Genomic DNA, 40,590 nt, shown 5'->3' with positions numbered 1-40,590 from the left:
GCGCGGGGGGGCCGGTGCTCCCCCACGAGCGGGATGACCGCGCGCTGGACGGGCCGTGCGACGCGCCCACGGTGCAGGCGTGGCTGGCGGGCGATCGGTAGGGCCGGCCGGTGGCCGGCAACCCCTCTGTTCCCGGTGATGCCGGCCAGCGGCCGGCACTACCGGAGGCGTGTTATTTCGCGTCGAACTTCACGATCGTGCTGATCGCGGTCTCATCCGGGATGGTCTTGGTATCGGCCCAGTCACCACCGCCGACGCCGAAGTCCAGGCGCTTGACCGTGGCCTTGCCGGTCAGCACCGGCTGGGCGCCCGGCTTCCAGGTGAAGGTGAGGGTGACCGGCTTGCTGACGCCACGCAGCTCGAGGGTGCCATCGGCGGCGAACAGGTCGTTGCCGACCGCGCGGAAGCCTTTGGCGGTGTAGCGCGCAGTGGCGAACTTGCCGACGTTGAAGAAGTCGGCACCCTGCAGGGTCGAGTCGCGGTCGCTGTTGCCACTCTTGGCACCGGCCAGCGGGATCACCACGTCCAGCGAGCCGGCGGCCGGATTGGCCGGGTCGAAGCTGAGCTTGGTGGCGAAGCCCGGGAAGCTGCCGGTGAACACCTCGCCGTCGTACTTGGTCGCGAACACCAGGATCGAGCCGGCGCCGGGGGCCTGCGCATAGTCGGCAGCGAGCGCCGGGGCGGTAGCCAGCATGCCGGCCAGGGCGGCGGCCACGGCGGCCGGAGTGGTCAGTTTCAGGTTCATCGGTCAGTCCTTCTGAGGGGAGGCAAGCCAGCCGCGCGGCAACATGCGGGACAGGGTCGCATCGCGCTGGAACAGGTGGTGGTAGAAGGCGGCACCGGCATGGGCCAGTACCACCGCGATCAAGAGCCAGAAGCCGTATTCGTGGATGGCATGTGACACCGCGACAACCTGCGGGTCGGGTCCGCTCAGCTTGGGCACATCCACCAGGCCGAACCAGCGGAACGGGCGCAGGCCGCTGGCCGAGTCGTACAGCCAGCCCGACAGGGGGATGGCGAACATCAGCACGTACAGCAGCACGTGGGTGGCGCTGGCGATGCGTTCCTGCCAGCTGGGCACGCCCGGCACCGGCTTCGGCGCACCGGCATACAGGCGCCAGCCCAGGCGGAACAGCACCAGCGCCAGCACCGTGATGCCGATCGACTTGTGCGCGGTATAGACCCAGAAATACTTGGGGGTCTTGGGCAGCTCGCCCATGGTCAGGCCGACCACGCCCAGGGCGAGGATCAGCAGTGCGATCAACCAATGCAGGATCTGGCTGACACTCCCCCAGGCGGCGGGGGTGTTCTTGGCGGTCATGAAAGGTCCTCTAGCGGGCCATCTTGGGGTCGGAGTGCGGAACGGGAGCGGGAGTTCCCGGGGCGTCGCTGCGGTCGAGGGTGGCTTCAGCCTCGATCCTCAACTGCACTGCATCACCGATGACGCCTGGCCAGGCGGTGATGCCGAACGCGCGCCGGCTCAGCGTGGTGCTGGCCGAGAAACCGGCGGTGCGTCGGAATGGGGGCAGGGGGTAGCGCTTGATGGCGTTGAGGGTCACGTCCAGCGTGATTTCCTGGCTGACCCCGCGCAGGGTCAGGGTGCCGATCACGTGGGCGCGCCTTGCATCGATCGGTTCGACCCGACTGGAGACGAAGTGTGCCTTCGGGAAGCGCTCACCATCCAGCAGGCTGCGCGCCAGCGTGGCCTGGTTCCATTTGGCATCACCAAGGTCCAATCGCGACACGGGCACCTCGACGTCCAGTGTGGCTTCGCGCCAGTTGTCGGGATCGAACTGCAGGCGTCCTTCACTGCCGGAGACCGTGCCCATCGCCTGCGAGTAACCGGCGTGGTCGATGGTGAACAGCACACGGGTATGCACCGGATCGAGGCGATAGGTATCCGCATCGGCCCAGGCGGGAGCGGTGGCGAGCAGCATCGGCAGCAGGGCCAGGCAGGGACGCATCGATGGCGGGCTCCGGAAGGGGACGTTGCGATCATACGCACAGCCCCCCGCCAACGTTGCGTGCATGGCTGCAACAGTTCGTGGTGGGTCCACCGGTGGAAACAGCCTGTTGCAGCCATGAACCCGGCGCTGTGTGACAATCGGGGCAGGACAGGGGGTTCAGGATGACGAGCGGTTGGCGCCTGTGGCGCCGGGGCATCGCGGGAATGGGGCTGCTGCTGATGGCATTTGCCGCGGCGGCTGCGGCCCCGGACATGGCCGAGACACCGCGGCTGCGCCGTTTCGGTGCCGCCGAAGGCATGCCCTCGCGCATGGTGCTGGCGCTGGCCGAGGATCGCCAGGGCCATGTCTGGGCCGCCACCGATGGTGGCCTGGTGCGCTATGACGGTGGCAACCTGCGGGTGTGGGAACATGATCCGGAGCAGCCGGGCTCGCTGCCCGGCAACGAAATCGAGACCCTGCTGGTCGATCCCCTGGACCGCGTCTGGGTCGGCATCAATGGCAAGGGCGTGGCCCGGCTGGATGCCGACCGCGACCGCTTCAAGACCTTTGATACCGTCAACGGCCCCTGCATGAGCCAGTTCTGGACGCTGGCCTACGCCGAGGATGCACTGTGGATCGGCACCAGCGGCCATGGCGTCTGCCGTTTCGGTGAAGATGGCAGCCTGCGCTTCTTCGAGCATGATCCGGCCCGTCCCGAGGGATTGCCCAGCAATACCATCTACAGCAGCCTGGTCGATGCGCAGGGACGCCTTTGGATCGGCACCGAGGCGGGCATTGCGCGCTGGAACGGGACTGGGTTCGAGGCTGTCGCACCGCGCGAACTGGGGGCGCTGAGCGTGTTGCGCCTGAGCCGCGACCCCGACGGCTCGATCTGGGCCGGCAGCCAGAATGACGGCCTCTACCGTATCGACCCGCAGGACCGGGTCAGTCGTCCACGCTGGGCCGACAGTGCGCGCCTGCGTTCGGCGCTGGTGCTGGCTGATCGCCAGGGCGGTTACTGGGCAGGCACCTCCGATGGCCTGTTGCGTGGAGATGCCAGCATGCTGTGGCGGCTCGATGGCGACCGCGGCAGTGGTTTCCTCACTGCCCAGAGTGGTGTGCTCGATCTGCTGCAGGACCACGAGGGCGGATTGTGGGTGGCGCTGCTGACCCAGGGCCTGGCCTACCTGCCCCCGGACTGGCGCCGGTTTTCGATCTGGAACCAGCTTGACGGCAAGCCACTGGACAGCCAGTACCTGTTGAGTGCAGCCAGCGATGGCCAGAACTACTACGTTGGCTCGGCACATGGCGTGTACCAGCTGGATGCGCAGGGGACCCTGCGGTTGCTGGCCAGCGATCGCGAGATTGGCAGCGGGGCGGTGTGGTCGGTGCTGCCGCGGCCGGACGGGCGCCTGTGGCTGGGGCGTGCCGGCCGCATCAGCGTGTACGACCCGGCCACCGGCGCGTTGCACGATTGGCGTATCGACGGGGGCGCGGACCTGCGCCAGCGCGTCGATCTGATGCGGCAGGCCCCCGATGGCACGGTCTGGCTGTCGGTGATGAACCTCGGCCTGCAGCAACGCAGTGCCGACGGCCGCATACTGCGCAGCTACCCGCTGGAGGATTTCCGCAAGACGGCCGATTCACCGATTGAGCAGATCCGCTTCGATGCCCAGGGCAAGGCCTGGGTGATGGGCGACATGGGGATCTGGCGTGAACAGGCCGGGCGCTTCGAAGCGGTGCCGGGCGTTTCGCGCGGGCTGATCTATGACCTGGTGTGGGTCGATCCGCAGCAGCTGTGGCTGGCCCGGCAAGGTGCGCTCGAGCGCTATCAGTGGGATGGCATGAGCCTGCGCCTGATCCAGCGCATTGATGGCAGTGCGGGCGTGCCGCCGGTGAGCATGGGGGGGCTGGCGTTGGCCGAAGACGGCCGCCTGTGGGCGACCACGCCACGTGGCCTGCTGCGATGGGATCCGAAAGCGCGCCGCCTGCAGCAGTTCAACGAACGCGATGGCCTGCCCGACGCCGAGTTCACCAGCCGGCCGCCGGCGGTGAATGCCGACGGTCGCGTGCTGGCGGTGGCCCAGACCGGCCTGGTCGAGTTCGATGTGAATGCCGCCGATACCACGCTGCCGCCTTCGTCACTGGTGATCGCCGAGGTCCGCGTGCGGCGCGATGATGCCCGTGGCTGGCAACCGCTGCCGACCAGCGGCACGTTGTTGCTGGGGCCGGATGACCGTGACCTGCAGATTGATGCGCGGCTGCTTTCCTATGCCAACCCGCAGGGCAACCGCTACCGCTTCCGGGTTCAGGGCTACGACCAGAACTGGGTGGAGCAGGGCGGTGACGGCCAACGCACGCTGTCGCGGCTGCCGACCGGCAGCTACGTCATTGAAGTCCAGGCGGCGACGGCCAGTGGCGCCTGGACACCTTCGCAGCGGCTGCAGGTAAAGGTTTTGCCACCCTGGTGGCGCAGCGGCATGGCGATCTTCGGCTACCTGCTGATCGGCTCGTTGCTGCTGCTCATCGTGGTGTGGTCGATCCGTGCGCGGCTGCGCCGCCGCCAGCAATGGCAGTTGACCGTGCACAAGCAGCAGCTGGCGGAGCAGGCATCACAGGCCAAGAGCCGGTTCCTGGCCACGCTGGGTCATGAGGTGCGCACGCCGATGACCGGCGTGCTCGGCATGAGCGAACTGCTGCTGGCCACCCCGCTGGATCCAGTGCAGCGCAGCTATGCAGGCTCGATCCAGCAGGCGGGCAGCCACCTGCTGCGGCTGGTCAATGACGCGCTGGATCTGGCCCGCATCGAGGCCGGCCGGCTGGAGCTGGACCTGCGCCCGTTCGATCTGGCCAGCCTGCTCGACCAGGTGCAAGCGTTGATGCAGCCGATGGCAACGCAGCGCAATCTGGAGTTCCGCCGTGGGGACGATCCACCTGGGCCGATCAGCGTCAGTGGCGACGAGATGCGCGTGCGGCAGATCCTGCTCAATCTGCTGGGCAATGCAATCAAGTTCACCGAGCGCGGGCACGTCGGCCTGGCCGTGCGGCTGGAAGACAACGGTGGTGGACTCTGCTTCGAAGTGCATGACACCGGCCCGGGCATCAACGCCGAGCAGCAGGACCGCCTGTTCCATCGCTTCGAACAGGCCGATGGCCCGCGCACCGCGTCGCGCTATGGAGGCAGCGGGCTGGGCCTGGCGATCTGCCAGGAGCTGGCCGTGGCCATGAACGGGCGGATTGAAGTGGACAGCCAGCCGGGCAAGGGCGCCCGCTTCCGGGTATGGCTGCCGCTGCTCTGGAACCGGCAGGCCGCCAATGCGCCGGGCGAATTGCCGGTACTGCCGATGCTGCCGCCACTACGCATCCTGCTGGTGGAGGATGACGCGACCGTGGCCGAGGTCATCGCCGGCCTGCTGCGTGGCCGTGGCCACGACGTGGTGCATGTGCTGCATGGTTTGGGCGCGCTATCGGAGATCGCCACCGATGGCTTTGACGTGGGCCTGCTTGATCTGGATCTGCCGGCGCTGGACGGCACCGCCATCGCCCGGCAGCTGCGCACCATGGGCTATGAACTTCCCTTGGTGGCGGTCACTGCACGGTCCGACGCCTACGCCGAGACCCAGGTCCTGGCGGCTGGGTTCGATGGCTTCCTGCGCAAGCCGGTGACCGGTGACATGCTGGTGACTGCCATTGCCCAGGCGCGCGCAAAACGACAAACCGCCCTTTGAATGCGCCAGCGCCGGGCGTGAACGTCGCGACTTTCGGTTTACCATGCCGACGCCCGTAGTGCGGGAATCATCAGAAGCAGCGTGAGGAGGCAATCGGTGGTGTATCTGCGGGCGGCGATGCTGCTGCTGGTCCTCCTGTGCGGCCTGTCACCCGCTGCGGCGCAGCCGGTGCCACCGAACCCGCGCCAGGTGACGGTGTTCGACGGCTTGCCGTCCAACACCGTGAACCGCATGGCCGAGGATCGTTACGGTTACCTCTGGATCGCGACCAACGACGGCCTGGCCCGCTACGACGGGCGCAACTACCGGATCTGGCGCTCGGAAGACGGCCTGCGCGACAACCGCATCTGGACGGTGCTGGTCGATGCCCGCAACCAGCTCTGGATCGGCACCGAGAACGCCGGCCTTGTACGGATGTCGGCCGATCGCCGCCAGCTGCACTTCTACGACCGCAGCAGCCAGCCGTTGATGGGCACCAACACGGTCTGGAGCCTGGCCACCACGCCGGATGGTTCGGTCTGGTTCGGCACCCACGAAGGTGGTCTGTACCGCCTGGACAACCAGGACCGGTTGCAGCGCTTCCTGCCTGAAGCGAACAACCCGCGCAGCCTGCCGGCGGCATCGGTGCCGTACCTGGCCACCCTGGCTGACGGCAGCCTGTGGATCGGCACCAAGCATGGCGTCGCGCGCTGGACCGGCACGGACTTTGAGCGGGTCGGGGCCGGCATCATTCCCAGCCTGCTGATTAATGGCTTGACGGCCGAATCCGATGGCAGCCTTTGGATCAGCACGATGGCCGGTGCCATGGTGCGCCGTCCCGATGGTCGTTTCGAGGCACCGTCCTGGAAGCTGCCCGAAGGCGAGCAGGTGCTGGGCATGATGCTGCGCGACGAGCAGGGCGGGCACTGGCTGGACACCCGCACCGGCCTCGGCCGGGCGGTCGATGGCCAGTACCAGGCCGTGCCCCTGTACAGCGCGGTGGCACGTGGCCCGGTGCGCCCGAACTGGACAGGTGCCTACGAGGATCGCGAGGGCGGCATCTGGTTGGCCAGCACGAATGCCGGCCTGTGGCACCTGTTGCCGCGCTGGTGGCAGTTCTCGGTGCTGTCGCGGCTGGAGGACGACCCGCGCTCGCTGCGCAATGCCTTCGTGCTGGGCACCAGCCCCTCCAGCAATGGCGGCATCTGGACGGTCGGCAGCCACGGCGCGCTGGACCGCTTCGATCCGAAGACCGGCAGCATCGAACAGCACCGTACCTGGGTCAACGGCATGCACTGGCTGACCTCGGTGCGCGAGGATCGCCGCGGCCAGGTCTGGATCGGTTCCAACGACGCACTGCTGCGCTATGACCCGAAGCGGCGTGATCTGCGCCGCTGGGGCCGGGATGCCGGCGCCGACGCGACCATGGAAGGAGTCATCGAATCCATGATGACCTGTGATGGTGACAGTCTCTGGCTGATGCTGCCGTCGGGGCTTCAGCAACGCGATCTGGATGGGCGCCTGCGGCGCCAACTGGATAATGGCCAGCGTGGATTGCAGCAGGGCCAGCTCAATCTGGACGTGGAATGCGGGCCACAGGACCATATCTGGCTGGCAAGCAGCCGTGGCCTGCTGCAGTGGCTGCCGGAAAGCGAGCGTTTCCAGCCGGTGCCGGGTGCGCCGGCGACCGCGATCCATGCACTGCACGTGGGCACCGATGGCCAGGTCTGGCTGTCCGAAGATGGCCGCCTGTCGCGCTACCGCTGGAGCCAGGGCCGGCTGGAGCGGCAGGCCGTGATCGGTGCAGAGCAGGGCTACCCGGCGATCTCCGCCTCGGGGCTGGTGGTCGATGCGCAGGGGGTTGCGTGGGCAACCAGTGCGCGTGGCCTGGTGCGCATCGGGGCCGACGGCCAGAGTGTGCGCCTGTATGGCGTGCACGATGGCCTGCCGAGCCAGGAATTCCGCGAACACACGCTGGTGATGTCGGCAGACGGTCATCTGGTGGCAGGTACACCGGCCGGTGTGTTGGTGTTCGACCCGAAGCAGGTACGTCCGTCGATGCGGCGTGCGCCGCTGGTGATCGAGCGGGTGGAGGTGCGCCGCAACGAGCAGGTGCTGGACCTCACCCACGACGCGCCGTTGCAGATCGCCGACGGCGACCGCGATCTGCGCATCGTCGCGCGCCTGTTGTCGTTCGCCGATTCGGCGTCCAACACCTATCGTTACCGCTTGGCCGGCTATGACCCGGACTGGGTGGAAGTGGGGCCGGCCGGTGAGCGCTTGTTCTCGCGGCTGGCACCGGGCAGCTATCGGCTGGAAGTGCAGGCGCGGTCGGCTGACCATGTCTGGTCACGTGTGCAGAGCCTGGAATTCCGCGTGCAGCCACCGTGGTGGCGCAGCTTGTCCGGCCTGTTGATGCTTGCCTCGTTCGCGCTGCTGCTGACCAGCTGGTTCGCCTGGCTTTACCGTCGGCGCCTGCAACGTCGCCACGCCTACCAGCTTGCGCTGCACAAGCAGGAACTGGCCGAACAGGCGTCGGCGGCCAAGACCCGCTTCCTGGCCAATCTTGGCCACGAGATACGTACACCGATGACCGGTGTGCTGGGTATGAGCGAGCTGCTGCTGGCCTCGCCGCTGGATCCGCAGCAGCGTGGCTATACACAATCGATCCGCCATGCCGGCGAGCACCTGCTGCATCTGGTCAACGATGCGCTGGACTTGGCGCGGATCGAATCGGGCCGCCTGGAGCTGCAGCACAAGCCGTTCGCACTGGGCAGCCTGCTGCAGGACCTGGCCGCGCTGATGGGGCCGTTGGCGGCGCAGAAGGGCCTGCGTTTCACGCTCGACAACCAGCTGCCCGCCGGCCTGCAGGCCAACGGCGATGCAATGCGGGTACGGCAGATCCTGTTGAACCTGCTCTCGAATGCGGTCAAGTTCACCAGCCGCGGCACCATCACCCTGCACGCCCGTAGCGACGCCGAACTGCGATCGCTGCATTTCGAAGTGCGCGACACCGGCCCGGGCATCAGCCAGGAACAACAGCAGCGCCTTTTCCGCCGCTTCGAGCAGGCCGATGGCGCACGCACCGCTGCACAGTACGGTGGCAGTGGCCTGGGCCTGGCAATCTGCCGCGAACTGGCGCATGCCATGCAAGGGCGGATCCAGGTGGAGAGCCAGCTCGGTCGTGGCACCTGCTTCGGCGTGACGTTGCCGTTGCCGATGGTGGTCGATGCCCATGCCGAGGCAGAGGGTGATACGCACCGCCAGGAAGCGGCCAACATGCCGCCATTGCGGGTACTGCTGGTGGAAGACGACGCGACCGTGGCCGATGTGATACGCGGGCTGCTGAGTGCGCGTGGGCATGAGGTGGTGCATGCAGGCCATGCGCTGGCGGCGCTGCGCGAGATCAGTGCCGGCGATTTCGACGTCGGCCTGCTGGACCTGGACCTGCCGGGCCTGAGCGGTTTCGAACTGGCCCAGCACCTGCGCAACCAGGGCTACATGCTGCCGCTGCTTGCCGTGACCGCGCGCACCGATCCGGACCTGCAGCAGCAGGTGGAAGCGGCCGGCATCGGCGGTTTCCTGCGCAAGCCGGTGACCGGTGAACTGCTGCTGGAAGCGATCGCCAGGGTCATGGGGCGGTAGGGTGCGGCGACAGGGCCTGCGGCCCTGCACCTGCTGCAAGCCGGAGCAACAGCAACAGCCGAAGCAAAAGCTGGCTTCCTGTGGGATGGCGGGGTGGGTCCGGTTACGGGGGACGCTGCAAGTCCCCCTCCGGGGCCCGGCCCAGCCGCTGGCGGCTGTGCGTTCGGGCGCTTGCGAAGCAGTGCTTCGCAAGCAAAGCGCCCTCACCCATGTAAGCTCGGTCGCCGCTTGCTCCTGTGCGCAATCCTGCGCACACGGCAAGACCGGGGTTGGGCGTCCTGCCCAACCCGCCCGAGGCATGCCTCGGGCCCATGCGGCTCACGCCCCCGCAACCGGACCCACCCCGCCTTCGACAGATTCTCGCGAGCTGCCGGCGCCCTGTGTAGAGCCGAGCCATGCTCGGCTCAAATCTCACAGATATCGAAATGTTCGATTTCAATGGACGCTCATCCACGCATGGCGTGGATCTACCCGATCGCGAAAATCTGTCAGAGGTGGGGCGGTGTGGGCTTGCAGGACCGTTGGCGCCATGGATGGCGCCATCGAGCCCCCCATGGGTGAGGGCGCTTTGCTTGCGAAGCACTGCTTCGCAAGCGCCCGAACGCACAGCCGCCAGCGGCTGGGCCGGACCCCGGAGGGGGGTTTACGGCGTGTCCTGCAAGCCCACACCGCCCCGCCATCCCACGGAATGCCTGCTTTTGCTGTTGCTGTTGCCTTGGCTTGAAGCCTCTGCAGGTGCAGGGCCGCAGGCCCTGCCGAACCACCCTCACTCCGCGACGTGCTCGACCTGCCGTGGCTCCGGCTTGGTATCGGGCAGCTGCCAGAAGATCATCGTCGAGGTCAGGGTGATCGCGCCCACACAAAGGAACGTGGCATGCAGCGCGGCGGTCGCGCTGTTGCTGTCCAGGTGGTTACCGAACGCGGCCAGCAGGCTGCCGGCCGCCGCAGCGCCGAAACCGGCGGCGAGCATCATCACCATCGACAGCAGGCTGTTGCCGGAACTGGCGAACTCGCGGTCCAGGTCGCGCAGGGTTACGGTGTTCATCACGGTGAACTGCAGCGAATTGACCGCACCGAAGAACGCCAGCTGCAGCAGGCGCCAGGCCAGGTGCTGGCCCGGTGTCATCAGGATGAAGCTGGCCATCGCCAGGCCCACCAGCACGGTGTTGACCATCAGTACGCGGCGGTAGCCGTAGCGCTCGACCAGCTTTACCGCCAGCTTCTTCGACACCATGCCGGCCGCCGCCACCGGCACCATCATCAGGCCGGCGTTCATCGGGCCCAGGCCCAGGCCGACCTGCAACAGCAACGGGATCAGCATCGGCATGGCGCTGCTGCCGATGCGCGAGAACAGATTGCCGAGGATGCCGATGCGGTAGCTGGGCACACGGAACAGGGCCAGCGAAAACAGCGGCGCGGTGGAGTTGGCGGCGTGCAGCCAGTAACCCACCAGCGCAGCCAGGCCGGCCACGGTCATCAGCATCACCAGCGCATGTGGCGTACCCAGGCCGGAGATGCCGTCCAGCGCCAGCGACAGCACCACCATCGCGAAGGCCAGCATGACGTAGCCGCGCAGGTCGAAGCGGGTGCGATGGCTGGCGTAGTGGTCGGGCATGATCTTCATCGCGGCGATGAAACCGATCACGCCGATCGGCAGGTTGATCAGGAACACCCAGTGCCATGAGGCGATCTCGACCAGCCAGCCGCCCAGCGTGGGGCCGATCAGCGGGCCAACCAGCGCGGGGATGGCGATGAAGCTCATCGCGCGCAGGAAATCCTCGCGTGGCACCGAGCGCATCACCGCCAGCCGGCCGACCGGCAGCAGCATCGCACCGCCGATGCCCTGCAGCACGCGCGCACCGACCAGCTGGTGCAGGTGCTGGGCCAACGCGCAGGCCAGCGAGCCGAGGGTGAACAGGATGATCGCCACCAGGAAGGTGCGCCGGGTGCCATAGCGGTCGGCAATCCAGCCCGAGGCGGGAATGAAGGTGGCCACCGCCAGCGCATAGCTGAACACCACCGACTGCATCTGCAGCGGGCTCTCGCCCAGGCTGGCCGCCATCGCCGGCAACGCCGTGTTGACGATGGTCGAGTCCAGCATCTGCATGAAGATCGCCAGGGACACCAGCCACAGCAGGGGACGCTGGCGGTTGTAGGTCGATGGCGATGTGGACATGGGGTGCGGCCGGTGCAGCGTGGGGGGCCGCCATGATCGCGCACTGCGGGTCACGGCGCGATCAAGGTCGCGCCGTACCTGCATGCGGAATGCTCAGCGTTGGCTGTGCGCGTGCACTGCGTCGACCAGCACCTGTACATGCGCCGGGTCCATGTCCGGCGACATGCCATGGCCGAGGTTGAACACATGGCCCTCGCGCGAACCACCATTGCCAGCGGCATAGGTGTCGAGCACGCGCGCGGCAGCGGCGGCGATCGCATCCGGCGAGGCGTACAGCGTGGTCGGGTCGAGGTTGCCCTGCAGGGCGACGCGGCCGCCGGTGCGGCGCATGGCCTCATCCAGGTCCAGGGTCCAGTCCAGGCCCAGCGCGTCGGCGCCAGTCTGCGACAGTGCTTCCAGGTGCAGGCCGGTGCCCTTGCCGAACAGGATCAGCGGCGTGCGTTCGCTGCCTTGGCCACGGTCCAGGCCTTCGGCGATGCGCTGCAGGTAGCGCAGCGAGAACTCGCGGTACATCGACGGCGACAGCACGCCACCCCAGGTGTCGAACACCTGCAGCGCCTGCGCACCGGCCGCGCGCTGCGCGCCAAGGTAGGCGATCACAGCGTCGGTGGTGACCTCCAGCAGGCGGTGCAGGGCCTGCGGGTGGTTCAGTGCCATGGCCTTGATGCGCGCAAAGTCCTTGCTGCCACCGCCTTCCACCATGTAGCAGGCCAGTGTCCACGGGCTGCCGGAGAAGCCGATCAGCGGCACCTGGCCGTCCAGTTCGCGGCGGATCAGCCGTACCGCATCCATCACGTAGCCCAGGTCCTGTTCCATGTCCGGCACCGCCAGCCGGGCGATGGCGGCTTCGTCACGCACCGGGTGCCGGAACTTCGGGCCTTCGCCTTCGACGAAGTACAGCTCCAGGCCCATCGCATCGGGAATGGTGAGGATGTCCGAGAACAGGATGGCCGCATCCAGCGGGAAGCGGCGCAGCGGCTGCAGGGTGACTTCGCAGGCAATCTCCGGGGTCTTGGCCATGGCCAGGAAGCTGCCGGCCTTGGCCCGGGTCGCGCGGTACTCCGGCAGGTAGCGGCCGGCCTGGCGCATCAGCCAGACAGGGGTGCAGTCCACCGGTTCGCGGCGCAGGGCGCGCAGCAGGCGATCGTTGCGGAGAGGGCTGGTCACGATGGGCATTCCTTGGACGAAAGTTGGCAGCGGCGTCAGTCGCCGTGCGAGAGGATCTGGAAACCGCGATGCAGTTCGGCATCGCGGGCCTTCTCGAAGGCATGGCGGGCTTCGTCGGCCTGCAGGAACAGCTCGCGCCGCAGCTGCGAGCGGCCACCGACGCGACCGCTCTCGCGCAACAGTTCCCAGCCGCCGAACAGGTCCGGCTGCAGGCTCAGGCGCAGGAAGCGCGGTGCCTGCGCGCCGGCGTCGGGATGTTGCAGGTAGACGTGCATGCCGACGATTGTAGCGGGGCCAGAGTGACCCCGGCCGCAACGCGACCGTGCCGGCCGCTGGCCGGCACGGTCGCGCAGCCCGGTCGTGCCGGCTGCTGGCTGGCAATCCTCCCGCGCATCCCGGTAGTGCCGGCCGCTGGCCGGCAATCCCCTCGCGCATCTCGGCTCTACCGGCCCGACAGCACCTTCAGCACCGCCGCCTCATCCACGTCCGGCACCACTTCGGCACGCCCCATGCCGCGCCACAGCACCAGGCGCAGGCGGCCGGCCACGTTCTTCTTGTCCAGGCGCATGCGGCCGAGCAGGGCCTGCGGGTCGAGCCCGGCCGGGATTGCCACCGGCAGGCCCAGGCGTTCCAGCAGTGCCTGCAGGCGCGCGCGGTCGGCATCGTCGGCCAGGCCCAGGTCGGTGGACAGCTTCGCCGCCAGCACCATGCCCACCGCCACCGCCTCGCCATGGTTCAGCGCATCGCGGCCGGGCGCGGAGTAGCCCTGCTCGGTTTCGATGGCATGGCCGAAGGTGTGGCCGAGGTTGAGCAGGGCACGCTCGCCCTTCTCGAATGGATCGCGCTCGACGATGGCGGCCTTGTGCCGGCAGCTGCGCGCGATGGCTTCGGCCAGCGTGGCATCCTCGCCGGCCAGCAGCGCATCGGCATGCTGCTGCAGCCATTCGAAGAACACGGCATCGCCCAGCGCGCCGTACTTCACCACTTCGGCCAGGCCGGCACGCAGCTCGCGCGCTGGCAGGCTGGCCAGCACGCGGGTATCGGCGATGACCGCGCGCGGTGGATGGAAGGCGCCGACCAGGTTCTTGCCGGCGGGAATGTCGACCGCGGTCTTGCCACCGACTGACGAATCGACCATCGCCAGCAGGGTGGTGGGCAGCTGCACGCAGTCCACGCCCCGCATCCAGCAGGCCGCGGCGAAGCCGGCCAGATCACCGACCACGCCGCCGCCCAGCGCGAACACGCAGGCATCGCGGGTGGCGCCGAGCGCAGCCAGCGCTTCGATGGCACGGCCGAATTCGGCCAGCGTCTTGGAGGCTTCGCCGGCGGCCAGCACGTGCTCGCCGACGATCAGGTCGGGGCGTGCGGCCAACAGCGTCTGCTTGGCCGACGCCAGATAGCGCGGAGCCACTTCGCTGTCGCTGAGCAGCAGCACATGGCGGCCGCGCACGTGTGAAACCAGTGCAGCGCCATCGGCCAGGGCACCGGCGCCGATGGTGATGGAGTAGGGGCGATCGCCGCCAACGGCGACCTGCAGCAAGGCGGGGGAAGTCATGTGGTCATGTCCTGGCGCTGCCATTGCGTGGCCAGCTTGACTACCAGTTGGGCAGTCGCGTCGGCAGCGGTATACGGGTCGGTATCGAGCGTGAGGTCGGCCAGTTCTCGGTACAGCGGGTCGCGCTGTGCGGCCAGATCATGCAGCACCTGCTCGCGGTCCGGGCGCTGCAGCAGCGGCCGGCCCTTGTCGCGGGCCAGGCGTTCCAGCTGCGCGGCCACGCCGACCCGCAGGTAGACCACGAAGCCGCGCCGGGCAATCAATGCGCGGTTGTCCGGATCCAGCACCGCTCCGCCGCCGGTGGAGACCAGTTGGCCTCGGCCTTCGAGCACGCGGGCCAAGGCCTGCCGCTCATGGCTGCGGAAGCCGGCTTCGCCGGCGTGCTCGAAAATGGTCGGGATGCTGGCGCCGGCGGCGTCGACGATGGCCTGGTCGACATCGACGAAGTCCAGCGTGAAGCGCTCGGCCAGGCGGCGGCCGATGCAGGTTTTGCCGGCGCCCATCGGGCCGATCAGGATCAGGTTCGGAGCAGGATTCATGCCCTCTGATGCTAACACCTCCGTGCCCTGGCCTTTACGTCCTTCACGTCAGGGTAGGCGTTCCTGCGGGGTTTCCCGCGCCAACCGGAGTACAGGCCATGACGGTCGCCAAGGTCATCGAAATCACCGCCTCCTCGCCGAAGAGCGTGGAGGACGCCGTGCGCAGCGGTCTGAAGAAGGTCTCCGAGACGGTCAAGGGCATCCAGGGCGCCTGGGTGAACGAGACCAAGGTGGTGACCAATGGCAGCGGCGAAATCACCGAATGGCGGGTCAACCTGCGGGTGACCTTCCTGGTGGAATAGGCGCGCTCAGCGCACGTCCTGCACCTGTCGCTGGCCGTCCAGCACCACCACGTGGTCGGCCAGGGCGGGCAGGGCATGCAGCGCCTGGCGGCTGACCCGCTCGTAGTACTGCACGAAGCGCTCCAGCTGTGGCCGGCTCATGCCGTGCCGGCCCGGCTGCGCGGCCTGCAGGTTCTGCTCCTGCTGCCAGCGCCAGCGCGGTACCACCGAGAAATCCGGCGGCTGCAGGAACCACAGGCGGTCGCAGCGCTGCCACAGCGCCGGGTAGTCGCGGGCCAGCACCTGGTTGCACCAGCGCCGCCAGCGACCATCGGCGTCGGCTTCGCGCTCCAGTGCGTTCAACGGGCTGTCCAGCGCGGCGTCATCCTGCGCCGGCGTGCCCAGGAACCAGCCTTCGAACACCAGCAGGTCGAGGGGCTGGTCGATACGCGGCCATTGCGCTTCGTGCACGCGTTCGTCGGCCAGCTTGTCGAAGCGGGGCATCGCCAAACGCTGGCGTGCGGTTACGGCGTCGAGCACCGCGTGGGCCAGCGTCAGGTCGTGGGTGCCCGGCGGGCCGCGCGTGATCAGCAGCGGATGCACCTGGCGGGCCAGCCGCTGCCGCTGTGCGCGGGTCAGGTAGACATCATCGATGGACAGCGTGGCGGCGTTCAGGCCGCGCGACTGGGCGCGCGCCACCACCTGCGCGGCCAGCGTCGATTTGCCGCTCCCCTGCAGGCCGCTGATCGCCAATACTGGAACTGCTGCGCCGCTGCCCAGTGCATCGTCCAGCACCTGTTCGGCCAATGTTTCGGGGAATCCTTTCACCTGGGGCATATACGCAGCAGCGGCCATGCAGCCACAATAGCCCAATCCGTGTGAGAAGAACGCAATCATGAGCGACCTGTACGCAGAAGCCCTGTCCACGTTTGCCGCCCTGTTCGAAGAGGCCAGGCAGAGCCGCGAGGTCGAGCCGAACGCGATGACGGTGGCCACCGCCGATACGCAGGGCCGTCCCTCGGCGCGCACCGTGCTGCTGAAGGCCTTCGACGAGCGCGGCTTCGTCTTCTATACCCACCTGGACAGCCACAAGGGCCGTGAGCTGCAGGCCAATCCGCAGGCCGCGCTGTTGTTCCTGTGGCGCAGCCTGCGCGAGGCCGGCATCCAGGTACGCATCGAGGGCCGTGTCGAGCAGGTCGCCGATGCTGAGGCCGACGCCTATTTCGCCAGCCGCCCGCGCATGAGCCAGATCGGCGCGTGGGCCTCGCAGCAGTCGAAGACGCTGGCAACGCGCGAGGAATTCGATGCGCGCGTGGCCGAGGTCGAAGCGCGCTTCGAAGGCAAGGACGTGCCGCGCCCCGACGGCTGGAGCGGCCTGCGCGTGGTGCCTGACCGCATCGAGTTCTGGTACGGCGCGCAGTTCCGCCTGCACGAACGCTGGTGCTATGAAGCCGGCGCCGAAGGGCGCTGGAGCAAGCGCCTGCTGTATCCGTAAGTCAGGGCGGTGCCGGGGCTGCTGTAGAGCCGAGCCCATGCTCGGCTGTTGTCCCTGCAGAAGCAGCCGAGCATGGGCTCGGCTCTACAGACCCTCCGCGCGCAGCCAGCGCCATAGCGTGGTGCGTGAGACGCCCAGCGCCTGTGCCATGCCCTCGCGGTCATTGCGATGTTCCTGCAGCAATGCTTCCAGCTGCGCACGCGGCGGGCGTTTGCCGTTGCTTTCCAGCGGCAGTGCCGTCGCGCCTTCGCTTGCCAGCTCGGGCGCAAGCTGCAGCAGTCGCGCGGCATCAATCAGCCCTTCACCGGGTTGCCAATGGATGCGTAGTCGATCCACCAGATTGCGCAGTTCGCGCACGTTTCCGGGCCACTGGGCTGCGCTCAGCACCGCCAGTGCATCCTCATCCAATGGCGCGTCGATGCCACGCAGCTGGCGGAAGAAGTGCTGTGCCAGCAGCGGGATGTCCGAACGCCTCGCCCGCAGCGAGGGCAGGGCAATCCGCAGCGCGGCCAGGCGGTAGTAGAGGTCGCGACGGAAACTACCGGTCGCCGCGCGCTGCTCCAGCGACTGCAGGGTGGCGGCCACCACGCGCAGGTCGACCGGCGTCGGTTCGGTGGCACCGACACGCAGCACCTCGCGTTCTTCCAGCACGCGCAGCAGGCGGGTCTGCAGCGGCAGGGGTAGTTCACCAATTTCATCCAGGAACAGCGTGCCGCCGTCTGCGGCCTCGACCAGGCCGACGCGACCACCGCGACGTGCGCCGGTGAAGGCGCCATCGCTGTAGCCGAACAGCTCCGCTTCCAGCAGCGATTCGCTGATGGCGCCGCAGTTCAGCGCCACGAAGCGCCCGCGACGGCCGCTGGCGGCGTGCAGTTGGCGCGCTACCAGTTCCTTGCCGGTGCCGGTTTCGCCGGTGACCAGCACGGTGCTGTCATGCGGTGCGTAGAGCGCGATTTGAGCGCGTACCTGCGCCATCGCGCCGCTGTCGCCGAGCAGTTCGTGCGCGTCGCTGCGCACTGCCGGGCGCCGGCGCGGTGCAGCGCGGTTGCTGCCGGAACGTGCCAGGGTCTGGGTCAGTTCGAGGGCGTGTTCGAACGCCTGCCGTACCGAATCGGCGGAGTACAGCAGCACGCCCGGCAGGCCGGCCTGTTCGGCGTGGTCGATGGCCATGCCGGTACCGACGATCACCTCGATGCCGTTGGCGCGCAGGTCGGCGATGCAGTCGCGCGCGTCCTCGCGGGTGACGAAGCGGCGATGCTCGATATCCAGGCCGAAACTCTGCTGGAAGTTGCTGAACACCGGCACGTCGCTGGCGTGGGTGACCAGGCCGATGCGGCTGGCTATGCGGCGGGCACGGGCCAGCGCTTCCATCAGGTCGAAGCCGTTGGCCTGGATCGGCACCAGTGGCAGCTCCAGCCGCCCGCGTAGCCAGGCGGCATTGGAGCCGCCGGCGATCACTACGTCGCAATGCTCACGGCGCAGGCGTTTGCCGATCACGTCCACGGCTTCCTCGAAGCCGAGGTTGATCTGCTCGATGCGCGCACGGCGGTCGAACTCGGGGATGACGTCGCCGAGCAGGCCGGTCAGGCGCGAAACGCTGACGGTCCAGATCACCGGACGGCCGGGGTCGGCATCGGCGTGGCGCAGCGGGGTGCGGGGCAGGTACATGACGGCAGCAATTGGTCGGAATGTTTCATGATACATCCGTTTCAATGTTCCATATGTTTCACTGTTGCGGGGTGGTCATGTCTGTGAAATCAAAGGCTTGCAGCTTGGCACGGGGCTTGCGCCCTCTGTCCCGTACTTCAACTTGGATCGCCGCATGACCGCTTCCGCCCCTTTCTCCGCCGGTGCCCGCTTCCGTGAGGCGCTGGCTGCCGAATCGCCGTTGCAGGTGATCGGCGCGATCAACGCCAACCACGCCCTGCTGGCCAAGCGCGCCGGCTTCCGCGCCATCTACCTGTCTGGTGGCGGTGTTGCCGCCGGCTCGCTGGGCCTGCCGGATCTGGGCATCAACACCCTGGAAGACGTGCTGGTGGACGTGCGCCGCATCACCGATGTCTGCGACCTGCCGCTGATGGTCGACATCGACACCGGCTTCGGCCCGAGTGCGTTCAACATCGCGCGCACCGTGAAGTCGCTGATCAAGGCAGGCGCGGCCGCCTGCCACATCGAAGACCAGGTTGGCGCCAAGCGCTGCGGTCACCGTCCGGGCAAGGAAATCGTCTCGCAGGGCGAAATGGTGGACCGTGTGAAGGCCGCTGCCGATGCCAAGACCGATCCGGACTTCTTCCTGATCGCGCGTACCGATGCCATCCAGGTGGACGGCGTGGACAAGGCGATCGAGCGCGCCATCGCCTGCGTCGAGGCCGGTGCCGACGGCATCTTCGCCGAGGCCGCCTACGATCTGGACACCTACCGCCGCTTCGTGGACGCGGTGAAGGTGCCGGTGCTGGCCAACATCACCGAATTCGGTGCCACCCCGCTGTTCAGTCGCGATGAACTGGCCTCGGCCGGCGTCGCCATCCAGCTGTTCCCGCTGTCGGCGTTCCGCGCGGCCAACAAGGCGGCCGAGAACGTGTACCAGGCGGTGCGCCGCGATGGCCATCAGCGCAACGTGGTGGAGACCATGCAGACCCGCGAAGAGCTGTACGACCGCATCGGCTATCACGCCTTCGAGCAGCAGCTCGATGCGCTGTTCGCCGCCAAGAAATAAGCAGTACCCTGCACCATCAAGTTTCGGAGGGAAACATGAACGATACGACCGCAACCCCCACCTTCAAGCCGAAGAAGTCCGTCGCCCTGTCCGGCACCGCTGCCGGCAACACCGCGCTGTGCAGCGTGGGCCGCAGCGGCAACGACCTGCACTACCGTGGCTATGACATCCTGGACTTGGCCAACACCAGCGAATTCGAGGAGATCGCCTACCTGCTGGTGCACGGCAAGCTGCCGACCCGCGCCGAGCTGGTTTCGTACAAGGCCAAGCTGAAGTCGCTGCGTGGCATCCCGGCGGCGGTGAAGGCCGCGCTGGAAGAACTGCCGCCGTCGGCACACCCGATGGACGTGATGCGCACTGGTGTCTCCGTGCTCGGCTGCGTGGCGCCGGAGAAGGACGACCACAACCACCCGGGCGCGCGCGACATTGCCGACAAGCTGATGGCCTGCCTCGGCTCGATGCTGCTGTACTGGTACCACTGGAGCCACAACGGCCGTGCCATCGACGTGGAAACCGACGATGACTCGATCGGTGGCCACTTCCTGCACCTGCTGCACGGCGAGAAGCCGCAGGACTCGTGGGTGAAGGCGATGCACACCTCGCTGATCCTGTACGCCGAGCACGAGTTCAACGCCTCGACGTTCACCTGCCGCGTCATCGCCGGCACCGGCAGCGACATGTACAGCGCGATCTGCGGTGGCATCGGCGCGCTGCGCGGTCCCAAGCATGGCGGTGCCAACGAAGTGGCGTTCGAAGTGCAGAAGCGCTACGACAACCCGGATGAAGCCGAGGAAGACATCAAGGCCCGCGTCGAGCGCAAGGAAGTGGTGATCGGCTTCGGCCACCCGGTCTATACCGTGTCCGATCCGCGCAACAAGGTGATCAAGGACGTGGCCCGCGAGCTGTCCGAAGAGCAGTCGAGCATGAAGATGTACGACATCGCCGAGCGCCTGGAATCGGTGATGTGGGACATCAAGAAGATGTTCCCGAACCTGGACTGGTTCAGTGCGGTCAGCTACCACATGATGGGCGTGCCGACCGCGATGTTCACTCCGCTGTTCGTGATCGCCCGCACCGCCGGCTGGAGCGCGCACATCATCGAGCAGCGCATCGACGGCAAGATCATCCGCCCGAGCGCCAATTACATCGGTCCGGAAGACCGCGACTTCGTCGCCATCGACAAGCGCGTCTGATCCACCTGCTGTACTCATCCGGCCGGCCGCGTGCCGGCCGGATGCTTTCGCCGCCGCACCGCCGGCACCCGGCCCGCCCCAAGCATTCCGCCAGCCCATGAATACCGATTACCGCAAGAACCTCCCCGGCAGCGCGCTGGACTATTTCGACGCGCGCGCCGCCGTCGATGCGATCCAGCCCGGCGCCTATGCCACTCTGCCGTACACCTCGCGCGTGCTGGCCGAGAACCTGGTGCGCCGCTGCGATCCGGCCACGCTCGGCGATTCGCTGAAGCAGCTGATCGAGCGCCGTCGCGACCTCGACTTCCCGTGGTTCCCGGCACGCGTGGTGTGCCACGACATCCTCGGCCAGACCGCACTGGTTGACCTGGCCGGCCTGCGCGATGCGATTGCCGACAAGGGCGGTGACCCGGCCAAGGTCAATCCGGTGGTGCCGGTGCAGTTGATCGTCGATCACTCGCTGGCGGTGGAATGCGGTGGCTACGATCCGCAGGCCTTCGAGAAGAACCGCGCCATCGAGGATCGCCGCAACGAAGACCGTTTCCACTTCATCGACTGGACCAAGCAGGCGTTCCAGAACGTGGACGTGATTCCGCCGGGCAACGGCATCATGCACCAGATCAACCTGGAGAAGATGTCGCCGGTGATCTACGTGCAGGACGGCGTGGCCTTCCCCGACACCTGCGTGGGCACCGACAGCCACACCCCGCACGTGGATGCGCTGGGTGTGATCGCCATTGGTGTGGGCGGCCTGGAAGCGGAGAACGTGATGCTCGGTCGTGCCTCGTGGATGCGGCTGCCGGACATCATCGGCGTCGAGCTGACCGGCAGGCCGCAGCCGGGCATCACCGCCACCGACGTGGTGCTGGCGCTGACCGAATTCCTGCGCAGGGAGCGCGTGGTCGGCGCGTACCTTGAATTCTTCGGCGAGGGGGCGGCGGCACTGACCATCGGTGACCGCGCCACCATCTCCAACATGTGCCCCGAATACGGCGCGACCGCCGCGATGTTCTACATCGACGGGCAGACCATCGATTACCTGCGCCTGACCGGCCGCGAGGAATCGCAGGTCGCGCTGGTGGAAAACTATGCGCGCACCACCGGCCTGTGGGCTGACGACCTGGCCACCGCACAGTACGAGCGCGTGCTGCGCTTCGACCTGTCCAGCGTGGTGCGCAACATGGCCGGCCCGTCCAACCCGCACAAGCGCGTGGCGACCGCCGAGCTGGCCGAGCGCGGCATCGCCGACGAGGCCAAGCTGGCAGCGGGCAAGGCCGAGCAGGCGCAGGGCCTGATGCCGGATGGCGCGGTGATCATCGCCGCCATCACCAGCTGCACCAACACCTCCAACCCGCGCAACGTGATCGCTGCCGGCCTGCTGGCACGCAAGGCCAACGAGCGCGGCCTGCTGCGCAAGCCGTGGGTGAAGTCCTCGCTGGCGCCCGGCTCGAAGGCGGTGCAGCTGTACCTGGAAGAGGCCGGACTGCTGCCGGACCTGGAAAAGCTGGGCTTTGGCATCGTCGCCTTCGCCTGCACCACCTGCAACGGCATGAGCGGCGCGCTCGATCCGGCCATCCAACAGGAGATCATCGACCGGGACCTGTACGCCACGGCCGTGCTGTCGGGCAACCGCAACTTCGATGGCCGCATCCACCCGTATGCGAAGCAGGCGTTCCTGGCGTCGCCGCCGCTGGTGATCGCCTATGCCATCGCCGGCACCGTGCGCTTTGACATCGAGAAGGACGTGCTGGGCGTGGACGCCGACGGCAACGAGGTGCGCCTGAAGGACATCTGGCCGAGCGACGCCGAGATCGACGCCGTGGTCAAGGCCTCGGTGAAGCCGGAGCAGTTCCGCCGCGTCTACAACCCGATGTTCAATGTGCGCGTGGAGCACGGTGCCGCAGTCAGCCCGCTGTACGAGTGGCGCCCGCAGAGCACCTATATCCGTCGCCCGCCGTACTGGGAGGGCGCACTGGCCGGTGAGCGCACGCTGTCGGGCATGCGCGCGCTGGCGGTGCTGCCGGACAACATCACCACCGACCACCTGTCGCCGTCCAACGCGATCCTGGCGTCCAGTGCCGCCGGTGAATACCTGGCGAAAATGGGCCTGCCCGAAGAGGACTTCAATTCCTACGCGACCCACCGCGGCGACCACCTGACCGCGCAGCGCGCCACCTTCGCCAACCCGAAGCTGTTCAACGAGATGGTGCGCAACGACGACGGCAGCGTGAAGCAGGGTTCGCTGGCGCGCGTGGAGCCGGAAGGCAAGGTGATGCGCATGTGGGAGGCGATCGAAACCTACATGGAGCGCAAGCAGCCGCTGATCATCATCGCCGGTGCCGACTATGGCCAGGGCAGCTCGCGTGACTGGGCCGCCAAGGGCGTGCGCCTGGCCGGTGTGGAAGCGATCGTGGCCGAAGGCTTCGAACGCATCCACCGCACCAACCTGATCGGCATGGGCGTGCTGCCACTGGAGTTCAAGCCGGGCACCACCCGCCTGACCCTGGGCATCGACGGTACCGAGACCTTCGACGTGATCGGCGAGCGCACCCCGCGCGCCGACCTGACCCTGGTCATCCACCGCCGCGACGGCCAGGATGTGATCGTGCCAGTGACCTGCCGCCTGGACAGCGACGAGGAAGTGGCGATCTACGAAGCCGGTGGCGTGCTGCAGCGCTTCGCCCAAGACTTCCTGGAAGGGGCCAAGGTGGCGTGATACCGGCCTGAATGCCTGCCCCCGGAGGCCGGGGGCGGGCTTGTCCGACACCCGGGCAGGGCGCACACTGACTTGGCAAAAACTGCCAATGGAGAGTCTCATGGCCACCATGAACATTTCGCTGACCGACCCGCTCAAGCAGTTCGTGGACGAGGAAGTGCGTGAAGGCGGCTACTCCAGTACGTCGGACTACGTGCGTGACCTGATCCGCCAGCGCCAGCGCAGCAAGGCCGAAGAGCTGCTCAAGCAGTTGATAGCCGAGGGGCTGGCTTCTGGTCCAGGCGTTGCGGTGACGGCCGACACATTCGAGCGCATGCGTCGCGAACTGACCGAAAGGTTGGAGCGTGAAGGCGATTGAATGGCGGCCAAGGGCCGAAGCCGACGCAGCCGATGCCGCGCTGTGGTTTGCACGGCAGGGTGGGCTGGTACTGGGTCGGCGCTTTCTCGCCGAGTTGGAGACCACGCTTCAACGCATCGCCGTGTTTCCAGGCTCGGGTTCCACCCGGCACGCCGACCTCGCAGCACAGCTGCCGGTGCCGTTGCGGTTCATGCTGGTTCCGGGCTTCGAACGCTACCTCGTCTATTACCTCGATCTACCGGACCGCGTGGACATCATGCGTGTGTGGTGCGTTGATCGTGGTCTTGACGCACTGATGCAAGACATTTCCTGAAATTCAAACGCGTGGATTCGACGATGACCTTCCTCCCGCAACTCCGTATTCCCGCCACCTACATGCGCGGCGGCACCAGCAAGGGCGTGTTCTTCCGCCTGCAGGACCTGCCCGAAGCCGCTCAGGTGCCGGGCGCCGCGCGCGATGCGCTGCTGATGCGCGTGATCGGCTCGCCCGATCCGTATGGCAAGCAGACCGATGGCATGGGCGGCGCCACCTCCAGCACCAGCAAGTGCGTGATCATCTCCACCGCCTCGGTGCCGGACCACGACGTGGACTACCTGTACGGCCAGGTCTCGATCGACACCGCCTTCGTCGACTGGAGCGGCAACTGCGGCAACCTCAGTACTGCAGTGGGTCCGTTCGCGATCGCCAATGGGCTGATCGATCCGGCCCGGGTGCCGCGCGATGGCCTGTGCACCGTACGCATCTGGCAGGCCAACATCGGCAAGACCATCATCGCCCACGTGCCGATGCGCGATGGCGAAGTGCAGGAGACCGGCGATTTCGAGCTGGATGGCGTGACCTTCCCGGCGGCCGAGATCCAGCTGGAATTCATCGATCCTTCTGATGACGGCGATGCGGGCGCGATGTTCCCGACCGGCAATCTCGTCGATACCCTGGAGGTGCCCGGCGTGGGCAGCTTCGAGGTGACCATGATCACGGCCGGCATTCCGACCATCTTCCTCAATGCGGCCGACCTGGGCTACACCGGCACCGAGCTGCAGCCTGCAATCAACGAAGACAAGGCGGCGCTGCAGAAATTCGAGGCCATTCGTGCTTACGGCGCGCTGCGCATGGGCCTGATCCCGAAACTGGAAGACGCCGCGACCCGCCAGCACACGCCGAAGGTGGCATTCGTTGCACCGGCTCAGGACTACGTGTCGTCCAGTGGCAAGGCGATTCCGGCGTCGGCCATCGACCTGCATGCGCGCGCGTTGTCGATGGGCAAGCTGCATCACGCGATGATGGGTACCGCCGCCGTAGCGATCGGTACCGCCGCGGCGATTCCGGGCACGCTGGTCAATCGCGCCGCCGGTGGCGGCGAACGCGAAGCGGTGACCTTCGGTCATCCCTCGGGCACGTTGCGCGTGGGTGCGCAGGCAGGTCTCGTTGACGGCCAGTGGACAGTGACCAAGGCCATCATGAGCCGCAGCGCCCGCGTGCTGATGGAAGGCAAAGTGCGGGTGCCGGCCGAGTGATGCGTTGGTAAACGCCAACCAAGGTTGGCGACTACCGGGCCGCAGAGATCGATTGCTTTGGTAGATGCCAACCTTGGTTGGCATGGTGCACGGGCAACCGTGCACCGCAACGAGGAGATCGACGATGTCCGACAGCCACACCCCATCCAACGAGCGTGCAGCGTGGGATGCGCTGCTGGTGGACATCGTCGATTACGTGCGCGACGTACGCATCGACTCACCGCTGGCGTTCCAGACCGCGCATCACTGCCTGCTTGATACGCTGGGCTGCGGCCTGGAAGCGCTGTCCTTCCCGGCCTGCAGCAAGCTGCTCGGTCCACTGGTGCCGGGCATCAGCGTGGTCAACGGCGCGCGCGTGCCGGGTACGCACTACGTGCTGGACCCGGTGCAGGCCGCCTTCAACCTCGGCGCAATGGTGCGCTGGCTGGATTTCAACGACACCTGGCTGGCTGCCGAGTGGGGCCATCCTTCCGACAATCTCGGCGGCATCCTGGCTGTTTGCGACTGGCTGGGGCGCAACGCGCAGGCCCTGCGCCGCCCGCCGCCGACCGTGCACGACGTGCTGCTGGCGATGATCAAGGCGCACGAGATCCAGGGCGTGCTGGCGCTGCAGAACTCCTTCAACCGGGTCGGGCTGGACCACGTGGTGCTGGTCAAGGTGGCCACCACGGCCGTGGTCGCGCAGTTGCTCGGGCTGGACCGCGAGCGCATGCTCAATGCGCTGTCGCTGGCCTGGGTCGATGGCCAAGCGCTGCGCACCTACCGGCACGCGCCCAACACCGGCTCGCGCAAGAGCTGGGCCGCTGGCGATGCGACCAGTCGTGGCGTGCGTCTGGCGCTGATGGCAGCCAGCGGCGAGATGGGCTATCCCAGTGTGTTGAGCGCGCCGACCTGGGGTTTTGAAGCGGTATCGATGCATGGCGAGGCGCTGACGCTGGCGCGACCGCTGGGCAGCTACGTGATGGAGAACGTGCTGTTCAAGATCAGCTACCCGGCCGAGTTCCATGGCCAGACCGCGGTGGAGGCGGCGATCACGCTGCACCAGCAGTTGCGTGCGATGGGGCGTCGGGTCGAGGACATCGCGCATATTGCGATCAGGACCCAGGAAGCCTGCATCCGCATCATCGACAAGCAGGGCCCACTGCATAACCCGGCCGACCGCGACCACTGCGTGCAGTACATGGTCGCCATCGCGCTGCTGCACGGGCGGTTGACGGCCGAGGATTACGAGGACGACGTTGCCGCCGACCCGCGCATCGACGCACTGCGCGCGAAGATGGCCTGTCATGAGGATCCGCAGCTCAGCGCCGATTACCTGGACCCTGAGAAGCGCAGCATCGCCAACGGCCTGAGCGTGCGCTTCACCGATGGCACCGCGCTGCCGGAGGTGCTGGTGGAGTACCCGCTGGGCCACGCGCGCCGTCGCGAGGAAGGCATTCCGCTGCTGATGGACAAGTTCCGCCGGCACCTGGCCCACCGCTTCCCGACAGTCCAGCAGCAGCGCATCTGGGCCGCTTCACTGGACCCGGTGGCGCTGGCCGCGATGCCGGTGACCGACTACGTGGACCTGTACCTGCCGGGGTAGTTTGATCGGTAGTGCCGGCCGCTGGCCGGCAATCCCATCCAACCTGCCATGCCGGTTGCCGGCCAGCGGCCGGCACCACCCGCACCCGCGGCAATTGCCGAAATCGCGTCAACACCTTGACGCGGCCTGCCTATAATGGCCACCTCGATCAAGGAGTGACGACATGAGCGGTCCGGCACGGCGGAAGCGGTGGGGATGGGCGGCGGCGGTACTGGCAGGAGGCCTGTTGCTGGGCCTGGCCGGCTGCCGCAACGACAGCGGGCAGTTGCCCAAGGCCAGTGGCGAGGCGATCACCACCAAGGCCGAGCAGGTGAAGGAATTCACCCTTCTGCGCGCCTACCCGGACCAGAAGAATGACGGCCTGTCGCTGGCGCTGGAGTTCTCGCGCCCGCTGGTCGGCACCCAGGATTTCGACACGCTGGTGCGCTTCGAGGAGAAGGTCGGCACCGACGACAGCAGCTGGACGCTGTCCGATGACGGCCTGACCCTGCGCTACCCGTTCGTCGAGGCCGGCAAGGAATTCAGCCTGGTGGTCTCGCCGGACCTGCTGGCCGCCGATGGCAGCCGACTGGGCAAGGAACTGAAGCAGAAGGTGTTCAGCGGCGAGCTGAAGCCGGTGGTTGGGTTCGCCTCGCAGGGCAGCGTGCTGCCGGCCAAGGACAGCCGTGGCCTGCCGGTGGTCTCGGTGAACGTGCCGGAAGTGGACGTCGAGTTCCTGCGCGTGCGCGAGAAGGACCTGCCGACCTTCTTCAGCCAGTACCAGCGCGGTGGCCGCCGTGGCAGCTGGGAGCTCAGCAGCGACTACGAGCGCAGCCCGATCAACAAGCTGGCCGAGCCGGTCTACGTCAACCGCTTCATCCTTGGCGGCAAGCAGAACGAGCGGGTGCTGACCTACCTGCCGACCCAGGACATCAAGGAACTGCAGGAGCCGGGCCTGTACTTCGCACTGCTCAAGCGCACCGGCGACTATGAGGGCGAATTCGATACCGCGTTCTTCTCGGTCAGTGACATCGGCCTGCACACCCGCGCCTACAAGGACAAGCTGTTCGTGCATACCGCCGGTCTCAAGGACGGCGCGCCGCTGAAGGGCATCGACCTGCGCGTGCTCGACGCCAAGGGCGAGGTGGTGCTGAAGGGCAGCACCGACGGCAACGGCAATGCGCTGCTGAACTACACCCTGGATGCCACCCACGTGCTGGTCGCCAGCAGCGGCAAGGACACCAGCTTCCTGCCGTTCAACCAGCCAGCGCTGGACCTGAGCGAATTCGCCGTGGCCGGCCGCGACAACGCATGGTTCGATGTCTATGCCTGGTCCGGCCGCGACCTGTACCGCCCGGGCGAGACCGTGCGCCTGTCCGCGCTGCTGCGTGACAACGATGGCAAGCCGGTCAAGGCGCAACCGGTGTTCCTGCGCCTGAAGCAGCCCGACGGCAAGACGTTCCGCGAGACCCGCCTGCAGCCGGGTGACCAGGGCTACATCAATTTCGAGCAGGTGATCCCCGCCGAGGCGCCGACCGGGCGCTGGCAGGTCGAGTTCCGCACCGACCCGGCCGGCAAGGAAGCGATCCAGGGCATGACCCTGCGCATCGAGGAGTTCCTGCCCGAGCGCATGAAACTGGACCTGGACAGCGCGCAGAAGACGCTGAAGCCGGGTGAGGACCTGCGCCTGCAGGCCAATGGTGCCTATCTGTACGGGGCACCGGCCGATGGCAACCGCTTCACCGCGCGCATGGCGGTGGCCGCCGAGCAGCAGCCGGTGGAAGGCCTGCCGGGCTACTTCTTCGGTGACCCGACCCTGCAGCTGCCGCGCGAAGCCAAGGACGTGATCGACACCACGCTGCCGGCCAACGGCCAGCTGCGCGAGGACGTGGCATTGCCGGAAGAGGCGGCCAAGGCCAAGGCACCGATTGCCGTGGTGCTGTCCGGCAGCCTGTATGAAACCGGTGGCCGCACGGTCACCCGTACCCTGAAGCGGGTGATGTGGCCGGCCAATGCGCTGGTCGGCGTGCGCCCGCTGTTCAACCCCGAGGACGGTGCCGACTCCAACGGCAACGCGCGCTTCGAGCTGATGCGCGTGGATGCCACCGGCGCGCCTCAGCCGGCCAAGGGCCTGAAGATCACCCTGGTGCGGGAACTGCGCGACTACCACTGGACCTTCAACGACAACCGTTGGGACTACGATTTCACCCGCCGTTTCGAGAACAAGGAAACGCGCACCGTCGATGCCGGCGGCAGCGCGGTCGCCTTCGATTTCCCGGTGGAGTGGGGCGAGTACCGCGTGGACGTGTTCGATCCGTCCACCGGCCTGACCAGCCGCTACCCGTTCCGCGCCGGCTGGAGCTGGGGCGATGACAACCGCGGCCTGGACGCGCGCCCGGACAAGGTCAAGCTGGGCCTGGACAAGACCGGCTACAAGGCCGGCGACACCCTGGAAGTGACGGTGACCCCGCCGCATGCCGGCAAGGGCATCCTGATGGTCGAGACCGACCGCATGCTGTACGTGCAGGACATCGAGGCCAAGCCGGGTTCGACCTTCAAGATTCCGGTCACCGCTGACTGGGAACGCCACGACGTCTACATCACCGCGCTGGTGTTCCGTGGCGGCAGTGCGCCGAGCAAGATCACTCCGGCCCGTGCCGTGGGTGTGGTGCATGTGCCGATGGACCGCAAGGGCCGCACCGTGGCCGTCGGCCTGGCCGCGCCCAAGCAGATGCGCCCGGAGCAGGACCTGCCGGTGACGGTCAGCGCACCACAGTTGGCCGGCAAGATGGCGCACGTCACCGTCTCGGCGGTGGACGTGGGCATCCTCAACATCACCCGTTTCCCGGTGCCCGACGCCGGCGCGCACTTCTTCGCCCAGCGTCGCCTCGGCATCGATGCCTATGACATCTACAGCCGGGTGATCGAGAGCTTCGATGGTGGCAGCGGCAAGCTGAAGTTCGGTGGCGACATGGCACTGCAGGCATTGCCGCAGGCCAAGCGCCCGACCGCGCGCGTGCAGACCGTGGACCTGTTCTCCGGCCCGGTGCAGCTCGATGCCAAGGGCAATGCCCGCATCCGCCTGAAGGTGCCGGATTTCAACGGCACCCTGCGGGTGTCGGCGCTGGTCTACAGCGATGACCAGTACGGCAAGCGCGACGTGGAAACCATAGTACGCGCGCCGATCCTGGCCGAAGCCAGCATGCCGCGCGTCCTGGCCCCGGGCGACCGCAGCACCTTGACCCTGGACGTGCAGAACTTCACCGGCAAGCCGGGGCAGTTCAACGTGAAGGTGGAAAGCGAGGGCCCGTTGAACTTGGGTGAGGGCAGCCGCAGCGTGCAGTTGCATGCCGATGCCAAGACCACGCTGAGTTTCCCGCTGTCCGCGCGTGAGGGCCACAGCGTAGCCAAGGTGCGGGTGCGGGTGGACGGCAACGGCTTCAAGGCCGATCGCCGTTACGACCTGCCGGTGCGTGCGGCGTGGCCGCAGGTGCTGCGCTCGCAGGTGCGCACGCTTGATCCGTTGGCCGCGGTCAGCCTCGACAACAGCCTGACCGATGGCCTGATGGCCGAGTCGGTCAATGCCCGCCTGCTGGTCAGCCCGCTGCCGCCGATTCCGTTCGCCAGTGCACTGCAGGGCGCGCTGAATTATCCATATGGCTGTGCCGAGCAGACCACCAGCAAGGGTTACGCGGCGCTGATCCTGGACCAGGCGACGTCGTCGATGCTCGGTGCCGACGGCCTGGATGCCAAGACCCGTCGCGAGCGCATGGAAGGTGCGTTCGGTCGCCTGGCGTCGATGCAGGTGGCCAACGGCAACTTCTCGATGTGGGGTGACGACGGCTACGTGAACCCGTGGCTGACCCCGTACATCGCCGAGTTCCTGCTCGACGCCAAGGATGCCGGTTTCGCGGTGCCCGACAACGTGCTGCAGAAGGCGCTCAACCGGCTTAGCGAGGATCTGCTGTCCGGCGGCAACCAGTTCTACGGCCAGGACGACCGCGAGAAGCTGAAGTTCGCCAACCAGGCCTATTCGGGCTACGTGCTGGCCCGGGTCAACCGTGCACCGCTCGGTACCCTGCGCACGCTGTACGACAACGAGCGCAGCAAGGCGGTGGGCGGCCTGTCGCTGGTCCATCTGGGCGTGGCGTTGTCGCTGCAGGGCGATGCCAAGCGTGGCCAGGCCGCGCTGGCGGCGGCCTTCGCCAAGTCCAGCAGCGAGCGCCCGTCGTACTTCGGCGACTACGGCAGTGCGATCCGCGATGACGCGCTGATGATCGCGCTGACCCACGAGAACAAGCTGGCCAAGCCCGCCTGGGACGCACGTGCGGTCGATCTCGGCCGTGGCCTGGATGCCCGTCGCAATGCCGGCTGGATGTGGCTGAGCACGCAGGAACAGGTGGCGATTGCACGTCTTGGCAAGGCGCTCGCCGCCAACCAGAAGGCGCTGGTGGCCGGAGAGCTGGTGATCGGTGGCAACACCGAAGCCATCGGCGAGCGCAAGCTGTTCGGCCGCAACTTCAGCGCCAGTGAGCTGGCCAGCGGTGTGCGCTTCACTCCGCAGGGGCAGCCGCCGATGTTCGCCAGCATCGACGTGGCCGGCATCCCGCGCAGCGCACCGGCGCCGGACAACAGCGTGCTGGGTATTGAACGGAGCTACTTCGGTACCGATGGCAAACCGTGGTCGCCGCGACCTCTGAAGGAAGGCGAAGCACTGATCGTGCGCGTCACCGTCACCGCCGACACCACGATGCCCGATGCGCTGCTGACCGACCTGCTGCCGGCGGGCCTGGAGATCGAGAACTTCAACCTGGGCGACGCCAAGCAGTGGGCCGATGTGGTGGTCGATGGCATCACCATCAGCGACCGCGGTGAAGCGGCCGATACCAAGCACGAGGAGTTCCGCGACGACCGCTACGTGGCTGCGCTGAAGCTCTCGCGTGGCAGCAAGGCCAACGTGTTCTACCTGGTGCGCGCGGTGACCCCGGGTACCTACTCGGTGCCGCCACCGCTGGTGGAGGACATGTACCGGCCGCAGCTGCGCGGCGTTGGCCGCAGCAACCCGACCACGATCACGGTGGTACAGCCGTGACCGCGCGGACGGGCCGCGACGGCGCGGCCCGTCCTGCTGGCAACCTGCAATGAAGAACAGGATGACGACCCGGCTGGCAGCCCTGCGCCGCCGGCTGCAGCCTCTGTGGCCGTGGCTGCGCTGGGGCATGTCCGCCACGCTGGCGCTGCTGCTGGTGCTGGATTTCGCCTTCCCGCCCCCGCTGCCGAAGCAGCGCGAAACCAGCACTCTGGTGGTGGCCGCCGACGGCACGCCACTGCGTGCGTTCGCCGATGCCGAGGGCGTGTGGCGTTATCCTGCCTCGATCGACAGCGTCTCGCCGCTGTACCTGCAGGCGTTGCTGACCTACGAAGACCGCTGGTTCTGGCGCCATCCGGGGATCAACCCGGTGGCGATGCTGCGTGCCAGCGGCCAGCTGCTGCGCGGCGGCCGCATCGTGTCCGGCGGTTCGACCCTGACCATGCAGGTGGCGCGCATTCTCGACCCGCACTCGCGCACGCCTTGGGGCAAACTCAAGCAGATGCTGCGCGCGGTGCAGCTGGAAGTGCATCTGAGCAAGCAGCAGATCCTGGCCCTGTATCTGGAGCGCGCGCCCTACGGCGGCACCATCGAGGGCGTGGAAGCGGCCAGCTGGGCCTATCTGGGCAAGCCGGCGGCGCAGCTGTCGCATGCCGAGGCCGCGTTGCTGGCGGTGCTGCCGCAGGCGCCAAGCCGGCTGCGCCCGGACCGCCATCCGGAAGCGGCGCAGAAGGCGCGCGACAAGGTGCTGTCACGCATGGCCGAACTGGGTGCGTGGACGCCGGAGGAAGTGGAGGACGCGCGCATCGAGAACGTGGTGGCGCGCTCGCTGCGGCCGCCGCTGCATGCGGCACTGCTGGCGCAGCGACTGCATTCAGCGCAGCCGGGCAAAGCGCGCATCCAGAGCAGCATTGATATCGGCCTGCAGCGCACGCTGGAAGAGCGCGTGGCCAGCTACTTCTCGACGCTGCCAGAACGCACCTCGGCCGCCCTGCTGGTGGTCGACAACCAGACCCTGCAGGCACGTGCCTATGTGGGCACCCTGTCCTTCGGCGACCGCCAGCGGCTCGGCCACGTGGACATGGTGCAGGCCTGGCGCTCGCCGGGCTCCACGCTCAAGCCGTTCCTGTATGCGATGGCGCTGGATGATGGCCTGATCCATTCGGAAAGCCTGCTGGTGGATGCGCCGCAGAGTTTCGGCAGCTACCGCCCCGGCAACTTCGACATGGCCTTCAACGGGCCGATCGGCGCGTCCAGCGCTTTGCGGTTGTCACTGAACGTGCCCTCGGTGGACCTGCTGCAGCGGGTCGGCGCCGCGCGCTTCGCTGCACGTCTGTCGCACGCGGGCATCCAGCTGCGCTTCCCGCCAGGCAGTACGCCCAATCTGTCGCTGATCCTGGGCGGCACCGGCGCGCGGTTGGAAAACCTGGTCGGCGCGTTCGCCGCGCTCAACCGCAACGGCATCGCCGGGCGCGTGCGCTACACCGATGACGAGCCGATGATCGAGCGGCGCCTCGCTTCGCCCGGCGCCAGCTGGATCGTGCGCGAGATGCTGGAATCGAATCCGCGGCCGGGGTACAGCGTCGGGACGTTCGATGTCGGTGGCCGCCCGCGCGTGGCGTGGAAGACCGGCACCAGCTACGGGTACCGCGATGCGTGGGCGATTGGCAGCACCCGCCACTACACCGTGGGCGTGTGGGTGGGCCGGCCGGACGGCACACCGCTACCGGGCCAGTACGGCGCGGTGACCGCGCTGCCGCTGATGTTCGAGGTGGTGGACAGCCTGCCGCGCCAGCGCGGTGACTCGGCCGCTGCGCCGATGCCGGCCAGCGTCAGCCAAGAAGACATCTGCTGGCCGACTGGTGAGCGTGCCGAAGGCCTGCCTGCTGCGCTCTGCCAGCGGCTGATGCCAGCCTATCTGCTGGAAGGCGCGGCACCACCGACCTTCCCCGAGCGCGAAGCACGGCGCTGGCAACCAGGTCGGCAGCGCTACCTTGCCGATGCGCGTACCGGTCTGCGCGTGTCAGCCGATTGCCGCTTGCCGCACGAAGAAGTCGCGCGCGAGATCGCGCGCTGGCCAGCGTTGCTGTCGCCATGGCTGTCCAAGGCCACGCGCGAAGCCTCGCAGCTCCCGGCGCTGTCGCCGGACTGCCGTGATGATGGCCGCGAGGCCAGCGTTGCGCTGCACATCGATGGGCTCAACGATGGCGCCACGCTGGCGCGCGCGCCGAATTCGGAACATGGCGTACGCCTGCAGCTGCGCGCGCTGGGCAGCGAGCAGGCGGTGGAGTGGCTGCTGGATGGACGCTGGATTGCACAGACCCACGGCGCGCAGCTGATGCAGCGAGAGTTCGCCGAACCCGGCACGCACACCCTGACCGCGTTGGCAGCCGACGGCGCCTGGACGCAGGTGCGGTTCAACGTCCTGCGCTAGATGCCGACCTTGGATGGCACTTCCCGCATGTCGTCATGCTGTTGTAGAGCCGAGCCCATGCTCGGCTGCTCCTGCGACGTGCGTGCAGCGGTCAGCCGAGCATGGGCTCGGTTCTACAACGCCGTAGATGGCAGCGATCGCGTGGCGTAGCGATTACTCCCCGATCCACCCGTCCAGCAGGTCGGCGAACTCGTCGGCATGTTCTTCCTCCTGCGCCAGGATCTCTTCAAGGATGCGCTTGGTGGTGGTATCGCGGTCACCGATGAAGTTGATCATCTCGCGATAGCTGTCGATGGCGATGCGCTCGGCCACCAGGTTCTCGCGCACCATGTCGCGCAGGTCGCTGCCTTCCTTGTATACGGCGTGCGAACGCGCGGTCAGCGTATCCGGGTTGAGATCCGGCTCGCCGCCCAGCTGGACGATGCGCTCGGCCAGCTTGCCGGCATGCGCCTGCTCCTGCTGTGCATGCTCGAGGAACTCGGCTTTCACCGCGTCGGCCAGCATGCCCTTGGCCATGAAGTAGTGCCGGTAGTAGCGCAGAACGCAGACGTACTCGGTGGCCAGTGCGTCGTTGAGCAGCTTGATCACCACCTCGCGGTCAGCGCTGTAGCTGTCGGTGATCGCACCATCTTCGATGTTGCGCCGGGCGCGTTCGCGCAGGGTCTTGCGGTCGCTGATGCCGGCAATTTCCGCGGCGGGCTTGCTGGCTTTGGCTGGCTGCGTGGACATGGCTGGCCGTTTCCTTCTGCGGTGGGGAATCAGGTGGGGAGATGCTCCAGCACGTACTCGGCCGAAGACACTTCGAACTGGCCGGGCTGTTCAACCCAGGCCTCTCGAACTACGCCGTCGTCGACGTACAGGGCAAAACGACGCGAGCGGATTCCCATGCCCGACGCGCTCGCATCAAGCTCCAGACCCAAGGCGCGGGTCAGCTCGGCATTGCCGTCGGACAGCATCAGAAGGCCGTCGGGCACGCTCTGGTCGGCGGCCCAGGCCTTCATCACGAACGGGTCGTTGACGGCCATGCAGTAGACGTCGATGCCGCGCTGGCGGAAGGCCTCGAACTTTTCGACGTAGCCGGGAAGGTGACGTGCCGAGCACGTCGGGGTGAACGCGCCGGGCACGGCGAACAGCACCACCTTGCGCGCATCGAACAACGAATGCGTATCAAGCGTTTCAATGCCCTCGCGGATGCGCTTGAGGGTCACTTCCGGAATGCGGTCGCCGACATGGATGGTCATGGGAACTCCTTGCTGGGGCAGGCTAGTGGGCCGGATGGGAGAGGGGCGTCAAGACATTGGAAACCCGGTGTGCAGGCTCCATCTTCCGGCTTTGTGGCAGGGGCTTCCAGCCACAGCGTGGCGCACGGGGATGGCAGCCGCATTGCGCAGGATCAGTCGGCCTCACCGGGGCCGCACGAGGGGCGGCGTAGCCTCGCAGGCGCGTAGAATGAACCCGGGGCGGCGCCACCAGCGCGGCCGAAGCGAATCGAGGTAGCTGGATGGAATTCAAGGATTACTACGCCACCCTGGGGGTGGAACCGAGCGCGGGCGAGGCGGAGATCAAGACCGCCTACCGCCGGCTGGCACGCAAGTACCACCCGGACGTCAGCAAGGAGGCCGGGGCCGAAGACAAGTTCAAGGCGGTCAACGAGGCCTACGAGGCGCTGCGCGATCCGGAAAAGCGTGCGGCCTATGACCAGCTGCGCGCGCAGGGCTATCGCCCGGGCGAGGAGTTCAACGTGCCGCCGAACTACGGCGGCGCCGGTGGTTTCAATTTCGAGGAAGTGTTCGGTGGCGGCGGCCCCAACGGCGGCTTCAGCGACTTCTTCGAAAGCCTGTTCGCGCGCCAGCGCGGTGGAGCGGGCGCGGGGGCCGGTCCGGGCTTCAGCAGCCAGGGCCATGCGCCCAACCGCGATACCCGCGCCAAGCTGTCGGTGCCACTGGAAGCGGCCTACAGCGGCGACAGCCTGCGCATCACCGTCAACGGCAAGCAGCTGGACGTGCGCGTGCCCAAGGGCATCCGCCCGGGCCAGGTGATCCGCTTGGCAGGGCAGGGCAACCATGGCGGCAATCTGCTGCTGGAGGTGGAATACGCCGCCCACCCGCAGTTCGAGGTCGATGGTCGCAACATCCTCTATACGCTGCCGCTCACGCCGTGGCAGGCCGCGCTGGGCACCAGCATCAGCGTGCCGACCCTGGGTGGTGCGGTGGAACTCAAGATTCCGGCCGATTCCGATGCCGGCCGCAAGCTGCGCCTGCGTGGCCGTGGCCTGCCGGGCAGCCCGGACGGCGACCAGATCGTCGAAATCGAGATCGTGGCCCCGGCTGCGACCGATGAGGCGCAGAAGAAGGCGTACCGCAATCTGGCCAAGGCGTTCGGCGAGACCATTTGAAGGTGGTGCCGGCCGCTGGCCGGCAACTTCATTGCCCTGGACGGTGATGCGTGGTTGCCGGGCAGCGGCCGGCAACACCGCGCGCGTCTCAGCCCTGGCCCGCGAACACGCGCTCCAGCACCTCGGACAGCTCGTCCTCCGAGAACGGCTTGGTGATGTAGGCCTTGGCGCCCTGGCGCATGCCCCACATGCGGTCGGTGTCCTGGTCCTTGGTGGTCACCAGGATCACCGGGATATGCCGGGTCGCCTCGTCGCGGGCGAGGGTACGGGTGGCCTGGAAGCCGTTGAGGTTGGGCATCACCACGTCCATCAGGACCAGGTCGGGCAGCTCGGCCTTGGCGGTTTCGACCCCGGCGGCGCCATCGGTGGCGGTCAGGATCTGGTGCCCGAGCTTCTCGACGATGCGCTGTATCCCCAACAGCTGCGACGGTGAGTCGTCGACGATCAGAATGCGTGCCATGTTGTTCCCCATGTAATGCCCGCAGTGTAGTGCGGGCCCATTACCGGCGGGAGGGCCGCGTCTGCCGTCCGTCGCCTGCCTGCGACGTTCAGTCGATCCGTACCACGGTGCGACCCAGCGAACCGCCCGCCAGCATCCGTTCGAATACGGCAGGAAGGCCATCGAGGCCGACTTCGGCGGTGCAGATGCGGTCCAGGTGCTGCGGCTTCCAGTCACTACCCAGCCGCGACCACACTTCCTCACGCAGTCCGCGTGGCGCATTGGCCGAGGACACGCCCAGCAGCGAGACACCGCGCAGGATGAACGGCATCACCGTCATGTCCAGCGTCGGACTGGCTGCCAGGCCGGCACTGACGACGCTGCCGTAGGGCACGGTCTGCGCCAGCAGGCTGGCCAGCATGTCGCCTCCGGCATTATCGAGGCCACCCCCGAAGCGGGCCGACTGCAGCGCGCCGGTGTCGGCCAGCGCGTCGCGCGGCAGTACCTCGGCGGCGCCGATGCTGCGCAGGAATCCTGCCTGGTCCGGCTTGCCGCTGACCGCGTGCACGCTGTAGCCGGCACGGCTGAAGATGGACAGCGCCAGCGCACCGACACCGCCGCTGGCACCGGTGACCGCCAGCGGGCCGAGTTCCGGGGTCTGCCGGTTGTCCTGCATGCGCAGCAGGGCCAGCGCCGCAGTGAAGCCGGCGGTGCCCAGCACCATCGCCTCGCGTGGGGTCAGCCCGGCCGGCTGGGCGATCACCGCGCGCGATTCCAGCCGCACGTACTGGCTGTAGCCGCCGTCGCGGGTCTCGCTGAGGCCGCAGCCGGTGGCCAGCACCGCGTCGCCTTCACGCCAGTCCGGGTCGGTGCTGGCGACCACGGTGCCGGCCACATCGATGCCGCCCACCAGCGGGAAGCGGCGCAGGATCTTCCCTTTTCCAGTACCGGCCAGCGCGTCCTTGTAGTTGACCGAGGACCAGTGGGCGCGGATCAGCACCTGGCCGGGGTTGAGGTCGTCGACCCCGAGCCGGACCAGGCCGCTGCGATAGCCGGCGTCGTCGTTTTCGATGCGGAAGGCGGTGAACGGGGTGGTGGGGGCCATCGGCGTTGCCTGACTTCGAGGAAAACGCCACCTTACCCCGTTGCCCCCCTTTCGATCCTGCCGATCCGCCCCATCTTGTATGATCGGTGATGGTTTCACGGCTGGCGGTGCGGGAAGGGCCCGCGCCGCAGCCCAAATCTTGATGGAGCGTGCATGGCCTGGAATACACCCGGCGGCAACAAGGGCGGACAAGGCCCCGAGGACAATCGACGCGGGCCGTTCGGGTCACGCGGCGGTGGCAATGGTGGTGGCTGGGGCGGTTTGCCCGGGCCGCTGAAGGACCTGTTCGACGGCGGCATCGTGCGTTGGGTGGTGGCAGCCGTGGTGCTGCTGGTGCTGTTCTCCAGCTTCCAGCTGATCGGCGAACAGCAGCGCGGTGTGGTGCTGCGCTTCGGCCAGTTCTCGCGCATTCTGCAGCCCGGCCCGAACTTCAAGCTGCCCTGGCCGATCGAATCGGTCACCAAGGTCAATGCCACCGAGATCAAGACGTTCTCGATCCAGGTGCCGGTGCTGACCCGCGACGAGAACATCGTCAACGTCTCGCTGAACGTCCAGTACCGCATCGACGACCCGCAGCAATACCTGTTCGGCACCGTGGATGCCAACCAGGTGCTGGAGCAGTCGGCGCAGAGCGCCGTGCGCGAGGAAGTTGGCCGCGCCGACCTCAACGCCGTGCTGAACAACCGTGGTCCGCTGGCCGTCGCCGCCGAGGAGCGCCTGCAGGCGCTGCTGAAGGCGTTCAAGACCGGCCTGACCGTGACCGGCCTGACCCTGCAGGACGCCCGTCCGCCGGAGGAAGTGAAGCCGGCCTTCGACGAGGTCAACGGTGCCCAGCAGGTCAAGGAACGCCTGATCAACGAGGCCCAGGCCTATGCCGCCAAGGTCGTGCCGGAAGCCCGGGGCCAAGCCTCGCGCGCCCGTACCACTGCCGAAGGCTACAAGCAGGCCGTGGTGTCCAAGGCCGAGGGTGACGCGCAGCGCTTCAGCCTGTTGCAGGCCCAGTACAAGGACGCTCCGGAAGTGACCCGCAAGCGCCTGTGGCTGGAGACCGTGCAGCAGGTGCTGAGCGAGAACCGCAAGGTGATCGGTGGCGATGGCCGCCAGCTGATCTACGTGCCGATGACCGGCGATACCCGTCCCAGCACGTCGGCTCCGGCCGCAGTGGCCAACCCGGACGTGGTGATGCCGTCGCTGCCGGGTGCAGCGGCGGAAGCTTCCCGTGATCCGGGCCGGCCGGTGGGCCGCCCGACCGGGCGACCGAGCGGCCGTGAGGAGGGCAGCCGATGAAGAGTCCTATCTGGATCGCCGTGATCGTGGCGGTGGTGCTGGGCCTGCTCGGCTCGGTGTACGTGGTCCGTGAGGACCAGACCGCCATGGTGCTGAACCTGGGCAAGGTGGTGCGTTCGGACATCAAGCCGGGCCTGCACTTCAAGGTGCCGGTGGTGGAAACGGTGAAGGTCTTCGACCGCCGCTTCCAGGTGCTCGACACTGCGCCGGCGCGCTACTTCACCGCCGAGCAGAAGGACGTCAGCGTCGACTTCTTCGCCATCGGCTACATCTCCAACGTGGGTGACTACTTCCGTGCCACCGGCGGCGACCCGCGTGTGGCCAACGCCCGCCTGGCGCCGATCATCACCGACTCGCTGCGCAACCAGATCAACTCGCGCACCCTGCAGCAGCTGGTGTCCGGCGACCGCAGCGAGCTGATCGCCGAGCAGCTGAAGGGCATCAACGAAGCGGTGGCTGGCCTGGGCATGCAGATGATCGACCTGCGCATCAAGCAGGTGGACCTGCCGACCGACAGCCAGGTGATCAACGACGTGTACGAGCGCATGCGCGCCCAGCGCAAGCAGGAAGCGGCCAAGCTGCGTGCGGAGGGCGAGGAGCAGTCGCTGACCATCCGTGCCCAGGCCGACCGCGACAGCACCGTGCTGATCGCCGAGGCCGAGCGTGATGCGCAGCGCCTGCGCGGTGAAGGCGATGCCGAGGCGGCCCGCATCTATGGCAAGGCCGGCTCGGCCGATCCGTCGTTCTATGCGTTCTACCGCAGCCTGGAGGCCTACCGTGGCTCCATGACCGACGGCAATGGCGTGATCGTGCTCGACAAGAACGACCCGTTCCTGCAGTACCTGAAGAACGACCGCTGAGGTCGCAGGGCAGTACCCCACGGGGCCCGGCCAGACGCCGGGCCCCGTGCTTTTTCCGGAGTTCCCGATGAAAGATCTGTTTGCCGCCGTCTGCCTGGTCGCGGTGCTGGAAGGCCTGTTCCTGTTCGTCGCCCCGTTCGCCTGGAAGCGCATGGCCGAACGCCTGCTGGACCTGCCCAGCCCGGCCCTGCGCAGCTTCGGTGGGCTGGTGCTGCTGGCCGGCCTGAGCCTGCTGTGGTGGGCGCGGCATTGAGAGGGTAGTGCCGGCCGCTGGCCGGCCACCCCGGGTTGGCCGCCAACGGCCGGCACCCCCGGGGGGGGGGGGTGTCCGGCCGGTGACGCCGGGCGGCGGAAAGGTGGCCCCCGCCCCCGGCACCCCCGATCATTGACAAAAGCCGGCCGGGCCGC

At 67.6% G+C, this 40,590-nt stretch carries 31 protein-coding genes; 17 read left to right on the top strand and 14 right to left on the bottom strand.

The features are described 5' to 3' along the window. Positions 1 to 172: 172 nt before the first annotated feature. The 3 genes from R5H29_RS16840 to R5H29_RS16830 are packed head-to-tail and all read right to left on the bottom strand — an operon-like array spanning position 173 to position 1,964. A complete protein-coding gene (locus R5H29_RS16840; RefSeq protein ID WP_332329512.1) occupies positions 173 to 745 on the bottom strand; it encodes a YceI family protein in 573 nt (190 codons plus the stop codon). A 3-nt stretch (positions 746 to 748) separates the two neighbouring features. Beyond that, on the bottom strand, positions 749 to 1,321 hold the full coding sequence (locus R5H29_RS16835; RefSeq protein ID WP_005410672.1) for a cytochrome b: 573 nt from the start codon (positions 1,319 to 1,321) through the stop codon (positions 749 to 751). 10 nt (positions 1,322 to 1,331) lie between these two features. Further along, positions 1,332 to 1,964: a YceI family protein gene (locus tag R5H29_RS16830; RefSeq protein WP_021202033.1), complete on the bottom strand. Its 633-nt coding sequence runs from the start codon at positions 1,962 to 1,964 to the stop codon at positions 1,332 to 1,334. Between the two features lie 164 nt (positions 1,965 to 2,128). Here R5H29_RS16830 and R5H29_RS16825 point away from each other — a divergent pair, with 164 nt between their 5' ends. Beyond that, the gene (locus R5H29_RS16825; RefSeq protein WP_332329511.1) at positions 2,129 to 5,674 is read left to right on the top strand and encodes an ATP-binding protein; all 3,546 of its coding nucleotides are present in this window, start codon (positions 2,129 to 2,131) and stop codon (positions 5,672 to 5,674) included. 96 nt (positions 5,675 to 5,770) lie between these two features. Then, positions 5,771 to 9,298, top strand: a complete 3,528-nt coding sequence (locus tag R5H29_RS16820) for an ATP-binding protein (RefSeq protein ID WP_332329510.1) — start codon at positions 5,771 to 5,773, stop codon at positions 9,296 to 9,298. 766 nt (positions 9,299 to 10,064) lie between these two features. On the opposite strand, the gene mdtD is transcribed toward R5H29_RS16820, so the two are convergent. From mdtD to R5H29_RS16795, 5 genes are all read right to left on the bottom strand, one after another. Continuing rightward, positions 10,065 to 11,474, bottom strand: coding sequence for a multidrug transporter subunit MdtD (gene mdtD, locus R5H29_RS16815; protein WP_026347030.1), 1,410 nt, complete (start codon positions 11,472 to 11,474; stop codon positions 10,065 to 10,067). A 93-nt stretch (positions 11,475 to 11,567) separates the two neighbouring features. Next, the gene (gene hemE, locus R5H29_RS16810; RefSeq protein WP_019660054.1) at positions 11,568 to 12,650 is read right to left on the bottom strand and encodes a uroporphyrinogen decarboxylase; all 1,083 of its coding nucleotides are present in this window, start codon (positions 12,648 to 12,650) and stop codon (positions 11,568 to 11,570) included. Positions 12,651 to 12,676: 26 nt separating this feature from the next. Continuing rightward, positions 12,677 to 12,916, bottom strand: a complete 240-nt coding sequence (locus R5H29_RS16805) for a WGR domain-containing protein (protein WP_019660053.1) — start codon at positions 12,914 to 12,916, stop codon at positions 12,677 to 12,679. Between the two features lie 167 nt (positions 12,917 to 13,083). After that, on the bottom strand, positions 13,084 to 14,196 hold the full coding sequence (gene aroB, locus R5H29_RS16800; RefSeq protein ID WP_019660052.1) for a 3-dehydroquinate synthase: 1,113 nt from the start codon (positions 14,194 to 14,196) through the stop codon (positions 13,084 to 13,086). After that, positions 14,193 to 14,735, bottom strand: a complete 543-nt coding sequence (locus R5H29_RS16795) for a shikimate kinase (RefSeq protein ID WP_021204428.1) — start codon at positions 14,733 to 14,735, stop codon at positions 14,193 to 14,195. The genes aroB and R5H29_RS16795 overlap by 4 nt, the downstream gene beginning before the upstream one ends. Before the next feature lie 98 nt (positions 14,736 to 14,833). Here R5H29_RS16795 and R5H29_RS16790 point away from each other — a divergent pair, with 98 nt between their 5' ends. After that, positions 14,834 to 15,037: a dodecin family protein gene (locus R5H29_RS16790; RefSeq protein ID WP_005410663.1), complete on the top strand. Its 204-nt coding sequence runs from the start codon at positions 14,834 to 14,836 to the stop codon at positions 15,035 to 15,037. A gap of 6 nt (positions 15,038 to 15,043) precedes the next feature. Here R5H29_RS16790 and R5H29_RS16785 read toward each other — a convergent pair whose 3' ends face one another. Next, on the bottom strand, positions 15,044 to 15,871 hold the full coding sequence (locus R5H29_RS16785; protein WP_332329509.1) for a kinase: 828 nt from the start codon (positions 15,869 to 15,871) through the stop codon (positions 15,044 to 15,046). A gap of 40 nt (positions 15,872 to 15,911) precedes the next feature. On the opposite strand from R5H29_RS16785, the gene pdxH reads away from it, so the two are divergent. Further along, positions 15,912 to 16,511 (top strand): pyridoxamine 5'-phosphate oxidase, encoded by a 600-nt coding sequence (gene pdxH, locus R5H29_RS16780; protein WP_019660049.1) that lies wholly within the window; start codon positions 15,912 to 15,914, stop codon positions 16,509 to 16,511. A gap of 84 nt (positions 16,512 to 16,595) precedes the next feature. On the opposite strand, the gene prpR is transcribed toward pdxH, so the two are convergent. Further along, positions 16,596 to 18,179, bottom strand: a complete 1,584-nt coding sequence (gene prpR / locus R5H29_RS16775; protein WP_332329508.1) for a propionate catabolism operon regulatory protein PrpR — start codon at positions 18,177 to 18,179, stop codon at positions 16,596 to 16,598. Between the two features lie 154 nt (positions 18,180 to 18,333). Between prpR and prpB the strand changes: the two genes are divergently transcribed. The 9 genes from prpB (at position 18,334) to pbpC (ending at position 34,096) form a co-directional block, all read left to right on the top strand. Then, positions 18,334 to 19,227, top strand: coding sequence for a methylisocitrate lyase (prpB, locus tag R5H29_RS16770; RefSeq protein ID WP_005418360.1), 894 nt, complete (start codon positions 18,334 to 18,336; stop codon positions 19,225 to 19,227). 35 nt (positions 19,228 to 19,262) lie between these two features. Further along, positions 19,263 to 20,420 (top strand): 2-methylcitrate synthase, encoded by a 1,158-nt coding sequence (gene prpC / locus R5H29_RS16765; RefSeq protein ID WP_005418357.1) that lies wholly within the window; start codon positions 19,263 to 19,265, stop codon positions 20,418 to 20,420. A 97-nt stretch (positions 20,421 to 20,517) separates the two neighbouring features. Further along, positions 20,518 to 23,136, top strand: coding sequence for a Fe/S-dependent 2-methylisocitrate dehydratase AcnD (gene acnD, locus R5H29_RS16760; RefSeq protein ID WP_329843416.1), 2,619 nt, complete (start codon positions 20,518 to 20,520; stop codon positions 23,134 to 23,136). A gap of 100 nt (positions 23,137 to 23,236) precedes the next feature. Next, complete coding sequence (locus R5H29_RS16755) at positions 23,237 to 23,494, top strand: type II toxin-antitoxin system ParD family antitoxin (RefSeq protein WP_014648042.1); 258 nt, start codon at positions 23,237 to 23,239, stop codon at positions 23,492 to 23,494. After that, positions 23,481 to 23,807: a type II toxin-antitoxin system RelE/ParE family toxin gene (locus tag R5H29_RS16750; RefSeq protein ID WP_134732028.1), complete on the top strand. Its 327-nt coding sequence runs from the start codon at positions 23,481 to 23,483 to the stop codon at positions 23,805 to 23,807. The genes R5H29_RS16755 and R5H29_RS16750 overlap by 14 nt, the downstream gene beginning before the upstream one ends. Before the next feature lie 23 nt (positions 23,808 to 23,830). Then, positions 23,831 to 25,009, top strand: a complete 1,179-nt coding sequence (gene prpF, locus R5H29_RS16745; protein ID WP_171952950.1) for a 2-methylaconitate cis-trans isomerase PrpF — start codon at positions 23,831 to 23,833, stop codon at positions 25,007 to 25,009. Positions 25,010 to 25,133: 124 nt separating this feature from the next. Beyond that, entirely contained in the window at positions 25,134 to 26,594 is a 1,461-nt protein-coding gene (locus R5H29_RS16740) for a bifunctional 2-methylcitrate dehydratase/aconitate hydratase (protein WP_171952949.1), read from the top strand. Between the two features lie 163 nt (positions 26,595 to 26,757). Further along, positions 26,758 to 31,665, top strand: coding sequence for an alpha-2-macroglobulin (locus R5H29_RS16735; RefSeq protein WP_332329507.1), 4,908 nt, complete (start codon positions 26,758 to 26,760; stop codon positions 31,663 to 31,665). A gap of 49 nt (positions 31,666 to 31,714) precedes the next feature. Beyond that, positions 31,715 to 34,096, top strand: a complete 2,382-nt coding sequence (pbpC, locus tag R5H29_RS16730) for a penicillin-binding protein 1C (RefSeq protein ID WP_332329506.1) — start codon at positions 31,715 to 31,717, stop codon at positions 34,094 to 34,096. A gap of 153 nt (positions 34,097 to 34,249) precedes the next feature. On the opposite strand, the gene R5H29_RS16725 is transcribed toward pbpC, so the two are convergent. Beyond that, positions 34,250 to 34,825, bottom strand: a complete 576-nt coding sequence (locus tag R5H29_RS16725; protein WP_332329505.1) for a ferritin-like domain-containing protein — start codon at positions 34,823 to 34,825, stop codon at positions 34,250 to 34,252. A 29-nt stretch (positions 34,826 to 34,854) separates the two neighbouring features. Then, positions 34,855 to 35,337 (bottom strand): peroxiredoxin, encoded by a 483-nt coding sequence (locus tag R5H29_RS16720; RefSeq protein WP_005410646.1) that lies wholly within the window; start codon positions 35,335 to 35,337, stop codon positions 34,855 to 34,857. A 260-nt stretch (positions 35,338 to 35,597) separates the two neighbouring features. Here R5H29_RS16720 and R5H29_RS16715 point away from each other — a divergent pair, with 260 nt between their 5' ends. After that, on the top strand, positions 35,598 to 36,491 hold the full coding sequence (locus R5H29_RS16715) for a DnaJ C-terminal domain-containing protein (RefSeq protein ID WP_019660038.1): 894 nt from the start codon (positions 35,598 to 35,600) through the stop codon (positions 36,489 to 36,491). A gap of 88 nt (positions 36,492 to 36,579) precedes the next feature. On the opposite strand, the gene pilH is transcribed toward R5H29_RS16715, so the two are convergent. Together pilH and R5H29_RS16705 are read right to left on the bottom strand one after the other, a co-directional pair. Then, positions 36,580 to 36,951, bottom strand: a complete 372-nt coding sequence (gene pilH, locus R5H29_RS16710) for a twitching motility response regulator PilH (protein WP_005410644.1) — start codon at positions 36,949 to 36,951, stop codon at positions 36,580 to 36,582. Between the two features lie 88 nt (positions 36,952 to 37,039). Further along, positions 37,040 to 38,035 carry a YhdH/YhfP family quinone oxidoreductase gene (locus R5H29_RS16705; protein WP_180877964.1) on the bottom strand — a complete coding sequence of 332 codons (996 nt, stop codon included), beginning with the start codon at positions 38,033 to 38,035 and terminating at the stop codon, positions 37,040 to 37,042. Between the two features lie 153 nt (positions 38,036 to 38,188). Here R5H29_RS16705 and hflK point away from each other — a divergent pair, with 153 nt between their 5' ends. From hflK to R5H29_RS16690, 3 genes are all read left to right on the top strand, one after another. Further along, positions 38,189 to 39,322, top strand: a complete 1,134-nt coding sequence (gene hflK, locus R5H29_RS16700) for an FtsH protease activity modulator HflK (RefSeq protein WP_005410642.1) — start codon at positions 38,189 to 38,191, stop codon at positions 39,320 to 39,322. Further along, the gene (gene hflC, locus R5H29_RS16695; RefSeq protein ID WP_019660037.1) at positions 39,319 to 40,182 is read left to right on the top strand and encodes a protease modulator HflC; all 864 of its coding nucleotides are present in this window, start codon (positions 39,319 to 39,321) and stop codon (positions 40,180 to 40,182) included. Before hflK ends, hflC begins: the two co-directional genes overlap by 4 nt. Before the next feature lie 67 nt (positions 40,183 to 40,249). Next, the gene (locus R5H29_RS16690; RefSeq protein WP_005410640.1) at positions 40,250 to 40,435 is read left to right on the top strand and encodes a DUF2065 family protein; all 186 of its coding nucleotides are present in this window, start codon (positions 40,250 to 40,252) and stop codon (positions 40,433 to 40,435) included. Positions 40,436 to 40,590 lie beyond the last annotated feature (155 nt).

Source organism: Stenotrophomonas sp. A3_2 (assembly GCF_036624925.1).
Classification (GTDB): domain Bacteria; phylum Pseudomonadota; class Gammaproteobacteria; order Xanthomonadales; family Xanthomonadaceae; genus Stenotrophomonas; species Stenotrophomonas hibiscicola.
This window is presented reverse-complemented; position numbering and strand designations above follow the sequence as displayed.

What these genes read in the sequence shown, in the direction of transcription:
- acnD (WP_329843416.1), top strand. Translation starts at nt 20,518, where the DNA reads ATGAATACCGATTACCGCAAGAACCTCCCCGGCAGCGCGCTGGACTAT.
- R5H29_RS16715 (WP_019660038.1), top strand. Translation starts at nt 35,598, where the DNA reads ATGGAATTCAAGGATTACTACGCCACCCTGGGGGTGGAACCGAGCGCG.
- R5H29_RS16830 (WP_021202033.1), bottom strand. Translation starts at nt 1,964, where the DNA reads ATGCGTCCCTGCCTGGCCCTGCTGCCGATGCTGCTCGCCACCGCTCCC.
- hflK (WP_005410642.1), top strand. Translation starts at nt 38,189, where the DNA reads ATGGCCTGGAATACACCCGGCGGCAACAAGGGCGGACAAGGCCCCGAG.
- hemE (WP_019660054.1), bottom strand. Translation starts at nt 12,650, where the DNA reads ATGCCCATCGTGACCAGCCCTCTCCGCAACGATCGCCTGCTGCGCGCC.
- R5H29_RS16785 (WP_332329509.1), bottom strand. Translation starts at nt 15,871, where the DNA reads ATGGCCGCTGCTGCGTATATGCCCCAGGTGAAAGGATTCCCCGAAACA.
- R5H29_RS16835 (WP_005410672.1), bottom strand. Translation starts at nt 1,321, where the DNA reads ATGACCGCCAAGAACACCCCCGCCGCCTGGGGGAGTGTCAGCCAGATC.
- aroB (WP_019660052.1), bottom strand. Translation starts at nt 14,196, where the DNA reads ATGACTTCCCCCGCCTTGCTGCAGGTCGCCGTTGGCGGCGATCGCCCC.
- prpR (WP_332329508.1), bottom strand. Translation starts at nt 18,179, where the DNA reads ATGTACCTGCCCCGCACCCCGCTGCGCCACGCCGATGCCGACCCCGGC.
- R5H29_RS16720 (WP_005410646.1), bottom strand. Translation starts at nt 35,337, where the DNA reads ATGACCATCCATGTCGGCGACCGCATTCCGGAAGTGACCCTCAAGCGC.
- R5H29_RS16705 (WP_180877964.1), bottom strand. Translation starts at nt 38,035, where the DNA reads ATGGCCCCCACCACCCCGTTCACCGCCTTCCGCATCGAAAACGACGAC.
- mdtD (WP_026347030.1), bottom strand. Translation starts at nt 11,474, where the DNA reads ATGTCCACATCGCCATCGACCTACAACCGCCAGCGTCCCCTGCTGTGG.
- prpB (WP_005418360.1), top strand. Translation starts at nt 18,334, where the DNA reads ATGACCGCTTCCGCCCCTTTCTCCGCCGGTGCCCGCTTCCGTGAGGCG.
- pilH (WP_005410644.1), bottom strand. Translation starts at nt 36,951, where the DNA reads ATGGCACGCATTCTGATCGTCGACGACTCACCGTCGCAGCTGTTGGGG.
- R5H29_RS16795 (WP_021204428.1), bottom strand. Translation starts at nt 14,735, where the DNA reads ATGAATCCTGCTCCGAACCTGATCCTGATCGGCCCGATGGGCGCCGGC.
- R5H29_RS16805 (WP_019660053.1), bottom strand. Translation starts at nt 12,916, where the DNA reads ATGCACGTCTACCTGCAACATCCCGACGCCGGCGCGCAGGCACCGCGC.
- R5H29_RS16840 (WP_332329512.1), bottom strand. Translation starts at nt 745, where the DNA reads ATGAACCTGAAACTGACCACTCCGGCCGCCGTGGCCGCCGCCCTGGCC.
- prpF (WP_171952950.1), top strand. Translation starts at nt 23,831, where the DNA reads ATGACCTTCCTCCCGCAACTCCGTATTCCCGCCACCTACATGCGCGGC.
- R5H29_RS16825 (WP_332329511.1), top strand. Translation starts at nt 2,129, where the DNA reads ATGACGAGCGGTTGGCGCCTGTGGCGCCGGGGCATCGCGGGAATGGGG.
- pdxH (WP_019660049.1), top strand. Translation starts at nt 15,912, where the DNA reads ATGAGCGACCTGTACGCAGAAGCCCTGTCCACGTTTGCCGCCCTGTTC.
- R5H29_RS16790 (WP_005410663.1), top strand. Translation starts at nt 14,834, where the DNA reads ATGACGGTCGCCAAGGTCATCGAAATCACCGCCTCCTCGCCGAAGAGC.
- R5H29_RS16735 (WP_332329507.1), top strand. Translation starts at nt 26,758, where the DNA reads ATGAGCGGTCCGGCACGGCGGAAGCGGTGGGGATGGGCGGCGGCGGTA.
- R5H29_RS16690 (WP_005410640.1), top strand. Translation starts at nt 40,250, where the DNA reads ATGAAAGATCTGTTTGCCGCCGTCTGCCTGGTCGCGGTGCTGGAAGGC.
- R5H29_RS16755 (WP_014648042.1), top strand. Translation starts at nt 23,237, where the DNA reads ATGGCCACCATGAACATTTCGCTGACCGACCCGCTCAAGCAGTTCGTG.
- hflC (WP_019660037.1), top strand. Translation starts at nt 39,319, where the DNA reads ATGAAGAGTCCTATCTGGATCGCCGTGATCGTGGCGGTGGTGCTGGGC.
- prpC (WP_005418357.1), top strand. Translation starts at nt 19,263, where the DNA reads ATGAACGATACGACCGCAACCCCCACCTTCAAGCCGAAGAAGTCCGTC.
- R5H29_RS16725 (WP_332329505.1), bottom strand. Translation starts at nt 34,825, where the DNA reads ATGTCCACGCAGCCAGCCAAAGCCAGCAAGCCCGCCGCGGAAATTGCC.
- pbpC (WP_332329506.1), top strand. Translation starts at nt 31,715, where the DNA reads ATGAAGAACAGGATGACGACCCGGCTGGCAGCCCTGCGCCGCCGGCTG.
- R5H29_RS16740 (WP_171952949.1), top strand. Translation starts at nt 25,134, where the DNA reads ATGTCCGACAGCCACACCCCATCCAACGAGCGTGCAGCGTGGGATGCG.